Source organism: Parabacteroides sp. AF14-59 (assembly GCF_003479515.1).
In the GTDB taxonomy this organism is placed as follows: Bacteria; Bacteroidota; Bacteroidia; order Bacteroidales; family Tannerellaceae; genus Parabacteroides; species Parabacteroides faecis.
Genome location: NZ_QUHH01000002.1, coordinates 403,700 through 461,370, shown reverse-complemented (window position 1 = coordinate 461,370; position 57,671 = coordinate 403,700). Strand labels below are relative to the sequence as shown.

Annotated in this window: 42 protein-coding genes and 1 tRNA gene (2 of these 43 running past the window's edge); 23 read left to right on the top strand and 20 right to left on the bottom strand. The window is 43.5% G+C overall.

Annotated elements, in window-relative coordinates; all coding sequences use genetic code 11:
* The 4 genes in view from DWW23_RS04025 to DWW23_RS04010 are tightly spaced (at most 30 nt apart) and all read left to right on the top strand, a layout consistent with a single transcriptional unit that may run on beyond the window.
* Window positions 1-1,101, top strand: partial view of an efflux RND transporter permease subunit gene (locus DWW23_RS04025; protein WP_122351991.1) — the end only. It extends 1,929 nt beyond the left edge of the window; 1,101 of the gene's 3,030 nt are visible here — the last part of the coding sequence; its start codon lies off the left edge, out of view; the stop codon is at window positions 1,099-1,101.
* Between the two features lie 5 nt (window positions 1,102-1,106).
* A complete protein-coding gene (locus DWW23_RS04020) occupies window positions 1,107-2,393 on the top strand; it encodes a TolC family protein (protein ID WP_122351990.1) in 1,287 nt (428 codons plus the stop codon).
* A 30-nt stretch (window positions 2,394-2,423) separates the two neighbouring features.
* Window positions 2,424-3,446 (top strand): sensor histidine kinase, encoded by a 1,023-nt coding sequence (locus tag DWW23_RS04015; RefSeq protein ID WP_122351989.1) that lies wholly within the window; start codon window positions 2,424-2,426, stop codon window positions 3,444-3,446.
* Complete coding sequence (locus DWW23_RS04010) at window positions 3,439-4,212, top strand: LytTR family DNA-binding domain-containing protein (protein ID WP_122351988.1); 774 nt, start codon at window positions 3,439-3,441, stop codon at window positions 4,210-4,212. Before DWW23_RS04015 ends, DWW23_RS04010 begins: the two co-directional genes overlap by 8 nt.
* Before the next feature lie 24 nt (window positions 4,213-4,236).
* Here the strand turns inward: DWW23_RS04010 and DWW23_RS04005 are convergent, their stop codons facing one another.
* Window positions 4,237-5,046, bottom strand: coding sequence for an MBL fold metallo-hydrolase (locus DWW23_RS04005; protein WP_122351987.1), 810 nt, complete (start codon window positions 5,044-5,046; stop codon window positions 4,237-4,239).
* A 101-nt stretch (window positions 5,047-5,147) separates the two neighbouring features.
* Between DWW23_RS04005 and DWW23_RS04000 the strand changes: the two genes are divergently transcribed.
* Together DWW23_RS04000 and DWW23_RS03995 are read left to right on the top strand one after the other, a co-directional pair.
* Window positions 5,148-6,794 carry a sigma-70 family RNA polymerase sigma factor gene (locus DWW23_RS04000; protein WP_122351986.1) on the top strand — a complete coding sequence of 549 codons (1,647 nt, stop codon included), beginning with the start codon at window positions 5,148-5,150 and terminating at the stop codon, window positions 6,792-6,794.
* Window positions 6,795-6,882: 88 nt separating this feature from the next.
* A complete protein-coding gene (locus DWW23_RS03995; protein WP_122351985.1) occupies window positions 6,883-7,665 on the top strand; it encodes a bifunctional 2-polyprenyl-6-hydroxyphenol methylase/3-demethylubiquinol 3-O-methyltransferase UbiG in 783 nt (260 codons plus the stop codon).
* Here DWW23_RS03995 and DWW23_RS03990 read toward each other — a convergent pair.
* The gene (locus tag DWW23_RS03990) at window positions 7,645-8,649 is read right to left on the bottom strand and encodes a PAS domain-containing sensor histidine kinase (protein ID WP_122351984.1); all 1,005 of its coding nucleotides are present in this window, start codon (window positions 8,647-8,649) and stop codon (window positions 7,645-7,647) included. The genes DWW23_RS03995 and DWW23_RS03990 overlap by 21 nt on opposite strands.
* A 149-nt stretch (window positions 8,650-8,798) precedes the next feature.
* Between DWW23_RS03990 and DWW23_RS03985 the strand changes: the two genes are divergently transcribed.
* The gene (locus tag DWW23_RS03985) at window positions 8,799-11,045 is read left to right on the top strand and encodes an ABC transporter permease (RefSeq protein ID WP_122351983.1); all 2,247 of its coding nucleotides are present in this window, start codon (window positions 8,799-8,801) and stop codon (window positions 11,043-11,045) included.
* A gap of 69 nt (window positions 11,046-11,114) precedes the next feature.
* Here DWW23_RS03985 and DWW23_RS03980 read toward each other — a convergent pair.
* A tRNA-Leu gene (locus DWW23_RS03980) sits at window positions 11,115-11,198 on the bottom strand.
* Between the two features lie 175 nt (window positions 11,199-11,373).
* Between DWW23_RS03980 and DWW23_RS03975 the strand changes: the two genes are divergently transcribed.
* Window positions 11,374-12,456 (top strand): mannose-1-phosphate guanylyltransferase, encoded by a 1,083-nt coding sequence (locus DWW23_RS03975; protein ID WP_122351982.1) that lies wholly within the window; start codon window positions 11,374-11,376, stop codon window positions 12,454-12,456.
* Here DWW23_RS03975 and DWW23_RS03970 read toward each other — a convergent pair.
* From DWW23_RS03970 to aroQ, 5 genes are all read right to left on the bottom strand, one after another.
* Complete coding sequence (locus DWW23_RS03970) at window positions 12,449-13,672, bottom strand: ABC transporter permease (RefSeq protein ID WP_122351981.1); 1,224 nt, start codon at window positions 13,670-13,672, stop codon at window positions 12,449-12,451. The genes DWW23_RS03975 and DWW23_RS03970 overlap by 8 nt on opposite strands.
* Window positions 13,673-13,684: 12 nt before the next feature.
* Window positions 13,685-14,020 (bottom strand): 30S ribosome-binding factor RbfA, encoded by a 336-nt coding sequence (gene rbfA / locus DWW23_RS03965; protein WP_122351980.1) that lies wholly within the window; start codon window positions 14,018-14,020, stop codon window positions 13,685-13,687.
* Window positions 14,021-14,032: 12 nt separating this feature from the next.
* Window positions 14,033-14,659, bottom strand: coding sequence for an O-methyltransferase (locus DWW23_RS03960; protein ID WP_122351979.1), 627 nt, complete (start codon window positions 14,657-14,659; stop codon window positions 14,033-14,035).
* 126 nt (window positions 14,660-14,785) lie between these two features.
* Entirely contained in the window at window positions 14,786-16,237 is a 1,452-nt protein-coding gene (pyk, locus tag DWW23_RS03955) for a pyruvate kinase (RefSeq protein ID WP_122351978.1), read from the bottom strand.
* Window positions 16,238-16,384: 147 nt separating this feature from the next.
* Window positions 16,385-16,819: a type II 3-dehydroquinate dehydratase gene (gene aroQ, locus DWW23_RS03950; RefSeq protein ID WP_122352017.1), complete on the bottom strand. Its 435-nt coding sequence runs from the start codon at window positions 16,817-16,819 to the stop codon at window positions 16,385-16,387.
* A gap of 99 nt (window positions 16,820-16,918) precedes the next feature.
* On the opposite strand from aroQ, the gene xerD reads away from it, so the two are divergent.
* Window positions 16,919-17,824 (top strand): site-specific tyrosine recombinase XerD, encoded by a 906-nt coding sequence (xerD, locus tag DWW23_RS03945; protein WP_122351977.1) that lies wholly within the window; start codon window positions 16,919-16,921, stop codon window positions 17,822-17,824.
* Between the two features lie 12 nt (window positions 17,825-17,836).
* Here the strand turns inward: xerD and DWW23_RS03940 are convergent, their stop codons facing one another.
* Together DWW23_RS03940 and hflX are read right to left on the bottom strand one after the other, a co-directional pair.
* Window positions 17,837-19,837 carry a DUF4954 family protein gene (locus tag DWW23_RS03940; protein WP_122351976.1) on the bottom strand — a complete coding sequence of 667 codons (2,001 nt, stop codon included), beginning with the start codon at window positions 19,835-19,837 and terminating at the stop codon, window positions 17,837-17,839.
* Window positions 19,838-19,873: 36 nt separating this feature from the next.
* On the bottom strand, window positions 19,874-21,085 hold the full coding sequence (hflX, locus tag DWW23_RS03935; protein ID WP_122351975.1) for a GTPase HflX: 1,212 nt from the start codon (window positions 21,083-21,085) through the stop codon (window positions 19,874-19,876).
* A 70-nt stretch (window positions 21,086-21,155) separates the two neighbouring features.
* Between hflX and DWW23_RS03930 the strand changes: the two genes are divergently transcribed.
* The 10 genes from DWW23_RS03930 (at window position 21,156) to DWW23_RS03885 (ending at window position 33,936) form a co-directional block, all read left to right on the top strand.
* Window positions 21,156-22,928: a T9SS type A sorting domain-containing protein gene (locus DWW23_RS03930; RefSeq protein WP_122351974.1), complete on the top strand. Its 1,773-nt coding sequence runs from the start codon at window positions 21,156-21,158 to the stop codon at window positions 22,926-22,928.
* A gap of 55 nt (window positions 22,929-22,983) precedes the next feature.
* The gene (locus DWW23_RS03925; RefSeq protein WP_122351973.1) at window positions 22,984-23,196 is read left to right on the top strand and encodes a hypothetical protein; all 213 of its coding nucleotides are present in this window, start codon (window positions 22,984-22,986) and stop codon (window positions 23,194-23,196) included.
* A 270-nt stretch (window positions 23,197-23,466) separates the two neighbouring features.
* Entirely contained in the window at window positions 23,467-23,829 is a 363-nt protein-coding gene (locus tag DWW23_RS03920) for a BlaI/MecI/CopY family transcriptional regulator (RefSeq protein ID WP_122351972.1), read from the top strand.
* 21 nt (window positions 23,830-23,850) lie between these two features.
* Window positions 23,851-25,857 (top strand): M56 family metallopeptidase, encoded by a 2,007-nt coding sequence (locus DWW23_RS03915; protein ID WP_122351971.1) that lies wholly within the window; start codon window positions 23,851-23,853, stop codon window positions 25,855-25,857.
* A gap of 21 nt (window positions 25,858-25,878) precedes the next feature.
* A complete protein-coding gene (locus DWW23_RS03910) occupies window positions 25,879-27,444 on the top strand; it encodes a tetratricopeptide repeat protein (protein ID WP_122351970.1) in 1,566 nt (521 codons plus the stop codon).
* 26 nt (window positions 27,445-27,470) lie between these two features.
* Window positions 27,471-28,670 carry a 6-bladed beta-propeller gene (locus DWW23_RS03905; protein ID WP_122351969.1) on the top strand — a complete coding sequence of 400 codons (1,200 nt, stop codon included), beginning with the start codon at window positions 27,471-27,473 and terminating at the stop codon, window positions 28,668-28,670.
* A 44-nt stretch (window positions 28,671-28,714) separates the two neighbouring features.
* The gene (locus tag DWW23_RS03900; RefSeq protein ID WP_122351968.1) at window positions 28,715-30,229 is read left to right on the top strand and encodes a tetratricopeptide repeat protein; all 1,515 of its coding nucleotides are present in this window, start codon (window positions 28,715-28,717) and stop codon (window positions 30,227-30,229) included.
* 54 nt (window positions 30,230-30,283) lie between these two features.
* Window positions 30,284-31,459, top strand: coding sequence for a 6-bladed beta-propeller (locus tag DWW23_RS03895; RefSeq protein WP_122351967.1), 1,176 nt, complete (start codon window positions 30,284-30,286; stop codon window positions 31,457-31,459).
* Window positions 31,460-31,493: 34 nt separating this feature from the next.
* On the top strand, window positions 31,494-32,711 hold the full coding sequence (locus tag DWW23_RS03890; protein WP_370449238.1) for a TlpA family protein disulfide reductase: 1,218 nt from the start codon (window positions 31,494-31,496) through the stop codon (window positions 32,709-32,711).
* Between the two features lie 25 nt (window positions 32,712-32,736).
* Window positions 32,737-33,936 (top strand): 6-bladed beta-propeller, encoded by a 1,200-nt coding sequence (locus DWW23_RS03885; RefSeq protein ID WP_122352015.1) that lies wholly within the window; start codon window positions 32,737-32,739, stop codon window positions 33,934-33,936.
* Window positions 33,937-34,503: 567 nt separating this feature from the next.
* Here the strand turns inward: DWW23_RS03885 and DWW23_RS03880 are convergent.
* Window positions 34,504-38,526, bottom strand: a complete 4,023-nt coding sequence (locus DWW23_RS03880; protein ID WP_122351966.1) for a glycoside hydrolase family 2 TIM barrel-domain containing protein — start codon at window positions 38,524-38,526, stop codon at window positions 34,504-34,506.
* A gap of 159 nt (window positions 38,527-38,685) precedes the next feature.
* Here DWW23_RS03880 and DWW23_RS03875 point away from each other — a divergent pair, with 159 nt between their 5' ends.
* Genes DWW23_RS03875 through DWW23_RS03865 form a run of 3 tightly spaced genes read left to right on the top strand, consistent with a single transcriptional unit; the run spans window position 38,686 to window position 43,069 of the window.
* The gene (locus tag DWW23_RS03875) at window positions 38,686-40,896 is read left to right on the top strand and encodes a patatin-like phospholipase family protein (protein ID WP_122351965.1); all 2,211 of its coding nucleotides are present in this window, start codon (window positions 38,686-38,688) and stop codon (window positions 40,894-40,896) included.
* 51 nt (window positions 40,897-40,947) lie between these two features.
* A complete protein-coding gene (locus tag DWW23_RS03870) occupies window positions 40,948-42,357 on the top strand; it encodes a sialate O-acetylesterase (protein ID WP_122351964.1) in 1,410 nt (469 codons plus the stop codon).
* A 40-nt stretch (window positions 42,358-42,397) separates the two neighbouring features.
* Window positions 42,398-43,069 carry a DUF2461 domain-containing protein gene (locus tag DWW23_RS03865; protein ID WP_122351963.1) on the top strand — a complete coding sequence of 224 codons (672 nt, stop codon included), beginning with the start codon at window positions 42,398-42,400 and terminating at the stop codon, window positions 43,067-43,069.
* Between the two features lie 104 nt (window positions 43,070-43,173).
* Here the strand turns inward: DWW23_RS03865 and DWW23_RS03860 are convergent, their stop codons facing one another.
* The 9 genes from DWW23_RS03860 to DWW23_RS03820 all read right to left on the bottom strand — a co-directional run bounded on the left by DWW23_RS03860 (window position 43,174) and on the right by DWW23_RS03820 (window position 57,039).
* Window positions 43,174-44,769 (bottom strand): alpha-L-fucosidase, encoded by a 1,596-nt coding sequence (locus DWW23_RS03860; protein ID WP_122351962.1) that lies wholly within the window; start codon window positions 44,767-44,769, stop codon window positions 43,174-43,176.
* A gap of 103 nt (window positions 44,770-44,872) precedes the next feature.
* The gene (locus DWW23_RS03855; protein WP_233564259.1) at window positions 44,873-47,374 is read right to left on the bottom strand and encodes a PQQ-binding-like beta-propeller repeat protein; all 2,502 of its coding nucleotides are present in this window, start codon (window positions 47,372-47,374) and stop codon (window positions 44,873-44,875) included.
* Window positions 47,375-47,419: 45 nt separating this feature from the next.
* Window positions 47,420-47,872, bottom strand: a complete 453-nt coding sequence (locus tag DWW23_RS26925) for an alkaline phosphatase (protein ID WP_122351961.1) — start codon at window positions 47,870-47,872, stop codon at window positions 47,420-47,422.
* An 8-nt stretch (window positions 47,873-47,880) separates the two neighbouring features.
* Window positions 47,881-48,480, bottom strand: coding sequence for an alkaline phosphatase (locus DWW23_RS26920; protein ID WP_122351960.1), 600 nt, complete (start codon window positions 48,478-48,480; stop codon window positions 47,881-47,883).
* A gap of 108 nt (window positions 48,481-48,588) precedes the next feature.
* The gene (locus DWW23_RS03840) at window positions 48,589-50,367 is read right to left on the bottom strand and encodes a RagB/SusD family nutrient uptake outer membrane protein (protein ID WP_122351959.1); all 1,779 of its coding nucleotides are present in this window, start codon (window positions 50,365-50,367) and stop codon (window positions 48,589-48,591) included.
* Window positions 50,368-50,394: 27 nt separating this feature from the next.
* Complete coding sequence (locus DWW23_RS03835) at window positions 50,395-53,823, bottom strand: TonB-dependent receptor (protein ID WP_122351958.1); 3,429 nt, start codon at window positions 53,821-53,823, stop codon at window positions 50,395-50,397.
* A gap of 186 nt (window positions 53,824-54,009) precedes the next feature.
* On the bottom strand, window positions 54,010-54,993 hold the full coding sequence (locus tag DWW23_RS03830; RefSeq protein WP_122351957.1) for a FecR family protein: 984 nt from the start codon (window positions 54,991-54,993) through the stop codon (window positions 54,010-54,012).
* 89 nt (window positions 54,994-55,082) lie between these two features.
* Complete coding sequence (locus tag DWW23_RS03825; protein ID WP_122351956.1) at window positions 55,083-55,664, bottom strand: RNA polymerase sigma factor; 582 nt, start codon at window positions 55,662-55,664, stop codon at window positions 55,083-55,085.
* A 166-nt stretch (window positions 55,665-55,830) separates the two neighbouring features.
* Window positions 55,831-57,039 (bottom strand): hexokinase, encoded by a 1,209-nt coding sequence (locus DWW23_RS03820; protein WP_122351955.1) that lies wholly within the window; start codon window positions 57,037-57,039, stop codon window positions 55,831-55,833.
* 367 nt (window positions 57,040-57,406) lie between these two features.
* Between DWW23_RS03820 and DWW23_RS03815 the strand changes: the two genes are divergently transcribed.
* Window positions 57,407-57,671 carry the 5' portion of a DUF3836 domain-containing protein gene (locus DWW23_RS03815; RefSeq protein ID WP_122351954.1) on the top strand. It continues 143 nt past the right edge of the window, so only the first 265 of its 408 coding nucleotides appear in the window; its start codon is at window positions 57,407-57,409; its stop codon lies beyond the right edge, outside the window.

The following is a 57,671-nucleotide window of genomic DNA, read 5'->3' as shown; positions in this document are numbered from 1 at the left end:
CCCGAACCATTGATCAAGGTTAATAAATTTGAATTGAGTCCGCTAACGGAAGCGGTTATCGAAGCTCGTTTTCTCGGACCTGATCCGGCCGTGCTGGATTCGCTGGTCGGGGAGGCGATTGCGGTTATGCGGCATAATCCGAAAGTAGCGGATGCCCGTAATGAATGGGGAAACATGGCATTGATGCTCCGTCCGGTGTATGATCCTGTAAAGGCCGGTGCGTTGGGGATAACAAAAGCGTCGATGATGGAGTCTGTCCGCTCGATCAATGATGGTATGCCGATCGGTATATACCGGGATAATGAGAAGAAAGTACCTGTTTTGCTGAAGTCGGAAGGTGTGGATATTACGGATAGTCGTTCTTTGGGAGATTTTTCGATCTGGAACGGTGAACGTTCGGCTCCTCTTTCACAGGTGACGGAACAGATTGAGACCACCTGGGAATTTCCACAGATACGAACTTATAACCGGCAGTTGTCTATGGCGGCTATGTGTGGGGTGAAATCCGGTTATACTATGGCAGAGGTACATAATGAGATACGAAAAGAGATTGAAAAGCTCGAATTACCGGAAGGATATACCTTCTTTTGGGATTCTCAATACAAGGATCAGCGGGAAGGTATGCAGGCTATCGCTAAATATTTTCCGTTGGCATTCCTGATGTTAATCGTGATTCTAGTTGCATTGTTCAATAATTTCCGGCAACCGGTTATCATCCTTTGCGTACTTCCGTTATCATTAATCGGTGTGGCAATCGGTATGTTATTGACCGGGTTCGATTTCGGTTTCTTTCCGATTGCCGGTTGGCTGGGACTTTTAGGTATGATCATCAAGAATGTTATTGTATTGTTAGATGAGGTAAATGCACAGAGGCGTAATGGTACAGCGGCTTATACGGCGGTCGTGGAGGCTACGGTTTCCCGTACGCGTCCGGTTCTGATGGCAGCGACTACGACTATTCTGGGAATGGTTCCCTTGTTATTTGATGTTGCTTTCGGAGGGATGGCTGCTACTATTATTTTCGGTCTGACTTTTGCGACTCTTCTGACCTTGTTCGTTACGCCAACCTTATATGTTATGTTTTACCGGGTAAAAAAATAGTAGTTATGCATAAGTTTCTTATAATAATATCTTTTTCGTTGTGTGTCTTTTCCGTTTCGTCTCAGCAAAGTAGCTTGCTGGAGAAGTACAGGTCGATGGCTGTATCCTACAACCATGACCTGAAGGCGGCGGATAAAAATATTTCCGCTAGTATCGAACTGGAAAGATCTGCCCGTGCGGATTTGAAACCGAAGCTTTCCGGGAGTGCTGATTTTCAATATACGGGAAATCCGTTACAATTGACACTCAATCTTCCGTCGATGGATAAGCCGATGACATTTGAAGGGCGCGATCTGAAATATGGTGCTTCCCTGACACTTTTGCAACCGGTATATACTGGTGGACGTATCCTGGAAACGATCCGGTTGGCAAAGCATCAGCAGTCGCTGGCAACTCATCAGGAAGAATTGTTTCGTTCGGCAGTGTGTTACCAGACCGATATACAGTATTGGAATACGGTTGCCCGTGCAGAGATTGTCGAAGTAGCAACCGAATACCGTAATTCTATAGCCTCGTTGGCTCAGACTATCCGTGAACGGGTGGAAGTGGGATTGGTCGATCCGCAGGATCAGTTGATGGCTGAGGTCAAACTGAATGAGGCGGACTATCAATTACTGCAGGCAAAGAGTAATTTCGAGACGGGACGTATGGCTTTGAATTCGTTGATCGGTATGGAGCTACATACGGCAACGGAAATAGATACCGTAATTCCTCCGGTAGTGATCCCTGGTGAGATCCGGCAGTCGGATGCAACAGACCGTCCTGAACTAAAGATCGCATATGACCAGATCAGGATTGCAGAAACATCCTTGAAGTTGTCAGATTCTAAATATAAACCGCAGTTGTATATCGGGGTAGATGGGAGTTATTCTTCTCCCGGTTATGATTTCCGGGGAGATTTGGATCCGAATTATGTGGTATATGCCAAATTATCCGTACCTCTTTTTGAATGGGGGAAACGTAAGGATGAGAAACGTGCCTTTTCTTACCGGATCGGTATGGCGAAAGATAATCTGAATCAGGTATCGGATCATGTGACTCTGGAAGTACAGACAGCGCGTGTCTCTTTGTCACAAGCACTGGAACGGGTCGGACTGACCGGAAGTTCACTCGAAAAAGCACGTGAAAATGAACAGAAAGCACTGGAACGATATACGGAAGGGAAGGTATCGGTTGTAGAGGTGATTGAAGCTCAGACGTACCGGCAAACATCCCAACTGAATTATGTGCAGGCGAAAGTTTCTGCGCAGGGATATTATTCGGAATTGATAAAAGCGTTGAATAAATATTGATAGTGTGCGAAATATTGTAGTTTTGCTGTCATGAAATGGGAAACCTTGTTATATGGTCTGTTATTCTCGGGGTTAGGAGCATTCTCTTATCTCTTTTTGGTCAATTATACTGAATTGTCCGATCAAGTAGCCGATGTCATGTATTCGCAGGGAGCTTTTGTTTATTTTATTGCGGTATTTAATGTATTGGGATATTCGATGCTGCGGTTAAGTTCCTGGATTAACGCACAATATACCTTAAATATCCGGCGGCGGTGGAAATTATTGTTGATGTATATAGGCGGAATGTCTCTTTTTCTGTTGCTGAATTATGGACTATTGGTCGTTGCGAAACTTTTGGCTGGGATTCAGGAACCATTCATCTTTCCCAATGGAGGCTGGCGTATTCTGATCGTGGTCTGGCTGGTTGAGCTGGTTATCCTCGGTTTATTGTTGGCAAACCGTTCAATGCTGCATACGATGAAGTTACAGCAGGAAGCAGCAGAGTTGCAAAAAGAAAATAATACGGCACGCTATGCGGCATTGCAGAATCAGTTGAACCCTCATTTTCTGTTCAATAGCTTGAATACATTAATTGCCGAAATCGAATACAGTCCGGATAATGCGATCTATTTCACCAAACATCTGTCCAGCGTGTATCGTTATGTGTTACAATGTCAGGATAAGACATTGGTCACATTGTCCGAGGAGCTGGAGTTTATGCGTTCTTATCTTTTTTTACATGAAGTGCGGTTGGGGAATTGCATCAGTTGCGAGTATGTTATTTCCGACGAATATAACGATGCGATGTTACCTCCGCTTACATTGCAACTGTTGGTTGAGAATGTGATTAAGCACAACTCTATAACCATGAACAAACCGATGAAGATTCGTATCGAAATAGAGAATGGCAAGCTGGTTATAACGAATCCGGTACATCCCCGGAAAAACGAAGCTCCTTCCGGTGTGGGACTTCAAAACCTCTCGAACCGCTGTAAACTGATGTTAGGTGAAGAAATAGAAGTAAAAAAGCAGGATAATTTGTTTATTGTAAAAGTTCCTTTGTATGAATAAATTGCAGGTTGCGATAATAGAAGACGAAGTGCCGGCAGCCCGTCTGTTGCATTCGATGGTGTCACGGTTACGTCCTGAATGGGAGATTACCGTTCTGCCGGGAAGTGTGGATGAGGCTGTCGCCTGGTTTGGAGAACATGCTCATCCGGCAATTATTTTCCTGGATATACAACTGGCAGACGGGAATGCTTTCGATTTCCTGTCGCTCGTTCATCCGACTTCTGTCATTGTTTTTACTACGGCCTATGATCGGTATGCCATTCGCGCGTTTGCCGTCAACAGTATCGATTATATTCTGAAACCGGTCGATGAAACCCGCTTGCTGGATGCGATCGTAAAATACGAAACTATGCAGAGAACCGTGAACGGACTGCCGGATGATTATATGGACACGCTGCTAGATACCCTGCAACATAAAGAAAAACGTTTTCGTACCCGTTTTCTGATTTCGGGTGTCGACCGTTTCTGGTCTTTACAGGTGAACGATATCGCTTATTTTTATTCGGAGAATAAGGTAACGTTTGCCGTTACCCGCAGCGGGCAGGAACATATCATCGACCTCTCGCTTAATAAACTGACGGATCAACTGGACCCGGACCGTTTCTTCCGGGCAAACCGGCAAATAATCGTCTGTATCGATGCGATCGATCATGCCGAACCTTATTTCAACGGAAAACTGGTTGTGGCGGTCCGTCCCCCTTATAAGAGCAAGGTTACGATCAGCGAAGAGAAATTATCGGCTTTTAAGTTGTGGCTGAATTTTTGATATTTGACACATGGGGGGACCTTTTTATAATATAATTGTCTCTAAATCTTCCGGAACAAACACATTTCCTGAGAAATTCAGTTTGGCTTCGGCTGTATATTTCAGTTTGCGTGTAGCAAGTGTTTTATCTTCTGTATGGTAGAGCAGCAGGTTCCTGACATTCAGTTGCTGGGCGAGTTTTCCTGCATCCAAAGCTGTACTGTGGTGTTTCTCATAAGGCCTGAATGTCTCTTTGTCTTCGTATAAACAAAAGGCTTCGCTAAGCATCCAGTCTGTATTTTCTACAAACGAGCGGTTTATTTCATTATACGGTTCATCTCCCAGACAGACAAGGCTTTTACCGTCAGGCAAGATGGTGCGGAAACCGTATTGCTTCTCTTTGGTGGAACCAATATCAAAACATTGAAAATCCATACTGATCGCAGAGAATGTATCGCCATGACGTACTTCACATAATTCGATATCCTTATGAAGACGTGCCTGGATTTTTTTCGGTAATGTTAACTGGCAGATCGTTTTCAAAACCTCTATGACTTTATCATGCCCGTATACTTTTAATGTTCCTTCATATTTCCCTTTGTTCATCTCCTGGGCGACTATACGGATCATCCAGATTATACCCAGAATATGATCGGTATGAGCGTGAGTGACGAATATATCATGTATGTTGGAATAAGGAATATCGGCTTTCTCTAACTGGGAAAGAATGCCGTTACCTCCTCCTGCATCTACCAGCAGAATGTCATTGTTTTGTTTCAGGGCAAAGCAGGTATTATAACATCGGGTAACGGTTGCATTGCCTGTTCCCAGTACGATCAATTCTGTATTTTGCATAAATTTATCTTTCAGTTAGTGGGTGCAAAGATAAAAAAAAGAAAAAATCCGTGCAGTCTTTTCTATGTTGACGTATCATAACTATATTAGTGCTGTAATACATGGATAAACGGGAACTGGTTGATTTGTGCAAAGAGGGTGATGAGCAGGCGCTGGACTTACTCTATAAAACTTATTCGGGGAAAATGATGGGTATATGTCTCCATTATGTGTCCGACAGACAAATCGCACAGGACCTACTTCATGACGGCTTCATTGTTATCTTCACGTCTATCGATTCGTTGCGTGATCCGGAGAGGCTGGAGAGTTGGATGGGAGTTGTTATGAAAAATATTTCTCTCCGTTATCTTAACCAGAATAATGCAGCAAACATTATTCCCTTGTCAGAGATGTCCGAAGAAGATGAACCGGCGGAAAGTTCTTTTGACGCCGATTTCGTATCGTATGACCAGATAATGGAGTTGGTGGAGAGCTTGCCTGAAGGTTATTCGAAAGTGTTTAAACTGGCGGTATTGGAAGGGTTGCCCCATAAAGAGATCGGTGATTTGCTGAATATCGCTCCCCACTCATCGTCTTCACAATTATATCGCGCGAAATCTTTGTTGAAAAAGATGCTCGGTGAGTATCGTTTACTTCTGGTTTTGCTGTTGCTACTCCTTGTACCGCTGTTCTACAAATATGTGTATCGGTGGCCACGACAGCAAAAACTGCCACCTAAGGACCTGGTACAACAGGCGGAAACAAACAAAAAGGAAGGAGATAAACAGATCGATTCTCCGGAACCGGTCGTTCTCTCTGGTAAGGTTGAGCGTCCGCAACTTTCGGAGATGCTTATTGCCCCGACGTCGGGGCATGCGGAAAAGATGTCATCCCTGCTGTTTCCGGAAGAGATTACTGTGGATGTACAACCTGCTGTAAAGCCTTTATTTATCAACGAATTGCCTCGTAAGATTGTTTTCAGTCCGTATCCGTCAAAAGAGCTTGTCTCTATGCGGCAGAGTAGGAAGTCGAATAAATGGAAGTTTATGCTGGCCGGATCGTTGGGACCACAACTGGCTCAGAATCTCTACAAACTGATTGCTACTCCTCATTCCGGCAGTGAAGGAAATCCGGATCTTCCTCAGCAAGTAAGCACATGGGAAGATTATTACACCTATCTGCATACCCGTTATCAGGAAGGAGCTTTAGGCGATTCACTAACGCTGATGCAGATCGCTGAGGGGAATCGGGGTAAAATTGTAGAACATCAGCACCATGATGCTCCTATAACCATTGGACTTTCTGTAAACAAAAAGCTGAACGAGCGCTGGAGCTTTGAAACAGGATTACAATATACTTTCCTGAAATCTGATTTTATCACTGGCGAAGACTACCGTATCCAGGAAACGCAAAAGCTCCATTACATCGGTCTTCCCCTTCGTGTTTCTTATCGTTGGGGGCATTTCAGGAAGTTCTCGTTCTACTCGACAGCCGGTGTCCAGGTCGACATTCCGTTGAAAGGAACGCTCCGTACTTCACATGTAACGGATAGTGTCCCCATCGACATAAGCCGCCAGTCATTGGCTGTGCCTCTGCAATGGTCGGTCAATGCCAGTGCAGGTGTACAATATCATTTTACACCTCATATCAGTTTCTATGTAGAACCGACTCTCAATTACTATATTCCCGACGGAAGCGGGCTACGTACTATCCGAAGGGAGCATCCGGTGACATTCACCGTTCCTGTCGGCTTGCGTTTCAGCTGGTAGAAAGAACGATATCTTAGTAAAAAACGTTTTAGGCATGCAGTCTTTCCCCTGAATCATTATCATATTAATAGATAATAAAACAGATAAGATGCAGGAACGACATATCAACCGTGAGCGTTATTTTGAAGAACAGGCACGGACTTCTAAAAAATATTATATTCCGTATATAGAAGAAATAATAGGAGATCTTCCGGATAAAGTGCTGGAAGTAGGTTGTGGAGAAGGAGGTAATTTGCTTCCTTTTGCCGAACAGGGTTGTGAAATTGTCGGAGTGGATATTGCTACTTTGCGAATCGAGCAGGCCCGGACTTTCTTCTCCCGAAAGAATCAAAAGGGACTATTTATAGCCTCTGATATTTTTCAGTTAAGAGACTTGAGAAAACATTTTCCTCTTATTCTGATACACGACGTGATTGAACATATCGGGGATAAATCTCAATTCCTGTCCGATATGAAAAGTTATTTGGTCTCTGATGGGATACTCTTTGTCGCTTTTCCCGCCTGGCAGATGCCGTTCGGCGGACATCAGCAGATTGCAGAGGGGAGAATTATTTCACATTTGCCTTTTATACATTTACTTCCATCGATTTTTTATCGATGGCTGATGATACTATGTGGTGAAAAAGAAGATACAATAAAAGAACTATTGAGTATCAAGGAGACAAAATGTACCATTGAAATGTTTCGTGACGTTGTGCGACAGGCCGGGTACCGGATTATCGATCAACAATTGTATTTTATAAATCCACATTACGAGACTAAGTTCGGGTTATCACCGAGGAAGTTAGGTAAACTTATTTCTTCTGTCCCGTATCTAAGGAATTTTTTTAGTACGAGTTGCTTTTATATATTAAGAAAAGCTGGTTTGTAGATGATCCGGGAACGTCATGCTAAATACGGTTTTCTCTCCCGGTTCCGAGTTCACAGTAAGTTCTCCGCCGTGAAGCTGCATGATGCGTCGGGATAACGGAAGTCCTATGCCGCTTCCCTCTTTCTTGGTAGAATAGAACGGAGTGAATATATCATCCAGTCGGTCCTGCGGAATACCATCTCCGTTATCGGTTACTTGTATGAATGAACAGGCTGCTCCTTTTTCTGCTTCAACCTTGATCTCCGGCTGCGGATTATTTGCCGTTGCCTGCAGGGCATTGCGGATCAGGTTGATCAATGCCAATGTTATCAAATTGGGATCGAGTGGAATCTCTACATTCTCCGATGAAATATAGCGGACATTCTCACTGCCCGGTTCCGAGTTCAATAATCGGTTGAGTTTATCGAACAGAGTACAGATCTTTACTTTGCTCTTGACCGGATCGGGTAAATGTGTTAACCGGTGATACGCATTCAGAAATGTGTTCAGTTGCTGTACCTGCTGGTTGATGGTTTGCAGGCCGTCGATCATTCCTTCTTTCCCATATTCATCGCTGTATTTGATCAGATCGGCAGACAAAGAGGCTATCGGTGTAATGGAATTTCTTATCTCATGTGTCAATACCCGGATGATACTCTCGTAATAAAAACGGCGTTCTTCCAGTTCGGTATGATTGTTTTCGAATTGAGCTATGATTCGGTTCATTTCCTGAAATAACTTGTTCAGGAATTTGTCATCATTCTTTTCCGTGAAGTGAGCATTGAAATCGTTATTATTGATTGCGCTGAAGAAGCTTTCCAGTTGTCGATCGGTTTTCTCCATTTTCCTCACCAGCATAATCGCCAGGGCTATAATTATGCAGATACAGACAAAAGCAAAAAAAAGAGAAGTCAGGCTGACCAAAAGCCATGCTCCTATAACCGAGAATAACACAATTCCTGTTATCCCGCCAACAATAGTCCGGTGTAGTCTGCGATTCAGCATATTTCTCGTTACAAATGTATAATTAAAATCTGTACAAAAAATGTAAAGCCTCCAGGTTTTAGCCGGACGTGTCATTTATAAATGAACCATTGGGGAAAATGTCTAAAAATTAGACGATTTAGACCTGCTTCAAGTAAAGTAGCGTTTTTTTGTTGGCAGCTTTTGTTATTCATGAGTATAATATAGAGTCGGAGAATCCGAACAAGGACAAAATGGTTGTGGTAAAACAGACCATTTCGGGAGCAGGAATGACGGCTTTTAATACGGTATCGCAGGATATTACTTCTCAATTACTCGAACATGTTCCGGAACTGGATAGGGTATGTCGTATTCATCCTTACTTCATGGTAAGCTACTGTAAGGTAGGAGAGAACTTTTTCAAAGACATTAAGGTGATAGAGTCGGATAGTTCTTTTCTTTCGTTTTTTCCTCAGGAAATAATAAGGGGGAGTTTTAAAGATGCCGAGCTTGGTCCGGATCGGGTAATCCTGTCAGAATCTTTTTCCAAAGGTTTGTTCGGAGGGAGTGATCCGATAGGAGAAACAGTTCAGATGTTATTCGGACCTGGTGATTTTGGAGATGAAAAAGGTTTATTGACTTTTACCGTTTCTGCAGTTGTAAAGGATAACAGCCAGGCTGCTTTAGGCTTTGATGCTTTGTTTTTTGATAACCCCTCGTCAGGATTGAACTTCTTTCTGCTTAAGAATAATGTATCTGTACCTGACTTGCAGGCTAAAACAGCGAATCTGATCCTTCAAAGAAACGATGGGAGGGATTTTAAGAATGAATTTCTCACTATCAGGCAAGCTTGTTTTGATACGGTTTCGATCCCATCGTCTCTGAAGAAGCCAAATACGACTTTACTGTTCATTGCTCTTTTTTCAGCTATTCTGATCTTGGTGATTGCCTGCTTCAATTATATAAACCTAAGTTTTCCCCGTGTTTTTAAGCAATTATACTCCATGCACGTGCAAAAGTTGATGGGAGCAGGAAGCGGACAATTAAGTATGCAATTGTTTGCCGATACATTTATGACCGTAGGTTTCGGTTTTCTGATTGCACAATTGATACAGTTTGACCTGTTGGGGTTAATGAATCGCATCATGTCGATTCAGGTTCCGGTCAACTTCTTGTATAGCAACCAGATGTTGCCGGTTACGTTCGGATTTATTCTTCTGCTGGCATGTATCCCGGCTTTGTATATGAGTAGGCGCTTGCCGGAAATGTCGATTTCTATGTATAACAACTTTTACCGGGGAAAAGCCAGACGACGGATCATCACTTCATTGGCCGTTGCACAGTTTGCGATCTCGTTCATCCTGATAATCGGAAACTTTTCCGTACGGCAGCAGATATCGCTTTTATATGGTAAAGCTGAAAATTATAAAGATATTTATACTTTTTCGGTGGGTGATAATAAGACTTCCATGCTGCAGTTGAAAGAAAATATCTCTCTTATTCCGGGCATACAGGCTGCGACATTGAGCAACGAGACGTATGAATGGCCTATCAGTGACTTTGCTGCAGATGGAAGTTATGAATCTTATACTTCTGAAGATGGAGGAGAGGAAATAATGGAAGTGATGGGGTATAAGCTATTGCAAGGTTTACCCTGGAAAGAGGCTGTAAAGCGATATCCGCATCCGGTCTATCTGAACCAAGCGTGGGCTCAAAGTCTGTTCCCCGATGGAGAGATTCCTGTAGGTGGTCTTGTAAAAGAGTATGAACCCAGGTTGAAGGATCGTCCTCCTTTCGGTGACGATTATGTGATTGCCGGGGTAGTTGAGGATTATTTTAAACTTAATATATCTAATAGTCTTGAAACGCCTATTGATAAGGGGATCATCAGCTATGCCAGGGATGGCGTTCGCTTAAGTGTCCGTATCGATCCGGGGAATATTTCTGCAATAAAGCAAATCTATGGAGAATGGAATAAGTTATATCCCGGGAAGTATTTGGAACATGAGAGCTTGTATAATAAAGTATTAGGCAATAACAAAAAACTTTTTGAGTTGTCCGACTTATTAATGATGTATTCCGTTATCAGTATCCTGCTTACCTGTTTCGGACTTTTTGGAATGGCATTGTATGCTATCGAACAACGGACAAAAGAGATCGGCATACGAAAAGTGAATGGTTCGACTACATGGCAGATCATGAAGTTACTCAACAGTCAGTTTATTATATGGATCGGAATCGCATTTGCCATTGCTGCCCCTGTTGCCTGGTGGTTGATCGGCGAATGGATGAAAAGCATTGTTTACCGGGCTGATTTTAGCATCTGGATATATATTCTCTCATTGTTTATTGTGTTAGTTATCACATTGTTGACTATAAGCTGGCATAGTTTCAGGGCCGCATCCGGAAATCCGGTAAAGGCTTTGAGGGATGAGTAAGAAAGTAATTCTGTACAACAAAGAGGGGTAAAAAGAAAAACGGAGAAAGTTAAAAACTCTCTCCGTTAGTACCCAGAGCCGGGATCGAACCGGCATGGAAGTGAATCCACTGGTGTTTGAGACCAGCGCGTCTACCAATTCCGCCATCTGGGCATTTGTTTTTTTCTAATGCGTTGCAAAGGTACGCATATTTTTTATTTGTGCAAGCATTCAGCGCTTTTTTTTCAAATAATATATACGGAAAGGCTAATAATACTTTATAGGAGAATAAATCCCGGATTATTTCGTTAACTTTGTAAGAGTATAATTAAAAAACAACCTGTATATCATGAAAGATAATTATTGCGTTATCATGGGTGGAGGGATTGGCAGTCGCTTCTGGCCTTTTAGCAGAGAAAGTTATCCAAAACAATTTCTTGATTTTTTCGGAACCGGACGTTCCCTGTTGCAAATGACTTTCGATCGTTTTTCCAAGATCATCCCGATTGAAAATATTTTTATTGTAACGAATGAAACTTACGCAGACCTGATCAAGGAACAATTACCCGAATTGAAGGAAGATCAGATCCTGTTGGAACCGGCTCGTAGAAATACGGCTCCCTGTATTGCATACGCAGCCTACCATATAAAAGCATGTAATCCGAATGCCAATATCGTTGTTGCTCCTTCCGATCATCTGATACTGAAAGAAGATGTTTTTCTGAAAGATGTTCAGAAAGGGTTGGACTTTGTAAAGAATAATAACGCACTGGTTACGTTGGGTATCAAACCGAGCCGTCCGGAAACAGGTTATGGCTATATTCAAAGCAGTGATTCCATGTTAGGTGAGTTTACCAAGGTTAAGACCTTTACGGAAAAGCCAAACCTGGAATTGGCAAAAGTCTTTTATGAAAGTGGAGAGTTTTTCTGGAACTCTGGCCTGTTCCTGTGGAATGTAAATGCGATACTGGATGCATTTGCCAAATATCTTCCTGATATTGCCGTTCGTTTTGATTTGGGAAAAGACAAATTCAATACTGAAAACGAACGTGACTTTATACGTGAGAATTTCCCTTATTGCCTGAAGATATCTATCGATTACGGAATCATGGAAAAGGCTGATAACGTTTATATGTTGTGTACGGATTTCGGTTGGGCTGATCTGGGGACCTGGGGGTCGTTGTTCGATCTGGCACCGAAAGATGAAAACAATAATGCTGTATTGAAGAACAGTAATGCATTGCTCTATGAAAGTTCAGGAAATGTGATTGCCGTGGGTAATTCAAAAAGACTGGCTGTCATCCAGGGAGTAGAGGACTGTATCGTTGCTGAATCAGGAAATGTATTGCTTATCTGTAAGAAAAATGACGAACAGCGTATCAAGCAGTTTGTGGCGGATGCGCAGATAAAATACGGGAAAGAGTTTAATTAAACCATTTCTTCCCAAGATAATGTACGGGATACCAGGCGGCCATAAATCCAATGGCCGCTACCGTAATAAACGCCGTAAGTAAATCTGTAAATATTACACGTACGGGATAAGCATCTATAATAAACGCACCTGCAGTCTGTCCCAGTTTGATAATACCGTATGTCTGTTGTAAAAGACATAATACCAAACCGATCACAATTCCTATCAATGCCCCGAAACCGGAAATCATCCAGCCTTCGAATAAGAATATACGGCGGATAAGACTATCGCTGGCACCCATGTTCCGAAGGGTACGCACATCGTCTTTTTTCTCGATCATCAGCATGGACAAGGAGCCTACGACATTAAATAAAGCAATTGCAAGTATAAATGAAAGAATCAGGAATGTCATCCATTTTTCCACCTGCATCATTTTAAATGAGGCTTCCTGTTGTTCATAACGATCCTGTACGGTGAACTGATCGCCTAAAATAGCTTTTATCTGTTTTCTGACCGAAGATATATCCGCACCGTCTGCAAGTTTCAGTTCGATGGAGCTAACCTCCTTGTCATACTTGAGCAATTGGCGTACCAATGAAAGAGGAAGTATCATATATCCCTCGTCATATACCTGTTGGTTAATCAGGAATACGCCGCCTATATAGGCATATTCCTGGTTGAAAGAAGAGGCCGGATTGGATAAATTGACCTTCTCGTCTCGTTTGGGGACATATATTTCCAGAGGCGAAGCAAATCCCGGTTTGGCACCCAGCTTGGAGGATAGTCCGACACCCAATGTTGCATAATCTGCGACTTCATCTTTCAGGATAAAACTACCGTCTATCAGTATGCTGTCGATCTGTGTCAGATGACTGAAATTGTCATCTACTCCCTTGATAATGGCTATATCCTGTCGGTCGTGATAACGGACCAGTGCATTATCCTGCAGAACTTCTCCGAAATAGGCAATATCCGGTAATTGTTTTACCTTCTGAAATTCAGCCGTAGTCGGATCGAATACTTTACCGGTACGAGGGCTTATCTTCAACTCCGGATCGAAACTGCTGAACATTCCTGCCACCAGGTCGTTGAATCCGTTAAAGACCGACAGCGCGCAAACGACAGCGATCGTGGCAATGACCACGCCGCAAACACATACCATCGAAATAATATTGATGGCATTGTGGGATTTCTTCGAAAAGAGGTACCGCCGGGCTATATAAAACGGAACATTCAAAGCTTGATTCTCTTATTTCTGCAACAGTTTGTCAATATTTTCAATATAATCCAGCGAGTCGTCGATGAAGAAACTCAGTTCCGGAATGATGCGGACCTGTTTCCCTATACGTTTTCCTAATTCGAAACGAATGGATTTGGTGTTTGTGCGGATCGCTTCAAGCAGTTCCTGTCCTTTTTCGGAAGGAAATATGCTCAGGTAGGCTTTGGCAACACCCAAATCGGGGCTGACACGCACGGCACTTACAGAAATCAACGTACCCGGCATAGCCTGGGTCTGTTTCTGGAAAATGTCGCCTAATTCTTTCTGGATCAGACGACCTATCTTATTCAGTCTTGTACTTTCCATATTGTTATCAATTTATTTTTTCCATATCATAGTAAGACCATCACGAAGCGGAAGGATCACTTTCTCCACCCGGGGGTCTTCCTTTATTTTATCATTAAAACTAAGTATCCCGATGGTTTGTTTATCTGACGGATGAGGTTTTTCCAAAACTTTGCCATCCCACAGGGTGTTATCCGCCAGAATCAGGCCTCCCGGGCGCACTTTGGGAAATACCAGATCGTAATAATCGGAATATAAACGTTTGTCGGCATCAATGAAAACCAGGTCGAATGTCTCATCCAGTTCCGGTATGATCTCCATCGCATTGCCGATATGTAATTTTATTTTATCCTTATGAGGAGAGCGGGAGAGGTATTTCATAATAAAATCTTCCATCTCGTCGTTGATCTCCAGCGTGTGGATTAAAGCGTCATCTTCGGTCCCTTCAGCCATGCAAAGTGTGGCATAGCCCGTATATGTACCGATCTCCAGTACACGGCGGGGGCGAAGCATACGGCAAAACATTTTCAGTATACGTCCCTGCAGATGTCCGGACAACATACGCGGACGCAGCAAGTTTACATTGGCATCCCGGTTCAGTGAGGATAACAATGCACCTTCTTCGTCGCTATGAGAGAGAATGTATTCGTCTAATGTCATTTAATAAAGAATGTTTATGCCTCAAATATACAAAAAAAGATGTAGCAAAAGAGTTCTTTGTCATGACGGATTCGTTCCGGGAAGACAAAAGGAACTTTTGCAACACCTTTTTCGGTTTTATTTTATTTATTCTTTAAAGGTCGGAAGGGAGTATTTACTTCCTGCATCCAGGACTTTTCCTACGTTATTGATTTCGAGGAAAGTTGTGCCTCCGCCTTCACCGAAGCTGCCGCTCAGGTAAGCAACCATGTCGTTGCGTGTGATACGTCCGCTCTTAATCAGTTCGTTCAACGCACTGTAGAAATATCCGCGGCGGCTGTCATCCCACGGCTGATAAACAGCCCATACGCCGTATGACAAAGAAAGCATACGGGTCACACGTGAGTTGTAACAGATAGCAAATACTGTAGATGTACCACGGAATGCAGCCAGGTAACGGGCTGTACGTCCGGTATGGCTGTCGGTAATGATTGCTTTTACATGCAATTTATTGGACGATTTCACTGCTTGTTTTGCCAGGAATGAAGTAACATCCAGGTCGTTTCCTTCGATGGGAACACGGATATCGTTTGCAGCCAGTTTAGTCTTTTCTGCTTCACGGGCAACCTTTGTCATGGTTTGTACTGCTTCCAACGGATATTTGCCGTAAGCCGTTTCGCCGCTAAGCATCAATGCGTCTGTGCGATAATAGATTGCATTGGCGATGTCGGTCACTTCCGCACGGGTAGGACGCGGGTTCTTGATCATGGAGTGAAGCATCTGGGTTGCAACGATCACCGGCTTTTTCACTTCCACGCATTTGCGGATCAGTACGCGCTGGATTCCCGGAATCTTTTCAGCAGGAACTTCGATACCCAGGTCACCACGAGCGATCATGATACCATACGCTACTTCCAGGATTTCGTCGATGTTGTCGACCCCTTCCTGGTTCTCGATCTTGGCAATGATCTTGATCGGACTTTTATGTTCGTCGAGGATATGTTGTATATCCAATACGTCTTGTTTATTTCTTACGAAAGAATGTGCGATGAAATCGAGATCATTCTCAATAGCCCAAAGGATATTCTTGCGGTCTTTGTCTGTCAATGAAGGGAGGTTGATGCGTACACCGGGAACATTTACGCTCTTGCGGCTTCCTAATATAGCATCATTTTCTACTTCGCAGACCATGTAGTCGTCGTGTTTCTCGATCACCTTCAATTCCAGATCTCCGTCGTCGATCAGGACATCACTGCCGATAGTCAGGTCACCGACAAAGTTTTTGTATGAAACATATATACAATCATGGGTAGTCTCTTTATCCGGGTCACCCATTATTTTAACTGTCTCTCCGGTTGTGAAAGGTATTGGCGCGCTGGCCATTGTAGTACGGACTTCCGGTCCTTTGGTGTCCATCAATATACCGATGCGGTCAGATACTTCGCGTACGTTTGTGACAACACGGTTCAAACCTTCTTCCATCATGTGAGCCGTATTCAGGCGCACAACATTCATTCCTGCGTTGTATAATGAGCGGACAAATTCCACATCACAACGTTGATCAGAAATAGTAGCAACAATCTTCGTATGCTTTAACATATACCTTAAAATATTATAACCTATTATTTACCACTTTTGTAGTTGACAGTTGACAAGTGACAGTTGACAGTTTTTAACCGTCTGAACCAGTCGTTGCCGGACGTCAATTTTTAATAACCTTTTCTTTATGCTTTTTTGAGTCAACTGTCACTTGTTAACCGTCGACTGTATAAACGCTTCGAGCGCTAACCGGTATGAATCCAGGCCGAATCCGAGGATAACTCCTTTACAGGCAGCCGATATCATCGATACATGACGGAACGATTCGCGTGCATGTACGTTCGAGATATGTACTTCTATTACCGGGGTGGTCACTGATTTTATGGCATCGTGTAATGCGATGGATGTATGTGTATATGCTCCCGCATTCATTATGATACCATCGTATTCAAAACCCACTTCATGGATTTTGTTTATCATCTCGCCTTCTATATTACTCTGAAAGTATGCTATTTCGCATTGAGGATACCGGGCGCGTAACTCGTCCAGGTAACCTTCGAAAGAAGCATTACCGTATACTGTTGGCTCACGTTTGCCCAACAGGTTAAGATTAGGACCGTTAATAATCTGAATCTTCTTCATTTGCTGTAACTTTATTACCTTTGCACCACCTTGTACGGGCTGAAAATATCCGGCAAAGGTAGTGATTTTATTTGACACATACATAATGACCTGTGTACAATGCAACAAGGAAAAGATATAATCAGCAAATATAAGACCTGGCTCCGGCTGGAAAAGTCTCTATCTGCCAATTCGATAGATGCTTACCTGACTGATCTCGATAAACTAACCCGTTTTATAGAAAGCGAAGGGAAAGAGTACGCAGATATCACCTATCAGGATTTACAGCAGTTCGTTGCCCAACTGCGTGATATCGGTATACACCCGCGTTCGCAAGCCCGTATTATATCCGGTATAAAGTCATTTTACCGTTTCATGCTGCTGGACGACTATATAACAGTTGATCCGACGGAATTGTTGGAGTCGCCGAAGATCGGATTGAAACTTCCCGAGGTGCTGACAGTCAGTGAAATAAATGATATACTGGATTCTATCGATCTTTCTCTGCCGGAAGGACAGCGTAACCGGGCCATGCTGGAGGTTTTATACAGTTGCGGCTTACGTGTTTCGGAGTTGATCACCTTACGTTATTCGGATGTTTATTTCGATGAAGGATTTATCAAGGTGGAAGGGAAAGGAAGCAAGCAGAGGCTGGTTCCGATCTCCGACACGGCCATCCGTGAGATAAAGAACTATCTGTTGGACCGTAACGGGGTGGTAGTGAAGAAAGGGTTTGAAGATATTCTGTTTTTGAGTCGGCGGGGAACTGCCTTGTCACGTATCATGGTCTTTCATATTATCAAGCAGCAGACGGAGATGGCGGGGGTTCATAAAAATGTCAGCCCTCATACATTCAGACATTCTTTTGCAACCCATTTGTTGGAAGGGGGAGCTAATCTTCGCGCCATCCAGGACATGTTGGGACATGAAAAGATAACGACTACAGAAATATATACCCATATCGACCGGCAGTTCCTGCGTAAAGAAATACTGGAACATCATCCCCGGAGTCGTCCCCGGGAATGACTTCTTTTGTATTTATCCTTCCGGGTTACAGATACGGTTCATCCTTCCGATCAGTTCGTCTCCGAGTGCCCGCTTGGTGCTGATATGTTCTTTTACGGCTGTGACGAATGGGTTTTGTTCGAATGCTCCGCGCACGACTTCGAAGTCTTCTTCTTTTTCTTTGCGGGTGCCGTCTACACCGAAGCCGGTCATTGAGGTGAGGGAGAATTCCTTTTTAGCATCCTTATAAAGGAGTTCGTCCAGGCCGATAACGGATGATTTCCATATTTCAACCAGTTCGATGATTTTATCAGCTGTGATTTCGTTCAGCTGGATGCCGTAATATTCTTCTATCTTCCGGTACGCCCATGTCCACTCCATGTCATAGTATGACTGGTGCGTCAGATGGAAAAAGGCTTCTGCCATCTCCAGCGTATTTATTTGGCCGTTCTCGATATGCTCAATCAAACCGTCCAGTTGATCTTTGGGCAGGATCAACCCGGAGAGATCGACCCATTCTCCGGCTCCTTCGGCGGTGGTTGGAACCAGTTGTCTGCGAACCTCTTCAATGCTGCTGAATTGAGTACCTTCCAGTCTCTTGATAAGCGAATTACCCAGGAACTTGTTGATAGCCATCCTGTAGAATTTCAGTGCATTTTGCAGGGAAGAACCTTTGATGCGGGTATTCTGGTAATAATATATTTCCGAAGTCTCGCCGACAAGGGTTTGCAGGTTAGTCAGGATATCGACAGCCTTTAGCATTTTCTGGATGGTATACGGACTTAACAGATTGTAGTTGATCATATCCAGTCTGTTCGGGTCGGTCCGCTTGTCGCGCTTCGGCCATTTCTGGGCGTCGCGGATCGTACCGACACTCCGCAGGTTCACACCCGGCACCAGATAAGTCTCGTCATCTTTCTCGATCAGATAGGAGAAAGGCATGTCGGAAGTATCGCTATGATGGTGATGCCGTCCCATGACCAAAGAGAATGCGCCGATACGTGCCGGCCAGAGAATGTATGAATCGCTGGTCGTTTTGGAACCTCTTTCCACGATACCCTGGTGGATAGGCCCCAGTTTGTACATGTGGTTGCTCTGGTTTGAACCGCTTCCGGCATTCAGAAATGAATACATGCCCGCGATCAGCAAACTGCTTTTATGCATGGATACGGTGAACGGACCGGCAAAGATGGCGCAGGCTTCCCCGTTCTCAAAAGAACAGTTACTGAACAACAGGGAATCGTGAGCCGAAAAGTTATGTGTTACGTGGCATGCCTGCCCGATAAAACAACGGATGATTTTTGCCGCATCGGCAATTACCGCACCTGACGAGATAATGAAATCCTGGGCGATAACGCTGTCGCCGATATATACAGGGGCCTTTTCATTACTGTTCACCGTCCCGTTCTCCAGGCGTGTACAGTTCTCTATAGTCACATGTTTACCGATATTGACATTCCGGATCGTTCCGGTATTGATTATTTTGGAGTTCTCTCCGATTATCCCGTAATCGGAAGTAATCTTTCGGGTGTAACCGGCAATCAATTCCTGTAACCGTTCGATCAGTTTCGGGCGGTGGCGATAAAGTGCGATCACATAAGCCATCGGAGCCGAAAGCCAGTCGTAGATAGGCACCTCGCGTCCTCCGGTTTCATTCAGTACCGAAACCAGTACGTTATTACCGAATGAACTTTGCCCGTCTACGACGATCACATTGACATTCTCTATAAAACAATTGTCCTGGATGCGGTAGTTGGCAATATAATTGTGGGTATTCTCGATCAATACATTATCACCCAGCATACAGTTGTGCAATGTCGTATTTTTGAGTCCGCTATGCTTCCTTACTCCACCCGGTAAAGTAAATTCTTTTTCAAAAGCTCCCAGGATGACTGTACCTGAGAAGCGTACATTATATATATACTTTGTCTCGAAAACAACCGGGACTATCACATTTTCCCAGTTTTCTGCATGGCAACCCTGAGATTGCAGAAGCGCAATCTCTTCAGGCCGCAGGTTTCTGATTTTTTCCATTGGTCAACTTGTTTATATTCTTCCTGCCTTATTCCTCTATTCCTCGTCGTATTGCTGGAAGAGGAAATCATTGTATGGGAAACGGGTGATATGTATCTGCTTTACCCGTTCGTATAATAATGCTTTCAGTGCATCTATATTCGTCCGTTCCTTGGCTGAGATAAAGATGCAGTTGTCCTGTAACTTATTCATCCAGGTACGTTTCAGCTCGTCCAGGTCGATATTTTCGCGTGTTCGCGGAGTCAGGTCGTCTTCATCTTTCGGAACAAAGGTGAAGGCATCGATTTTGTTGAATACCATGATCATAGGCTTCTCCGTTTTATCGATCTCGGCCAGCGTCTTGTTCACCACTTCGATCTGTTCTTCAAAAGTCGGGTGGGAGATATCTACCACATGGACCAGCAGATCGGCTTCGCGTACCTCGTCGAGTGTCGACTTGAACGATTCGACCAGTTCGGTGGGCAGTTTGCGGATAAAACCGACCGTGTCTGACAACAGGAACGGCAGGTTATCGACGATCACCTTTCTGACCGTGGTATCGAGTGTAGCAAACAGTTTGTTTTCGGCAAACACATCGCTTTTGCTCAGTTGGTTCATCAGCGTAGATTTACCGACGTTGGTATAGCCGACCAATGCGACACGGACCATCTTGCCACGGTTCTTTCGCTGTACGCTTTTCTGTTTGTCGATATCCACCAGGTCACGTTTCAGCTTGGCTATCTTATCCAGGATGATACGTTTATCGGTTTCCAGCTGGGTTTCACCCGGTCCTCGCATACCTACGCCACCACGCTGCCGCTCCAGGTGAGTCCACAAACGGGTCAGGCGCGGAAGCATATATTTATATTGTGCCAGTTCGACCTGCGTCTTTGCGTTGGCTGTCTGGGCGCGGCTGGCGAATATGTCGAGTATCAGGCTGGTACGGTCGAGTATTTTCACCTGAAGTTCTTTCTCAATATTACGAAGCTGTTTAGGTGAGAGTTCGTCGTCGAAAATAACCAGTCCGATTTCATTCTCGATCACGTATTCTTTTATCTCCTGTAATTTCCCGGTTCCGACAAAGGTGACGGGATTCGGATAGTCCAGTTTCTGATAAAACTTTTTGACAGCATCAGCTCCGGCCGTATCGGCCAGGAATGCCAATTCGTCCAGATATTCTTTTACTTTCTGTTCGTTTTGCTCGGGGGTAATCAAACCAACGAGTACCGCTTTTTCTGTCAGTGCTTCTGATATAATAAATTCTTTCATGCAGCAAAGATAATCATTTCAATTATTTCTTTATATTTGCAAACACAATAACGATCAAAATAGTTTAGCTATGAAAAAGAAACATTTACGTGTGTTCCGACACATGGTTGTCGGTCTTTTCTGTTTAATGGTGCCATTCGCTTTCCAGGCACAGGTAACAAATCCCGAAACATGGAGTACTTTTGTACAAAGTGATGCTAATCCGTCAGTGATAGATACGTTCCGCTGGCAGTTGTTCACGCAGGCAGAACGTAATAACTGGAAGTATATTCTGAAAAACGGTGCGACCGTTTCCGAAGGTCAGCAGGGGTTGAAGATGCCGTTGTCTTCCTCTGTTGCTTTTGAGGAATATTCACTGTCTTGTTATGAAGAAGTGCACATGGTTGTAGGAGTTACGGTTCATTCATTGGTTCCAGGTGATACTTTGTACGCTGTATTCAGTAATAATTTAGGTATAAATAAAAGAGGAGCTTTATGTCCTTTCCCTTCTAAAAGTACTCATTATTCTATAGGTCTCAAGAATGGTCCCTACTCTCTTGAATTGTTGGCATCTGACCCTGTCGGTACTTCTAAAAACGGCTATTTTCAAATCGACAGCGTTTACAGTTACGGAACGATTCCTCAATACTCTCTTTTTTCAGGTCTGGGAAACTGGAATGATACGCTCCGTTGGTCTCATCTTCCGCCAATGCGTCATCGGAACGCTTTAGTCGGTGGTGCGGTAGAGGTTAATTCCACAGTGCAATGTGAACGGATATTATTAGGTAAAGGTAGTTTGCGTATTGCGGAGAAAGGGCATCTTGTAACAGATGAGCTTATCCTTTACCGGACTGATTTTCCGCTGACAAACACTGACAAAGCACTGACATCTGCTGACAATCTACTGGCGGTTGTCGGTAAACTCTCTATTACCAGGCAGTTATCGGTTTGTTACACTTTCCCGGAAAAAGGTAAATGGTATTTCCTCTCTTTTCCTTTCGATGTGAGTATAAAAGGTATCGATAAGCGTTTTCAACTGAAAGATGGAAGTTTTTCCGGAAAAGGCAATTATTTATATGTGCAGGTTTATGATGGTGATAAACGTGCCCGTAATAAAAAAGCAACCGGTAACTGGACGGTACTTTCTCTGGCTGTCTCTGCCGATGAACTTGTCTTTGAAAAAGGAAAAGGTTATCTGGTTTCTTTAGATGCCGCTGCGTCTGATAATACGTTGACCTTTTCTGTCAGTTCTGATAATATTCCTGCTGACTTTGGCAAAACGTCAACTATTCCTGTTCGTGTTTCTTCCGTTGTTGATATCGATGAGGCGCACTACGGCTGGTATCTTTGCGGAAATCCTTTGCCGTCTCCATTGTCATTGTCGCAAATCGCTTCCGATCCCGCACTGGACGGGAATATTTATCTTTATGACGGAACGGATTATAAATCCTATCCGATTGGCAGTGATTATGTTCTTTCCCCTTTCGCCGCTTTCTTTGTAAAAGCCTCGTCTGACACGGAGATAGACCTTACTTCCGGCGTATTATCGGAAAATGCTGTCCGTCTGAAAACCGGGTATACGCTATCTTCGTCCGGCGTGGAACCAGGCGGGGCTATTGTCCATTCTTCCCGCTTGCAGGAAGAAACGAAGGACTGTATGATAAGAGGAAAAGAGTTATACTTGTCCGGTCTTTCTGTCGGTGGCCTGGTCCAGGTCGTTGACTTTATGGGGCGTATCGTTTACCATCATTCTGTTTCACCGGGCTCTTCTGTCCTTTCTTTGCCTTTGCCTGCAGGTTTTTATATAATTAATATTGTTACGGATAGTTATCGTGCCCAACACAAATGCGTTCTGACCCAATGAAAAAATAAACTATCTTGTATCTTTGCCTGTTCAAAAGTGAAAAAGAGAATCCGTTATGAAAAGAATTAATATTACAACCGGTGTCCTGCTAGTTTATCTGATTGTTATGAGCGTATGGGGATGGCCCGGGAAGCAACCTGATCCGGACTGGGTACAGTATCTTTCGGTGATGGGAGTTTCCCTGTTCGTAATCTTCCTGCTACGCTATTTGCAGATCAAACGCATGAAGATGCGGGATAAGTGGAAAGAAGAGAACGGAAAAAAATAATATCCTCGACTATCTGTTTGTCCGGGTGTCTGCCGGTTTTGTTTTTCTGCCCGTATAATCTGTTGTCGACAGTGTCGAAAGCTTTGCCGACAGTGTCAACAATATTGCCGACAGCGTCGATTATTTTGCCGACGCTGTCGGTAACAACTTTCCTGCCGGATAAAATAAATATATGGTTATACTGATCTTTAACACTTATTATCCCTTTTTTATTTGCAGATATACGATATTTTCGTAGATTTGCGATACAATCGTAAATTGATAAGAATCATGGAAAAATTGACAATGCAGGAAGAAGAAGTAATGCGCTTGATTTGGCAGATTGGTCCTTGTTTCGTTAAAGATATATTGGCGAAATATGCAGACCCGAAACCGCCCTATACAACGCTCGCTTCTATTGTAAAGAATCTGGAACGTAAGAAGTATGTAAAGAACAAACGCTACGGCAATACGTATGAGTACACGCCGATGATACCGGAAAGTGAATACAAGCGTACTTTTATGAGCGGTGTTGTTCGTAACTACTTCGAGGACTCGTACAAGGAAATGGTCTCTTTCTTTGCTAAAGATCAGAAGATTTCGGCAGATGATCTGAAAGATATCATCGACCTGATAGAAAAAGGAAAAGAATAAACCTTTAAACACCTTATTACCATGACACCGGAATTTGCCTACTTTTTGAAGGTGAATGTAGCCTTTGTACTCTTTTACGCCTTCTACCGTCTGCTCTTTTACAAAGATACGTTCTTTAAATTGCGTCGGGTTTCACTCCTTGCTTTCTTTGGACTGGCATTGCTTTACCCGCTGCTGAATATCCAGGATTGGGTGAAGGAACAGGAGCCGATGACGGAAGTGATCATGATGTATTCGGCAATGATGCCGGAAGTGACGATTACTCCCGAAACAGTTGTCAAAACAGACTGGAAAGATATGCTTCTTTCGGCAAGTTCTTATATTTATTGGGGTGTCGTGGCTCTTTTATTCGTCCGCTTCTTTGTGCAGTTGACCAGCATCCTGCTGCTGGCTTACCGCAGTAAGCGGACCATTATTCACGGTGTCGAGGTTTACCGACTGGATAAACCCGCCGGCCCCTTTTCGTTCTTCCAAATGATATTCATACATCCGGAAAGCCATTCGGATAAAGAGATAGATGAGATACTTACACACGAATGCACCCATGTGTTCCAATGGCATTCGGTAGATGTGATGATTTGCGAGCTGATTACCGTTATATGCTGGGTGAATCCTTTTGCGTGGCTTTTGAAGCGCGAGGTACGCCATAATCTGGAATATCTGGCAGACAATACCGTTATCCAATCCGGATACGACTGCAAGAGCTATCAGTATCACCTGTTAGGACTTGCCCATCATTATCAGGCTGCAGCAACATTATATAATAGTTTTAACGTATTACATCTAAAAAACAGAATTAGTATGATGAACAAAAAAAGATCTCACGGGATCGGAAGAACAAAATACCTGATATTCATTCCCCTGGCAGCCTTTCTGATGCTGCTGAGCAACATCGAGGCAGTTGCCCGTATTACTAAGGAAATAGCTGCCGATGCTGTTGCCGAAGTAAAAGAAGCTACCGAGGTGAGAGTCACCCAAGGGGATAACGTGAAAGTGACAGGTCAGGTGATTGACGATTTTAACGCGCCGGTAATCGGTGCGTCAGTGATAATCAAAGGAACCAATGTCGGTACTATTACAGATACCAAAGGTAACTTTGCTCTTGAAACAACGAAGGATGCCGTCCTTAGTTTTTCTTTCCCCGCAATGAAGTCGAAAGAGGTATCGGTAAAGGATGTGTTGGGTAACCTGAAGGTACAGTTGTATTCGGATGGAAGCACACAAAGGAATCAACCGGTTCCTGCGGCTGTTCCGGCTACTCCTCAGAAGCCGAGAGATCCTTCGGATCTGGTTTTTACGGTAGTAGAAGTCATGCCGGAATTTCCGGGTGGACAAGGTGCTTTGTTGCAATTCCTGGCAAGGAGTGTTAAATATCCGGTAATCGCTCAGGAAAATGGTATCCAGGGGCGTGTGACGGCTTCTTTTATAGTAGAAAAAGATGGCTCTATCTCTGATATAGAAGTGATTCGTGGCGTAGATCCGTCGCTTGACAAGGAGGCTGTCAGAGTTCTGTCTCAAATGCCTAACTGGAAACCGGGAACCCAGCGTGGTAAAGAGGTTGCCGTTAAATATACGGTTCCGGTGACTTTCCGTCTGCAGGGAAATGATAATAACAAACCTGCTCCCAGCGGAGATCAGAAGGAGGATGATAACGGAATAATTGTTGTCGGTTATGGTGAGCAAAAAGCAACAGAATCGGTCGATGCTTCCAACCAGGTATTTGTAATGGTAGAGAAAATGCCGCAGTTCCCCGGTGGAGAGGATGCTCTCAGTCGCTTTATTGCAAAAACAGTACAGTACCCGATAGCTGCCCAGCAAAACGGCATCCAGGGACGTGTTACTTGTTCGTTCATTATCAATCCGGATGGAAGTATCAGCGATGCGGAAGTGACCCAGGGAGTCGATCCCTCTCTCGATAAAGAAGCTTTACGTGTGATCAATCAAATGCCTAAGTGGACTCCGGGCATGCAGCGCGGAAAGGCTGTAAAAGTAAAATATACGACGCCTGTAACATTCAGATTGCAGTAATTATTTAATACATAAGAGTAGATGATGCACAAATATACTGTTTTGCTTCTTCTCAGTGTCCTGCCCTTTATAGGGCAGGCACAGAGTCTATTGCTTCAGGAACTGGTGAATAAGAAGAAATTTCCCGAAGTGATTGCCCGGGCCGATAGTCTTACTCCGGCAGATTCTGCCGATTATGTTACTATGTCGGCTATCGGCCAGGCTTACGAAGGAATGTTGGAGTATGATAAAGCCTACCTGTATTATCAGCATTGTCTGCAAATGGATACGACAAATGCGGATGCTTTCACATCCGTTGCCCGGGTGGCAATGAATCTGGGAAAAGCATCTGTAGCCAAAGATTGTTTCCTGAAAGTGCTGGAAACAGACAGTACGGACTTTTATGCCAATTATCAACTGGCCCGCTTATATTCGCAGGTCGGCGATTACGAGAATGCCGTGTTACAGTTCAACGTTTTGCGCGATCAGGATACGACAAAGATAAATCCTGTTATCTACCGGAATATAGCTGATTGCTATATGAAGATGAATGCCATACCGGCGGCTACGATCTGCTACTATCAGGCTTATAATGTGAACCGTGAAAATGCCGGACTGGCCAGTGCGCTGGTAAATTGCCTGTACCGGTTGGGCGGACCGAATGTGCTGGACGGATTGGCAGTCTGCGATACGGCATTGTATTATAACCCCGGAAATCAATCGTTACGCCGCAGTAAGGCAATGGGATTCTATATGAATAAGCAGTATGCCACAGCCGATACTTTATATGGCGATCTGCTGGCAGAAAGCGATACTTCTTTTTTGACATTGAAATATGGGGGTGCTTCGCGTTATCTGGCAGGGCGTGCCATGGATGCGATCGACCTGTTGGAATGGGCTTACCAGAAAGATACGACGGATGTGGAAACGACTCTGTTACTAGGTGCCGCTTTGGGTAAGACATACGACCGTAAACGTGCTTTCCAATTGTTCGATAAGGCGGAACAGTTGATGCAACCGAACGAGGCTCTGGTCAATCTGTTGCTGAATTCCCGCGCTGAGACCTTGTGGAAAGACGGCAAGCCGCGAGAGGCCGAGAAACTGTTGTATAAAGAATGGCTTGCCAATAAGGACCGTTTGGACCTGTTGTTCCGTATCGAGCAGAAATTTTCAAACTGGGGACCGAGTTATGAAGATGCGGAAGAGGAAAGGGATCGTGCTTTATTTATCAAGGTCACCTTCCTGAAAGAATGTTTCCTGACCGGAAAGACGTTGAAAGGATTCCATGTATACCGTCCTTTATTACAATATATGTATGAAGATGCTTTCTTCCAAAAGAAAGAAGAATTGAGATTGATTGCTCCGGATGGAAAAAGAAGCAAACTGTCGGTGGATGAACTGAAGTCTATCATCGACCGCTTGCCCGAAACTCCGGAAGCTGAAAAGAAACTTCAGGAACAGATGGAGAAAAACTTCAAACAGAGAAAGAAAGCGGTGAATCCCAAGCTGGAGCCTATCGATGAGAACTCCGAAGCTTTTAAAGCAGGAATGCGGGCGGCTCAGAAATCTGCTGAAGAACAAGGATCGAAAGAAAAGAAGTCGGAATAATTGAATGATTTTAAAACAATTCGATTATGAATAAATGGAATGTTTGTTCTTTATTTTTCACTTGCTTGTTGTTGGCAGCCTGTAGCGGAAAGAAAACCGGCGAACAAACAGTTCAGTCGACGGAGGAGCCTGTTGTTTCCGAATATCCGGTGACTGTTCCTTTTGAATCTGGAGTCGCGAATGAACGTGAGGTTACTTTGAGTCAGATCGCTGATAGGGTAGAATACATTCCGCTTGAAACAAAGTCTGAATGTCTGTTGTCTAACATCTGGGGTGCTATTCAATATGTAGATGGAAATTATGTAGTTCCATGTAGTAAAAGTGTCTGGCTTTTTGATGGTAATGGAAAATATATCCGTAGGATAGGTCGTTCGGGTCAAGGCCCTGGAGAATATAATTATGTCCGTTTCCTGGATACAGATTATGATCTGGGATTGATCTATCTGGTAACCAGTGCCAAAATACTGGTTTACTCTACAGCCGGTGAGTTCCAAAGGAGTATACCTTTTCTTCTGGACCCGATTCAAGCCGCGGTTCTGAATGATAGTACTATAGCTTCTTTTGTGTATAATTCTTCCGGTCAGGAAAAAGAATGTGTTATCCTGTCTAATCAAAAAGGTGAAAAGTTGAAAGGTTTTCCCCGTTACGACCTGTTCACGACGGATGGAAAAATGAGCTTTTCGATGCGTGGAGCTAACGACCGTTATTTGTCTCACTACGATACAGATTTGTACTATAAGGATTTTTATAATGATACCTTATATACTGTTACCGAAAAAGAATTACACCCCCGCTATATTATTCAGTTGGGTAAATATGCTATCCCTGTTGAAACCAGGTGGGAAACATCGAATGGCGATCGTAAAAAGTTTGAACGTAATGCCGCTCCTTATCTTCGTGTAAATGTGTTTGAGACTGATTCTTATCTTCTTATGCCTTATACGCATTGGGCGGGAGAAAAGGAAAACTTGGAAGAAATGGTCATGTATGATAAGAAAAACAAAACCTGTTTTAAGGTGGCAGACGGTACTGTTCGGAATGATATGGAAGGAGGACTTCCGTTTATACCTTATACCTCGGTGGGAGATAACTTGCTGGTAAGTGTATGGTCGGTTTCCGAGATCTGGGAGAAGGCGGAGAAAGATCCCTCTATTCTGGAGCATCCTCAATTGAAAGGATTGAAGGAAGATGATAACCCCGTTCTGATGGTTGTTCATTTAAGATAGTTTCGATTCATAAAATGTTTACTAATCTCAAAATACGAAAACTTATGGTCTGTAAATATACCCTTTTACTTCTTTTCAGTGTTTTACATTTTGTCAGTCAGGCTCAGGAACTTTCCTTGCAAGAGTTGGTGAACAGAAAACAATTTCCGGAAGTACTTACCCGTGTAGATAGCCTGACGGCGGCAGATTCTGCGAGTTATGCGACCATGTCGGCTATCGGACAGGCGTATGAGGGCATGTTCCGGTATAAGGAAGCATACCGGTGTTTTCAACATTGTCTGTCGATGGATACAACAAATGTGGATGCGTTGAATGCACTTGCCCGTGCTGCTATTAATTATGGTAAGATTGCAGAAGCGGAACGTTGTTACGGAAAGGTGCTGGAAGCAGACAGCCTCAACTTTTATGCAAACAATCAGTTGGCACGCCTTCACTATCAACTTGGGGATTATGATAAAGCGATGGACTACTATCGTACGCTTACTTCGTATGAGAGTGATAATCCCACGATCCTGGCGGGTCTGGCCGACTGTCATATGAAAAAAGGCGGTATGAACATGTTGATCGCTTTGGAATTATATGCCCGTGCCATGGAAATCAATCCGGAGAATATCCGTGTCGCTTCTTCGCTGATCAATGCCTTGCTTTGGCAAGGAGATGGAAAAGGGGCATTGCAAGTCTGTGATACCGCTTTGTTTTATAACCCGGATAACCGGCAGATACGGCAGAGCCAGGGAATGGCCTTATATATGACAAAAAACTATCTGAAGGCAGATACCATTTACAGCAATCTGCTGGCAGAGGGAGATTCTTCTTTTATCAATCTGAAATATGCCGGTGCTTCCCGTTATATGTCCGGTCATGCACTGGATGCGGTGGAACCTTTGGAACTCGCTTACGAGATCGATTCGACGGATGTGGAAACGATTCTGCTGTACGGAGGTACATTGGGTAAGACTTATGACCGGCAACGAGCCTATGAATTGTTTGATAGGGCGGAAGAATGTATGAAGCCGAAGAAATTCTTTGTCAATTTACTGGCGACTTTCAGGGGGAGTGCTCTGGAGCGGGATGGCCGTTTCAATGAAGCTGAAAAGGTGTATTATGAAGCCTGGAAAAAGGATCCGACACAGTTGAACCTGCTGTATGAGATCAATAAACATTATTGGCTAAGGGATTCGGAGATGTTTGACGACGAGAAGCGATTGCAGAAAGCTCTTTTCAGCAAATATATCTATATGACTGAGTTGATGAAGAAAAATGAACCGAAAGAAAACCTGTTCGGCTTCCGTTATTTCCTGGAAGACTTATACAAGGAGGCTTTCTTCCGGGATATGAAGGAGTTGACCATGCTGGCTCCTGACGGAAGGAAGAGCAAACTGTCTATGGCTGACCTGCAGGGGTTGATCAATCAGCTTCCGGAGCCTTCAGACCTGGAGAAGAAACGTCGTGAACAAATGAAAGCAGCTATGAAAGAATACGAGAAAAAACATCAGAAGGAAATAGCTGCCAGAGATTCGGCGAAAGAAATTAAAATAGAAGGGAAAGCCGTCAAATAGGAATGGATGGCAAAACCGGGATCATACGGTATTAATCATTAAATCAGTACGGATATGGGAAAAAGTATCAGAATCACAGGAGTATGGTTGCTCGTATTGGCATTCTATATGCCGCTTATGGCACAAAAGAATATCGCTTTTGCGGATGGTGTAAATAAGCAGAAAGAGCTAAACTTGAGTGATGTAGCCTCCGGTGTGAGATACATCCCGTTGGAAACGACTACGGAGTCATTGCTGGATAAAGATATTCTGGATGTGACCTTTACTGCTGATTATCTGTTTGTCTGCGATTATGTTAATCTGTTCCAGTTTACGCCGGAAGGTAAATTTGTCCGTAAGATAGGAAAGGCGGGGGAAGGTCCGGGGGAATATACCCAGTCCATCATGGCTGTCACTTACGATGAAGATGCGAAGCAGATCTTTATGTCCGATTTCAGAAAAGGAAAGGTACTGGTTTATTCTTTTGACGGTAAATATTTGTATGATATTGAGACACAACGCGGCTCGATGACTACTTATAGGGATAAAACCGGTAATCTGTTCGGAGTAACCAATGAATACCTCTACTCGAAGGATAAAAGGGGAAAAGAACTGTTCGTATATAATACCAAAGGAAAGGAATTGTATAGCTTCCACTTCAGACCGGAAGAGGGAATCCGTTATCCGGGAATTATCTTCACGTATGGCATTCTCTACGACCATCAGGGAAGTACTTATTATAAGAATCCTTTGGAGACGACCATCTTTCGTTTGGAAGGGAAGAAAAGAATCCCGGTTTATAAACTGGATCTTTCCCAATATGAGAAATTGTCGGGCGAGAGTGATGCCGTCATCGTTGTTGACAAGAAAGCGAATACGGGAACCAACCTCCCCAATAAAGCTGCTGAGAAGAAGTTCAATTTCTTCAATATCGTGGAAACGGATCATGGAATGGGAATCGAGTATGCTCAGGAAAATGAACGTCGTTTTGCCTGGTATGACAAAGAAAATGGAACCCTTTGCCGTGTCCGTTCCCCGAAAGCCCAATGGGATGGCTTTACCGAGGATATGGAAGGCGGTTGTGCTATCTTTCCCCGTTTTATCAGGAATAATAAGATGATTGCCGTGTTGTCAGCCTCCATTCTTCTGGAGAAAGTAAAACCGGCTGATGCCAAAGGCTCTCTGGAAAAACTCCTGCCTGATCTGGTAGAGGATGATAATCAGGTGTTGGTAGTCGCTCAATTGAAATAAGAAGAACAATATGAATATGGGTAAACAGATTCGGATGACGAGTATATTGCTGCTCGCTCTTATCTTTTGTATTCCCTGCATGGGGCAAAAGAAAAAGCTGGACACGGGTACGGCGGAATACCTGAAAAAGGTGTGGGAAAAACTGGATAAAATAAATTCAGCTACTTATTATGAAGACGTAAAAGCGTGGGAACCTGGTGATACGATCCCGATATATTCTAAGCGTCAGTTTCGTAAAGAATATGTGAATTTGCGGGATTCAACTGTCGGAAGCAGCTATGTTATACTGGATGGTACGGATCTTTCCTGTTTTAAGGGAGGATATAATGGAGAGGTGCGAGCTGTACCCTATCCTGCTGACAAGGAGATTGTGATTGATGATTTTACACGTAAAAAATTACCTTTCAGACCCGTATCACCTCCGTTTTTTAATTATACCAAAAGTATTGTCAACTATATCCTGGAGACGACCGATAGTATCTCGACCGATTTGAAAGAGTTCGACGATTACCGTTATTTGAAACTGGTTATCCATGAGGACAGGCAGGTCGAGTTCTTCGGAAAGGCTTATTATATTCCCAAGCCTCCGTTCGATTTTGGAGATCCTACTTCTGTCTATGAGCTATGGATCGGTAAATCAGATGACTTACCTTATAAATATCGGCGGGAAATGTCACATAGCATTTCTTCTTCAGACTGTGTGGATGCGGAACTAAACAAGATCTCGATTTCCGATTTCGACCTGTTCAGCTATTTCCCGGAAGGTTATGAGATCAGGCGATATGGGGAAGTGAGGGATACGACGCGAAAGTCGGATCTCGTTGGTAAGAAAGCTCCGGATTGGGCATTGAAAGACGCTAATGAGAAGACAGTCTCGTTGTCTGATTATGACAAAAGCAAAGTGTTGGTCATTCAGTTGACGGGAATCGGTTGTGGACCGTGCATGGCATCCATCCCTTTTCTGAATAAGTTGAAAAAGGATTATAATACGGAAGATGTCGAAGTGGTTGCCATAGAAACATGGGTGCGGAAAGGACATGCCCTTCAGAATTATGTCGGCAGGCATAAAATAGGGTATACTTTTTTAGCTGCCAACGATGATGTCGTCGGGGCTTTTCAAACCGGAAGGGCAGTCCCTTTCTTTTTCATCCTCGATGGTCAGCGGATAATCAGAAAAGTCATACAGGGGTATAGTGCAGATACAACGGACGAGGAGATTATTGGCATTATCAATGAATTACTATCGAAATAAGCGGGATAATCAATCAGATACGGTTATGAATAAGATCTATATATCTTTTATATTTTCTGCCAGTCTGCTCCTGGCGGCTTGTGGAGGAAAGAAATCTGGTGAAGAAGCCCTTTCGGAAACAGTCTTTGATCCGGGATATCCGGTAACGATTTCTTTTGTGAAAGGTATTGAGACGGAGCAGGAAGTCTTGTTGAGTGAAATTGCCGAAAAGGTAAAGATTGTTCCGTTGGAAACGAAACCCGAATGTTTGGTGGCCAAAGTATCTCAAGGAATGATACAGATGGTGGATCATAATCTGTTCATTCCGTGCAGCGAAGGGCTATTGCAATTTACAGATGACGGTAAGTTTGTCCGCTCGGTAGTCAAACGGGGGCAAGGACCAGGTGAATATAGCATAATCCGATTTATAGCGGCTAACGACAGACTGAAACAGATTTATATAATGGATAATGGAAGGATTCTTACCTATACAGTAGACGGCAACTATGCAGGGGAGTCTAAAATGCCTTTCTGCTGGCAGTTTACCTTGTTGGGAGATAGTACGTATGTCGGCTACTTCTATAATAATACAGGTCAGAAGAAAGACCGGCTTGTTCTGGTTAACCGGCAGGGAGAGACATTGAAAACTTACCCTCAATACGATCAGTTTACGATTGCCAATGGGTTGAATTATTATTTGTGGGGACGCTATGACCGTTATGTTTATTCTTTTAAGGAAGAAGCCTGTTGTAAAGAATATTATAATGATACGGTCTTTACGGTTACTTCGGAGCAACTTCAGCCTCGCTACATTCTCGATTTGGGAAAGTATAAGATACCGAAAGAAAGACGTTTTGAGATTTTGGAGGGAAACTGGCAAGCCTATTCTGAGCCTGCACAAGCCTATCTGCGGCCGGATTTCCACGAAACTTCCCAATGGGTGTTTCTCCCCTATACCTCCTGGGATGTTACTAACAAAGATGAGTCGCCTCGTCTGGCTCTGTATGATAAGAAGAAAAGAACTTGCTATAAGGTGAAAAACAACCGGATCAAGAATGATATGCAAGGCAGTTTACCTTTTTATCCGGAAACGCGCATTGCAGATGATGTATTGCTTTATTATCTGGAAGCATCCGAAGTACTGGAATTGGCGGAAGAAGATCCTTCTATTCTTGAATATGAACAATTGAAAAATCTGAAGGAGGATGATAATCCGGTATTGATGATTGTAACTTTAAAGAAGTAATGTATAGAATGAGTCAGGAGATTTATTCAACCCTCATACAACTCTCATTTCCTATTTCCAAAGTTACATAGACTATAGTCTTTTTTTGAACAGATAAATAGCTTTATTTCAGTAATATAGTAATGTGTGTTGTTTGAGACCCGGGTCTTGATCCCTTCGACACCCGGGTGTGAGCATCGTTTAGATGGGGGTGTAAAAAGAGGGAAGACGGGCATCCTGGCAATAAAAAGTAAGTGTTTCTATGAAAAAGGACTGTAGTTTTCAAGTAAAACTACAAGAGGGAGAAATATATGAAGACATGATAATCATCTCCGGTGTTATTTTTAAGGAATATAGAAGGGGCTTTTGACAGAAAAAGCTCCAAATGATAGTTCTATGATAGTTGAATGATAGTTAAAAACGGCAACTATCATAAGGTAACATGTTGATATATGGCGTATTGGAGACGGAAATGATAGTATGATAGTTGTTTTTGTAAAAACAATGCGTCTCAGATATGATTTTTAGATAGAGATGAGTTTATCTGCATAGCTTCCCGATTAAGAAGCTATGCAGATAAACTTATTTCTATTCACTCAGGATCGTAAGTTCTGCCCCTGTGGCAAAATCTTGTCCGTTTTGTGAGCTTAATGCTGTGAAACGGATATAACGTCCTTTTACCGGTTTGTCAAAGAGGACTTTCTTTTCATCCCGGTTATTGGCGAATATGCCTTTGCTAACAGGTTCCCCCCAGTTCTTGCCGTCCTGGCTTACCTGAATGGAATATTCTTTGATATTGCCATTGTTGCTGTCTTTGCGCGGCATATAGATAAAGCCTTTAAAAGCCTTCTCTTCACCGGCGTCCAGATCTACCCAGTGCGGATATTTGGCAACGGTAACAGAATACATACTGTGCCAGATCGTGTTCGGATCGCCGTCTACCAAATGCTTGGCATCCCCTTCACCCACTTCTTCACTGCTGGCATAAATCACTTCCGTCTGAATACTTTCCAGTTTGTTGAAAGTCTTCACCGACTTGATCTCCGGGTTATTCTTCAGCCAGGCTGTGATCGTTCCGCCTTCCCGCATAGGAATTGCTTCGGTATATTCTTTTGCTTTCTTGTCCTTATTGATTGTGTAGCAGAAAACAGCCTCTTTGTCGATAGACGACAATTCAACCAACCCTGTACGGCTGCGGGTAATGGAGAAAGGAATGTCGCCGGCAGCCGATACCTGTGCCGCAGCCGACAAATCCGGTGAAGCCGGACGGATGATGAAACCGATATTGTTCTGTCCGGCAAACACACGGTCATGGATCAGCGGGCCGCCCTGACCGCAACTGTTGCCTCCCAGACCTGTAACGGCCAGGTCGAGATGCAGATACGTATCACCGGCTTTTGGTAATTGATACGGATGTCCTGCCAATGTCAGGTCGAGTGCTGTGTATTGTAATGCCGAAGTAGAGAGACGGTCGGTTGCTACAAAGATGGCTCCCTGACCTGCCTTGTCGGTCAGTGCACACCAGCGTACATCTTCGTGATTACCCATATCCTGGGGTTTCGGGAAGTTTACGAACTGATCGGCTACAGTCGAACGGTATGTTTCGATGAACTGTCCGGCTTTGCGGTCGGCGTAGTTTTCAACGGGACCTCGTCCGTAATAGGTATAGTTTTCGTAACGTTGAGGAACTCTCATCACATACCCCAGACGCGGCAGAACCAGACTCGGGTTGTTGGAAGTAATGCTTGCCTGCAATTCGATGGAGCCGTCGCGGTAGATCGTCCATACCTGGTCGGTAGTGAATTTGAAGTCGTCTTCACCGAATACTTTGTCGGTCAGTTCTTCTACTTTGTTTTTACCGCTCGATGTCCCGCCTAATATCTTGGCTGCATTAGGAGCTTGCGATTCAACGGTATAGAACAATGCGACAGCACCGTCTTTCCTCTTGATCATTTTGAAGGAAGTCGCTTTATGTTTCAGATTGTGCAGTCCGGCTTCAAACCAGCTTCCGTAGAACCAATTGTCGTTGTTGGTGAAGGCACGGAAAGCATCCAGTTTCGGACCGTTACCGTCGGTGATAATGGTTTCGCCTCCATAGTTCAGGCTGTAGATCGTTCCTGTTTCATTGTCGAATTTGGCGACGAAGTTATCTCCTTTGATTGTGAGGCGATGGTCGGCCTGTATCTCGATAACCGGTTCTCCGGCAGAGGCATTCGCCACTTCGCTGATCGCGGGTTTACCTGTTGCTGCTTTTACCGGAAGTTGTTCTTCCGCCATTACGTAGCCTTTTGGAGCCCATGGTGTATTGTCGTTCAACAGAAATTGGATTTTGACGAAATATTCGTTGTCGGCCTTCAATTTACTGTATGTATAGGGAACGGAAACCTGTACGCGGGTACGTGGTGCCACTTTGCCCGGATTCAGTGAACCGTTTTCCACTTCTTTGCCGTTTTCATAAAGCGACCATTTGACATCGTAGCCGGATAAGTCGTTGAAATAGTATTTGTTGAATATCTCAAAAAGACCTTTTTCCGTATTGACTTCCGATACACCGATATGCTGGTATACTTTCTTTACTTCATAATATTGCGGTTTCGGCTCCAGGTCACCGAATACGATACCGTTCATTACGAACTGCCCGTCGTTCGGCGTATCACCGAAGTCACCTCCGTAAGCCAGATAACGTTTGCCATCCGGAGTGTAGTTATAGAGAGACTGGTCTACCCAGTCCCAGATAGCGCCGCCGCAGAAGAAATTGGTCGATTCCATGGCATCCCAATAGTCGATCAGGTTACCGCAGGCATTTCCCATCGAGTGGGCGTATTCAGAGATGTGGAACGGATATTTGATATCATAATCGCCTTTCACGGCACCGCGTACCCATGAGATGGAAGGGTACTGATTGGAGCCCATGTCTACGATATCATTATTTCGTTCATACTGGACGGGACGGGACAGGTCTACTTTCTTCAGTGCGTTGTAAGCTTCTACAAAATTCGGTCCCGGACCGGCTTCATTTCCTAATGACCAGATCACAATAGACGGGTTGTTGATATTGGCATGTACCATTTCCAATACACGGGCTACATGTGCATCCCTCCATTCTTTCGGATGAGACAGAGAAGCGGCACCATAATAATATTCGTGCGATTCGATGTTTGCTTCATCTTCCAGGTAGAGCCCGTATTTATTACACAGATAATACCAGTACGGATCATCCGGATAGTGGGAGTTGCGGACATGGTTGATATTGGCACGTTTCATCAGCATGACTTCATCTTCCATCATTTTACGGGTGATGGCGTGGCCTACTGCCGGATTACTTTCGTGACGGTTGACACCTTTCAGTTTAACCGTTTTGCCGTTTACATAGTAGTAACGTCCTGCCAACCCGAATTCATCTTCCGAAGCAGGCGTGTCTTTGATCTCTACTTTGCGGAAGCCGACAATCGTGGAGAAGGTTTCTATCGTACGGCCTTTTTTGTCTTTCAGTTCTCCGACCAATGTATAGCGGTATGGCTGTTCTGCAGACCATTTATTCGGGTTTTGTATATTCAAAACAGCTTCGGTCCTGATTTCCTGTCCGGCTGCCAGTACAGGGACGGGAACGGATGCCGTTACATTTTCTACTTTTGTATTCTCATCGGAATATAGTTTGTTGGCATATAGCGAGTAGGTCAGTGAATAATCTTTGGCCGCCTTTTTCCCCAGATTGCGGATATCGGCGCAGATGGTCAGCGAACCGTCTGTGTAAGTCGCATTCAGGTCGGGAGTAGCGACCAGGTCGCGGACATGCAGTTGAGGAACGGCAGTCAACGAAACATTGCGGTAAATACCCGGCAGGCGGAACATATCCTGTGCTTCCAGGAACGAACCGTCCGAACTGCGATAGACCTCGGCTGCCACTATATTCGTCCCTTTTACCAGGTGGGGAGTGATATTGAAGCTGGCCGTATTGCGTGAGTTTTTGGAGAAACCTACATAGTGGCCGTTTATCCAGAGATAGAAGAAAGAATCCACTCCGTCGAAGTTGATAAAGACTTCTTTTCCTTCCCAGTCTTTGGGAATAGTGAACTCGCGGCGATAGGAACCTACTTCGTTACGGTGTTTGAAAGTCGTCCAGTTTTCGGGCGGCGTACGCATCACACCGCCGCGCCAGTCGTCGACTGCCACTTTATGCTGGAAGATAACGGGTTGGTTCACATAGATAGGTGTCCCGTATTTCTGTGTTCCGTCTTTCTGAAGACCGACGATATTCCAGCTCGACGGTACGGGGATATTATCCCAACCCGATACGTCGAAGTTCGTCTGGTAGAAATCTTTCGGACGTTCTTCGGGAGTCGGTACCCAGTTGAATTTCCAGTCTCCGTTCAACGATTGCCAGTAAGTACTGTTTTCCGGTAGTACTTTCCGGGCGCTTTCCTGATCCTGGAAAGAGAAGAAATAGGCATGGGGTTGTTCTTTGTTCAGCGCAATGTTTTCGGGCGATTCCCATTCATTCCCTTTTGGCGCTTGTTCTGTGGCATACTGGTAGCCTTTCAATGGCTCTACTATCGCATGACTTTGTAGGGTAAAGCAGCATAGTAACAGGCATAATGTACTTTTTTGCATATTGAGTGTTTTTCTATAGTGAGAATACTGGTTCAAAAGTAGTACATTTATCGGAGAGGATAATGGCTTATTTACTATTTTTATGTACTTATCGGCTTTGAAGTGATTTGTTTGCATCTTTGATATAAACCGATTACATTTGTCATAAATAGAGTGGAGATGAAAAAGTTACTATGCTTTTTGCTGATGGTGCTGGCTGTTTTGCCATCTTTAGCGGCCCAACGGAAGAAAGTCGGGGTTGTGCTTGGTGGCGGAGGAGCAAAAGGAGTAGCTCATATAGGCGTGTTGAAAGTGTTGGAGGAAGCTGGTATTCCGATCGATTACGTGGCGGGTACCAGTATGGGAGCTATTGTCGGAGGATTATATTCTATCGGATATACTCCGGCTGAAATAGATACAATGGTGTTGGAGCAGGATTGGACAATGCTGCTCAGCGACCGTATCAAACGGAATAGCCTGACTTTTCCGGAAAAAGAAAATTCCGAACGGTATATTCTATCCCTGCCTTTCGGAAAAGAAAAGAAAGACCGTGTCATCCAGGGAATGATCAAAGGGCAAAACCTGATGAATCTGTTTTCCAATCTGACAATCGGTTATCATGATTCCGTCGATTTCCAGAAGTTCAATATTCCTTTTGCCTGTGTCGCGGTGGATGCTGTCGACGGGAAGGATTATGTGTTCCGTAAAGGTAGCCTGCCGTTGGCAATGCGTGCCAGTATGGCGATACCGGCTGTGTTCGCTCCTGTCCGCCTGGATAGTATGGTCTTGATAGACGGCGGACTCAATGACAACTTTCCGGTTGATGTCGCCCGGCAGATGGGAGCCGATATCATTATCGGTGTGGATCTGGGAACCAGCGATTTGAAGAAGCTGGAAGCCCTGAATACGCCCGGTGATGTGGTAGGGCAAATCATCGCCCTGCATGGATATGAAAAATATGCGAAGAACAAGGAGCAGACAGACCTGCTACTCCGTCCGAATATGACATCTTATAATGCTGCCAGTTTCACTACGGTTGCGTTGGATACCCTGATAAGGCGTGGAGAACAGGAGGCTTATGCCCATTGGGACGAGATCATTGCATTGAAAGAGAAGATCGGGATAGCAGAAGATTTCCGTCCGGAAGAACACGGGCATTTCCGGAAGTCCTATCCGGCGTTGCCTACCGATAGCTTTTATATCCGTACTATTTCTTTTACCGGCACGGATCCGAGAGATGAGAAGTGGCTGATGAAGATCAGTGGCTTGCGTGAGAACAGCCGGATCACGTTGAAGGAACTTCACCATGCGATGTCTGTGCTGATCGGTTCCAATGCTTACTCCAATGTGAATTATATGTTGACGGGAGAGCAACAGCAGGATCTGGTACTGACGGCGCAAAAGAAATCGGTTAGTTCCGTGAATCTCGGCCTGCGTTTCGATTCGGAAGAGATCATCGGTGTGTTGGTGAATGCGACTTTCGATTACCGGGCACGTAATCATTCCAAGTTGGGATTTACCGGGCGTGTCGGGGGAAAGACCTCGTATGCCCGTCTGGATTATGCCATCGAAAGGAATCCGTTACGTAATCTAAACCTGGCTTACCAGTTCACTTATCAGGACCTGGATATTTACAGGAAAGGGCATAAAACGTTTAATACCAGTTACACCCATCATTTTGCCGAATTCGGCTATTCGGATATGAACTGGTTGAATTTCAAATTCAAACTAGGGTTACGTTATGAATATTACGATTATAATTCTTTCCTGTATACGGGGGATAACAACCAATTTGAAGTAAAGCCGGAGGGATTTATCAGTTATTTTGCGATGGCTCATCTGGAGACACTCGACCGGCGGTATTTTCCGACGAAAGGTGTTTCCCTGAAAGCCGATTATTCTGTATATACGGATAACTTTGTCAATTATAACGGACATGCTCCTTTCTCGGCTATCGGGTTGAATTTTACTTCCGTCATTCCTGTTACTGCTCATTTCAGCGTTCTCCCTTCTCTGTACGGACGTGTGCTGATCGGGGGAAATCTGGCGTATCCTTTTCTGAATGCGGTCGGCGGTGAGGCAGAGGGGCGTTATGTTCCTCAGCAGTTGCCTTTTGCCGGGATCAACCGGATGGAGATATTCGATAATTCGGTTGTTGTAACCCGCTTGCATTTCCGGCAGCGGATTGCGGGGAATAACTATATTTCCCTGATCGGTAACTATGCGCTTCATCACAATGATTTCTTCCATCTGCTGAAAGGGAAAAGTGTATGGGGTGGAAGCCTGGGATATGCTTATAATAGTATAGCTGGTCCGCTAAGCGCGAATTTCAGCATGTCGAATCAGAATACAAGCCTTCAGTTTTATCTGAATCTGGGGTTCACTTTCTGATTTTTGTTGTACATTTGTTAATCCGTTAATCAATCAAATACAGAGAAATACATGAAACTTACACGAATGATGGGAATGGCTGTCGGCCTTTCCTTATTGATGGCCGGTATGCAGGCTCAAATCAGTCTGCCGTCTGTTTTTGCCGACCATATGGTATTACAACAAAAGAGTGAAGTACCCGTATGGGGATGGGGAGATGCCAGTGCGACAGTGAAAGTGGTCGGTAGCTGGGCTCCGAAGGATACAGCGACGGCAACAGTCCGTTCGGACGGCAGTTGGGATACGACATTGAAGACGGCAGCAGCCGGAGGACCTTATACCCTGTCTGTTTTGGGAAATGGCAGTTGTGAATTGAAAGATGTAATGTTAGGGGAAGTCTGGCTTTGCAGCGGACAATCCAATATGGAGTGGACTCCGATGGCTAACATAGATAATCGCGACGAAGAGATAGCTGCTGCCAATTATCCGAATATCCGTTTCTTCCATATCCCCAAGCGTGGAGCCGTCACTCCGCAGAATAATTGCGAAGCGTCGTGGGCCACCTGTACACCCGATGTGATGAAGAATACCAGTGCTGTGGCATACTTTTTCGGGCGCGATCTGCAAAAAGACCTGAATGTCCCCATCGGTTTGATCGTTTCGGCATGGGGAGGAACTCCGGCCGAAGTATGGACGCCGGAAGAACTGGTAATGGATAATCCCCGCTTACGTGATGCGATGCCGGATAAGACCTACCCGTGGTGGCCGGTCGAACCGGGTGTGTTATATAATCAGATGATCAATCCGGTTACTCCTTATGCCCTGGCCGGTGCTATCTGGTATCAGGGTGAGTCCAACCGCGACCATCCAGATTCTTATGGAATCCTGATGAAAACAATGATCGAGAGCTGGCGGAAAAGTTTTAAGAAAGACTTTCCTTTCTATCTGGTACAGATCGCTCCTTTTACCTATAATGCCGGAGATAACGGTGCTGCTTTGGTTCGTGAACATCAGGAATGGGTAGCACGTACGGTTCCGGGTTGCGGAATGGTGGCTATCTCCGACTGTGTAGCTGATCTGAAGAATATTCATCCGACAGACAAACAGAGTGTCGGACTTCGTCTGGCTAATCTGGCCTTAGGGAAAACATACGGGCGGCTTGAGTCCGGTTTTGAATCTCCGGTGTTCGAAGGGATGACAGTCAATAAAAATAAAGCCGTTATTTCTTTCCTTCATGCCGATAACGGGTTAATGTGTAAGGAGAAACAAATCGTTGGCTTCCGGATAGCTGGTGAAGACGGCGTCTTCGAGCCGGCAAAAGCGCAGATCAAAGAGAGTACGGTTGTCGTTTCTTCTCCTAAAGTGAAAAATCCGGTTATGGTGCAATATTGTTTTGATGATGCTACTGTCGGCAACCTGTTCAATAAAGAGGGATTGCCGGTTGCACCTTTCCGGACGGACAGAAACTGGGATAATGAATAATATAATTCCTTATCTTTGCTGATAAAATAAACAGCTATTTATGAATGCAGAAATTATACAATTCCTGAAGGAATTAAGTGTGAACAACAACCGTGAGTGGTTTCAGGCTAATAAAGACCGCTACGATGTGTTGCATAAAGCCTTTCTCGACGAGGTCCAGCAGGTAATCAACCGAATCGCTTTGTTCGACCCGCAGGTAGCAGGACTGGAAGCAAAGGATTGCCAGTTCCGTATTTACCGGGATTTGCGCTTCTCGCCGGACAAAACTCCTTATAAAGTCCATTTTGCAGCTTATATGGCGCAAGGCGGACGTGCCAGTGAGCGGGGAGGATATTATATTCATCTCGAACCGGGTAACTGCATGTTGTCGGGTGGTGTCTGGTGCCCTCCTCCCAAACTGTTGAAAATGCTTCGCCAGGATATATATGATCATATCGACGAATTTGTAAGTATTATCGAAAAGCCTTCATTTAAGGAAGCATATCCGGTGATGGAAGGTGAAGTATTGAAGCGTATGCCGGCAGGTTATCCTGCTGATTTTAAATATGATGAAATTCTGCGGCATAAGGATTTTTGCTTTGCTGCTAATAAGCCGGATGAATTCTTTATGCAGGATGACTGGATGGAGCAGACGATCAAGATTTTCCAGGAACTTCTCCCTTTCAACAATTTCCTGAATTATACGGTGGATGAGTTTTTAGGAAGAGCATAATATCATTATCCTATATCGGAGGGTATCAAAAGATGTAGTCTGGAGCGGGATGCGGAGACTTTATCTTTTGATACCTTTTGATTATCTGGTAGGTTAGTGTCTGTTTATTGTATAGCCCCCTGCACCTCGAAAACGACAGCATAAGGGGTAGGGCGTTTATCGGGTATATCGAACGTTAACCTCTCATTATCCTGTCTGAAGTGGATCTTTTCATGGCTGCCTAGCATTTTGACTGAACGTATCTTGCCGGGATGTTCCTGCGATGTAAGTCCCAACGAAGGCAGATCGATACTACCCGTGGCCGGGTTGAGCACGAAAATATACAAGTTCTTCCCGTGTGTAGTGAAGCGTACTTCATCATGTCCGTAAGGAGCGCTATTTGCTGTGCGTGCATTGAAATTTTCCTTTTGAGCCTCTTTCATAACGTTGTCCTTATCGGCATTCACTATATTCCTTTCTATTTCCCGCTTGCACGAATTGAGATTATCACCGTAAATTACCCATGGTTTGCTGGCATAGATCGCCTTGTTGTTGATATTGATCCATTTGCCTACATCGTCCAGTATCTCTTTATGCTCGGGAGCAATCGTTCCGTCACCTTTCAATTCGACATTTAGGAGCATGTTGCCGTTTTTGCTGATAATGTCGCTTGTCAGTTCTATAATGGAACGGGCATTATGCATCAGCGGATTATCTTCTTTGTAAAACCAGTGGGTGAAGGTAAATATTCCATCCCAGGGATAAGGCAGAATTTCTTCCGCTACACCTGCTTCTATATCCTTGACCAACATCGGTTCTTTATCGACTTTTGCAATTCCGACGGCATCGATTTTACCATTACGTTTCAGGCTGTTATTGAATAGCGTACGGAATACTTCTTTCCCGTAATTGCCATATGGAAATCCGTAACCGTCTACCCATAACAGGTCGACATTATATTTTGTGACAAGTTCCTGCTGGCGGAGCATATGGTTCTTTTTTACTTCTGCTTCGTATTCCGGAGTTCTTTTTTCCGGAGGAAGGCCATACAGTTGGGCTGGGTCGTAACCATCCCACCATTTTCCTTTTCCATCATCTTTAGTCATCCGGCCTTCGTAGGGAATACCTTTATAAACACCCGATGTGTCAGCTCCGAATGCCGGTAGCCACCAGCCCAGGAAACGGTCGTCGTGTGAACTGACTCCGAACGGTAGTTTATATTTGCGGGTCGACTTTTCGAAGAGACCTACAATGTCTTTGTGAGGCCCCATGTTTACTGAATTCCAGGGATGGTAGGTAGATGCAAAGTTATCGAAATGATCGTGATGGTTGGCATGAACAACAATATATCTGGCACCGATCGATTTGAAATATCTGACAAGTTCATCGGTATCCAGTCGTTCAGCTTTCCATTGATGGATAACTTCCGTGTATCCTTTCTGGGATTGTGGTCCGAAAGTTTTACGGTGATATTCGTATGCGTTTTTACCGAATTGCTGTGAACCCACATCTTGCATGAACATATGCCGTGCATACCATCCTCCACCCAGTAAAGGAACGGATTGCGGTCCGATTGTTGCCCAAATACCGAACCGGGCATCAGTGTACCATTGGGGGAATTGATATTGCTTTTGTAATTCTTCCCAGGATAAATCGTTGTTTTGTGCAGAGGCCTGCAATAAGCTAAAGATACAGGCCAGTAGATAAATCGTTCGTTTCATACTTACATATAGATTGTTCTTTATTATAGTAAGAACATAATTGTTGATGTTTTTATTCTCATTTCTTCTAGTGACATTTTATTTTCATGGAGATGTAAAGGGCTTATTTTGAAACAAATCCATATACATTACCTGAAAAGTCTGATACAAACAAAGCATTTCCGCTCACTGCCACCGTCGCCAATACGGGAGCACCCATTGCATGCTTCCACAACAACTGACCGTCTTTACGGTTCAGGGCATATAATGCACCATCAGATGCTCCCACGTAAACAATATCTCCGTTCAAAACCGGACTTGCTTCTACCGGTGAGGCCGGATCTCCTAAGGTAGGAACAGTATAGATCATGGCCCGTCCTGTCCGGAAACGCCATTTCACTTCCAGAGTATTGCGGTCAACTGCCACTACTCCGTTTTCTGCCGTACCGAAAATAATTTCATCATTCGTTACCAACGGAGTGGAAAGGTTCTTCAACTCGAAATCGTATGTTTTTTGTATTAACCGCTTGCCAGTCTTTGCATCGACAATAAATAACGAACGGTTCGAGATGGAATATATCAGCCCTCCATGCATGGCAGCCGAACTACCGAATCCATAACCTCCTCTGCTCCACAGCTTCTGTCCCGTACGGGCATCGTTGGCATAGGCCGCTTCCCAGAAAGCCTGGCCGACCAGTATACCGTTATTCACAGAAAATGTGGAGGAAGTACCATGTCCGGTATCCCAGTCTTTGTTCTGCCAAATCAACTCACCTGTTTTTGCCTGGAATGCACATAACGAACGCCCCGTTCCGGCATAGACTACGCCATCGGACGTTACCAGTCCATTGTCCAGCGGTACCTGCTTATCCATCTCCAGGTCTTTCTCCCATACCAGTTTACCGGTTGCTGCATCTATGGCATACAGCCATCCGTTTATATCTTGTGCGAAAATACAACCATCTTCTGCAGCAATGCTGCTGCGAACTGAATGTCTCAAAGGATACTGCCAGCGGATCTGTCCCGTTTGTGCATCCATACAAGTTACGGAAGCCTTACCAAGACCGTTGTCATCAAGTGAAGCTGCATATATGGCTCCTTTATAGATGAGTGGTGATGAGAAATAGATGTTGGCACCTATATTTTGCACCCAGGCTAATTGTAAAGGCAATTGTAAAGTATCTTTTAATTCTGGGACATGTGCGGCGTTTTGGAGCAGGTTTGTCCAATCCTTATTCACTTTTACCTGTGTATTTGTAGCATTTCGATAACAGAAGGAAGCGCTTTCTTGGGACACCTCCCCATTGGCAAAGGTTGCAGTCACTTTCACGGTCACAATTTGATTATCCAGTGAAGATGGAAGTGCTATATTATCACTCCAGTTAAAGTCGGAGTTTTGTTTTAACGGACGGTCTGATAAGTATTTTTTTCCCCGGCTAAAACAGCTATAAGAAACTTTCCGTACCGGAGATACTGATGAATAAGTATTGACAGACAAGGGAACCGTTCCGTCAGAGAGAGTTGCAGCCATTCCATTGTCAATAGAAGAAATGGTAACGGACTTGTCAATATACGGATAACGAATTTCAGAAGAGAGTTGTCCTTGCGGTCCTGTAGTCAACACACGGAATGAAGATGGAGAATGGTCGTAAGAACCACGTACATGTCCCGGAGAACAAATCATCAGTACGTCTGAGCCGTCATAATGGTACATCCGGTCATGATGCCAATGTCCATAGATCCATGCTTTCAAATTATATTCAGCTAAATCAATAAATCCGGTTTCATTACTACCGAACCTGAAATGTCCGTCTCCGCTCATCACACTATGATTAAATGAAATTATCGGTTTGCCGGCCGGTACATACTTCAAATCGTTCTTCAACCACTGGCCGATACGTTCCTGCGTAAAATCAGGCTTACCGTCTCCCCCCGGCATTGGAGTGACAATGTAATGAATATTACCTACTTCAAACGAATAATATGCCGGTCCGAAATGATTCTCAAAAGATTCCTCGCCATACTTTCCACTGCCCAGGTCGTGATTTCCTATGCAATAAAAGACTTGTGACGCAGGCATATTTTCATTGTTCAAAAAGTACTTGTAAGAGGCAAATCCTTCACGTGCGACATCACCGGTATGAATAAGAAAGGCGATATCCTCATTTTCTACATAATCGCGCAAATCCTTAGAACTGGCAGCATATCCGTCGAGGGCTGTAAGGTAAGAATCATACATATGGGTATCAGAAATATGGATAAAGCGGTGGGTTCCATCGGATTTTATACTTTTCGGATTGGCAGGCTGAAGCTCAAAATCGTAGCTGTTCATATCATCTGCGATACGTTGATAATAAGTATCCGTGCGATATCCAGCCGGCAATGTAATATAAACAAAACGAGCATGGGCATGGCCGGACAACTCGAATTTCCCGTCTTTATCGGTCTGCACCACATTCAGTCCATCGGAGACAGATACGCCAGGAAGCACTTTCTCTCCCCGGTCATAGCGATGGTTTCCATTATTATCGACAAAAACATGTCCGGTATATTGCGCAGCTACACTGTATATATTGCAAGTCATAGCAATAGCAAAAACACAGATGTTTCTTAATTTTTCTTTCATGAGAATTTTATGTATTATAACTGATGTCTGTCTGTTAAGAGAAACTTAAAGTTTCAGAAGTTTTTTCATAATGTGAAATGAAGCAATATTGTCTTTAAAACCCGAGAATAATTCAGCTCCCGGTCCGTAAGAGAAAAATGGAACCGGAGAGGCGGAATGTCCTCCGGTATTATATTTTACGGTGATTTCTTTTTTCTCATAATCACCGTTTGCAATTGTGACTCCTCCTGTTTCATGATCCGCTGTGATTAATACCAGGGTATCTCCATCCCGTTCTGCAAAGTCGAGAGCTATACCTACTGCATGATCGAAATCAAGCATTTCATTTACCATCCATTCTTTATCATTGTTATGCCCTGCCCAGTCTATCTGTGAACCTTCCACCATGAGGATAAATCCTTTTTTATTCTTACTTAGCAAATCGAGAGCCATTTGAGTCGCATCCGGAAGAAAATTGGCAGGACGTTCTTTTACCGGTTTTAAGCCGTCCTCGGCCATCAGTACTCCTAATTTGCCATTTTAACCGGTTGTATATCCTCCAGTGTATAGGCAATTTTATAACCTTTATCGGTGAGTTCCTTCGAAATGTTACGTCCGTCTTTTCTTTTCTCGAAGAATTTTAGCCCTCCTCCTATGAACAGGGAGATGTCACTACTCAGGAAGTCTTCCGCGATCTCATCCTGCATCGACCGGACGGGCTGATGAGCCACGAATGAGGCGGGTGTCGCATCGGTTATGGAGCTGGTGGAAATTACTCCGGTTGACATACCTTTTAAGGTTGCCAGTCTAATAATGGAGTTCATAGGGATACTGTCAGCCGACATACCTACCATTCCATTATTTGTTTTTTCGCCGCAAGCGATAGCTGTTCCTCCTGCTGCGGAATCTGTAGTATATTTATTGGCTGAGTTTGTTTGCCTCAATCCGCTGAATGGACAGCGGTTAGTCATGTTCAGATATCCTCCGTTTTGAGTATAAGCGGCCTGTACCTGATTGATACCCATTCCATCTCCGATCAGGATGATAATATTTTTAGGTGAACGTGCAATTACCGCTGATGAAAAGAGCAGGAATAGAATAAGAAATAAAGAAATTTTGTTTTTCATGTTTATCTGATTTTTATTACGCTTCAATGTACATTACAAAAAGAAGGAGGAAATACCCAGAGTGTATTGTATGTATGCCTTTGGGCATTCCTCCTTCAAGAGTGGATTTTAGTCCCAGCCCGGGTTTTGCTCCAGATTAGGATTGAGCGATAACTGTTCGGTCGGTAACGGTTTCAAATATAGTTTATCGTCCCAACGATATCCTACGCCGTCTGTCATGGTTTGATACAATTTTACATAGCGTTTGCCATTATAAACGGCTGTGGCTACATTCCCTCCGTCTATATCGAACATATGAGGGGAAGCAGAAGAACCATATACTGCATCATATTGCTTTCTGACTTCCTCCGATACTGTTATTCCATAGATGGAAAGAGGCGTTTCACACAATTTTCCGGCACGCCAGCGACATATATCACTCCATCTGAATCCTTCAGCATATAGTTCAACAAGTCTTTCTCTGCGAATTTCATATAATAGATCTGACAGGCTGTAACCATAATCCATCTTATACTGAGCAGGCGTTGGAGTTATATTGTTCATATCGAGCGGAGCTACTCCGGCTCTGTTTCTGAGTTTGTTTATAGTGATATCTATGTCTTCCTGTGTAATTTTACCTAATTCGGCTTGCGCTTCGGCATAGATTAACAAAACTTCCGCATATCGATACAGGAACCATTGTACATGGGCATTGTAAGCCAGTGTGTATTGTTCCGGATCTGGACTATGAAATTTCATTATGTTGAATCCTGTCGGTAAATTAGATGCTATAACAGGCGGGTTATTAGGAAGTGTAACGGTTCCGTCTGCATATTTATAAGGCAGGTATTCGCATTGTATCGTTTGATATAGCCGACGGTCCCTATTCGCTATTTCTTGTGTCAGCGTGTTGTCACCCTGATAACTGTCGGAAACTCCGATCGGTTTTCCGTCTGTACATAAGTACTGGTTTATCATCATTTTACTCATGCCGGATTTCTGACTTTCTTCCATATCACGTGACAAGGAGTTGACAACCAGTCCGGGAGCGTAAACACGTGCCAGTACACATTCTTTACTTGCTGATATGTCTTCTGTTTGTGAAAACAGAGCTGCATAATCCAACGGATGAGCTTCGTCTACTTGCGGTGCATAAAATTTCATGGAGACAATGTCATAGCCACCATTTTCTATGATATATTTTGCAGCATCCGAGGCTTTTTGCAGAAGAGTAGTAGCCCGGCTATTCAAAGCCTTCTGATCACTTGTGTACTTTTCTAATGTACCTTCATGCAGGCATACTCTGGCCAGTTCCTGGTATGCAACATACTTATGTAGGCGTCCTGTTGCAACTTTAGAAGGTTCAGGAATGGTTTGACAAGCAAACTCGAGGTCGGCGATGATACTGTCTACAACCAGTGCACGTGGGTCGCGCTTTTTATAGATTAAAGATGTATCGCTCAATTGCATCTCTTTGTTGTACCATGGAACATCTCCAAAGCGTTTAACTTTACTGAAATAATCCAGTGCTCTGAAGAAACGTATCTCACCTACATATTGGTTGATAGTCGCCTCGTCTCCGGTTACTTTTTGATAGTTTGCCAGAAAATGGTTGAGACCTCGTATATTTTCCCATTTCCACCCATCATCTTTCTGAGGAACTACTGAATTGCCTGCCAGATAATCACTGATGGAGACTGTCGCTCTTATGTCTGTATCTTCATCCAGATGAGAACCTACTCCTCCTAAGGTTTCATAGAAACCATTGGCATACAGTTCCAGGTTTTTCGTTGAACTCCAAAAGTTTTCATCAGTAAAACTATCTGAGGGGAATTTATCTGTCACATCACAGGAGGGGAGGCTTGTTAACAGCACTGCGAAACCTGTTATTATATGTTTTGTATTCATATTCTTATTTTAATTAGGATACTGTGGTTAGAATTTAATATCGAGCCCTACGGAAAATGTCCGTTGTACCGGATATTTGTTATAGTCTAGTGTCTCCGGATCATATATCGGAGGGAGAGAGGTGATACAGAACAGATTCTGACCGCTGAAATATATTCTGGCTCTACTGATATAGGCTTTTTGTGTAAGCGCTTTGGGGATAGTATATCCCAGGGTCAGGTTTTTCAACCGTAAATATCCCGCGTTTACTTTATATCCGGTTTGAGTTTGCTGATTATAGCTGTTTCCCATACTTGGACGTGGTAAATAGGCACCGGGGTTTTCTGCAGTCCAGCTGTTTTCAACCGCCCAGTCTGTCGGTATTTGATAATTTTTGACCGACCCCCAGAAACCGTTACCGCCCGGGAAGAAGTCTTTGCGCCCTATTCCCTGGAAGAATAAATCCAGGTCGAAACCTTTATAGTCACCACCTAAAGTGATGCCATAATTAAAACGCGGTTCAGTGTTTCCGATAACAGACAAGTCTCCGTGATCTGATAGGGTTTTCTTGCCGTATGTAATTTGATTATCTCCATCCAGGTCTTTGAATTTTACATCGCCCGGCATCCATTGCCCACCATATATCTTAGACTGATCTATCCAGCCTGCCACATCTTCGGGTGATTCGAATAAACCAACAGTGGTATATCCCCATTTATCCCCGATCTTTTTTCCTTTGTACCAGGAATCTATATTGCCGGTCGGATTATAATATTTCGTGATTTCTGCCTGGTAATCGGAGAGTACGAATCCAACCCGATAACTAAATCCGGAAGAGGTGCGGTCCTGCCAGTTTAAAGACAACTCCCAGCCCAGTGTTTTCATATCAGCGCTATTTACTTTGGGAGCGGATGTCCCTAAAGTAGCAGGGTAAGGTTGAGAGGGGGCTAACATGTCCAGTGTCATTCGGTTGTACCAGTCGAATGAACCGTTTAATCTGCTGTTCAAGAGAGAAAAATCGAACCCTATATCAAATTGATTGATAGTCTCCCATGTGTAGCTGTTACTAACTAGCCCCGGTACGGAAACTTTTGAAATTTTGGCTCCATTCATTAAATAGCCAAAGTTTGTATTAACCCCCATTCCCGGATAATACGAGAAGTTTCCGACACCGGATTGATTACCCAGTGAACCGTACGATAGACGGATTTTCAGGTCGTCGAGAATACTATGCGTTGATTCCATAAATTTCTCGCCGGATATTCTCCAGGCTGCAGAGACAGAAGGGAAGAAGGCATAACGGTGTCCGGAGGGAAACTTGGATGTCCCGTCGTATCGACCATTGAATGACAAATAATATTTATTATCGTAATTATAGTTGATTCGCGTGAACGCACCCTCTATTCCCCAACCTGTAGAGGCGTCATTTCGCGTGTAGGTCTCTCCGGAAGCCAAGCCGATATAAGGAACATCATTACTGATCAGTTTTTGTCTTTCTACTCCGAAGCCGCGGTTGGACTTTGTTTCGTTATTGTATCCGACCATAATGCTGAAATTATTTTTGGCTATGCTTTTGTCATATTGGGCATAGATATTGAATGCACCATAGTAATCGTTTTTCTGCGTGTTTTTTACACTGTTAGGAGTTGTCCATGGATACAATGCTTCCGTTCCCGGCAACCTTCGGTATTCATAGAATTCACGAACGAAGATGTCTTCGTCTTTGCTATAGTAATTGAAGGTATAATCTGCATTGATCGTCAATCCTTCGAAAGGTGTGATCTTAACGGCGCCGGTTAACCAGGCATCATTGATTTTTGTACGTCCGTGACCTCCTTGTTCTTGTATTGCTGCCGGATTTGTATCAGCCCCTTGTCCAGAGAAGTTTCCATCCGGATGTTTGATCGGCATGAATGGAGAGAGGTAATTCATGAATAGGTTACTCCATCCGCCCCAGATGCCGGGAGTCGGTAGATCCTGATCAGAATAGTTATACATTACTTTACCTGTAAGTTCCAGCCATTTAGTGATTTGTGAGCTAACTTTTACATTCGTATTCCACCGTTGATATGTGTCATTATAATATTTCATTAACCCACCGTTATTGTTGTAACTTTGTGATACATAATATTTTGTATTGTTCGTACCTCCCTGCATGGAAATATTGTAACGCTGATCGAAAGCGAGTGAATGAATGGTCTCTCCATACCAGTCGGTATTTCCACAGTAGGACCAGGCGGTAGGATCATTTAAATGCTTGGGGTCATTAGCTGCCGGGTCATAAAAGACTGCCGGGTTATTTTGAGGATCATTGTAGTAAGCTTTCACATAAGACATGTAAGTGTCGTTGTAAACCGGCTGTTGTCCTGCGTTCGCTGCTACCTGATTGATGTAGTTCGCCCAGTTCAGTGAGTTGGGTGTTCTTGCTACGGTAGTTGGCTGATGCACTCCCCAGTTTGCAGAGACGGAAATTGTTGCTTTATCGTTTTGATTTCCGTTTTTAGTGGTGATAAGGATTACGCCATATCCTCCGCGTGCTCCGTAAATAGCAGCCGAAGCAGCATCTTTCAATACGGATACGCTTTCCACATCCTGGGGACTGATCAGGTTGGGATCCATTTGTACACCATCGATGAGAATAAGAGGTCCTCTTCCATCTTCAATAGAAGTGCTTCCGCGGACATTGTAGCTGGATCCTTCTCCTGGCAGACCGGAACCGGTCTTTACATTCAGGTTAGGGATAATACCTTGTAAACCTTGGCCCAGATTGGAGATAGGACGGCTGTTCAAAACATCTCCGCTTACCTGTGAGATCGCTCCGGTCAGGTTGGCTTTTTTCTGGGTACCATATCCGACTACTACTATTTCGTTCAGATTCTGCGTATCTTCTGTCATCTTGATTTGATAAACAGATTGATTGTTAATGGTGATCTCTTTGCTGGTGTATCCGATATAAGATACCAGTAAAGTCATTCCCGGAGCAGCTTCTATACTAAAATTACCATCGATGTCGGTAATTGTTCCGGTAGTCGTCCCTTTGATGGAAATATTGGCTCCGATGATCGGATCACCGTTTTGATCTTTGATTTGTCCAGTTCTGATTTTACTCTCTCCTGCCTTTTTCTGTGCAGGGGTGATCATAACTCTGTTTGAAGATATCGAGTATTGCAAATTTTTGGCGGGGAGAATCTTTTCCAATACTGTATCGATACTTCCGTCAGTTATTTTAATATTGACATTCGCGCGATTGTCAATATCGGCTTCACGATAAGAGAAGCGGTAAGGGGTTTGTTTCTCTATTTGTGAGAATACTGTTTTTAATGTTGCATTTTGTACTGATAAGGAGATTTGCTTGTTTTGCGCAAATGTCGGAACAGAAATAGCGAAAATAAATAATAACGCTATTATAAGTCGGTAATAATTAAAAGTATTACCTTTGTTCTTGAGGTTGTTTTCAAAATTTGATTTGTGAATCATAGATTTAATAAAATTTGTTGATACTTTACTTTTGGGTATTTGTGACTAAATCACAAGTATTGACAATTAATAGGTCGGGGAAGGTGAGAGTTCTCCGGCCTTTGTTTTGTCACTACATTTCTGATAAATTTTAGTGTTTTTCAGGTTTTCTTCATAAGCATTCTTTTTTGTTAGACATATTCTTTCTTATTTAATAAAGATAGTATCTCCTTTTATTTTATAGGTGAATTGGAAATGTGCATGTAATACTTTCATGACTTCTGTCAGATCCTCTTTCTCGAATACACCGGTATAAAATTCGGAGAAGAGTTGTTCGTTTTCAATGTTGATAATTACTCCATATTTTCGTTCTATTTTGGCCAATACTACTGTTAATGGCTCGGTACGGAATGCCAGTTCAGTGGCACGCCAGGCTGTTTCGAATGTTGTATTGGTTTGTTCCACATTCAGTTTGCCTGTATTTTTATTGTAAATCGCTTTGTTGTTTGGTTCAAGAATAGTGGTCTGCCTGGGGGAAGTATTGGTATATAGGAATACTTTGCCTTCCACCAGTGTAACTTCAACTATGTCTTTTGATTCGTAAGCGAAGAAATTGAAAGATGTACCCAGTACCTCGACATCCATATATTGAGTGTTGACAATGAATTTTTTATCAGGATTTTTGATTACCTGGAAGAAGCCTTCGCCATTGAATTTTACTTCTCTGTTTTGTATTCCGAAGTCTTGCCGGTAACTTAAAGTAGATTCGGAATTAAGTTGTACGGTCGTTCCATCCGGCAAAGTGATATTTGCCCGTTGCCCTTTATCGACCTGAGTTATAATTTCTCGTTCTCCTAATGTCTGCATTTGTTTATCATCTATCATTAAGAATACAGATAATCCGGTTGTAACTATAAGTAATATGGATACGGCGATTCTTGTCCATATATTAATGATATATTTTTTACGTGTTGCATGTATGCTCTTATGGATTTTATTCGAGATATCTCGAATCTCCGGAAAATTCATTTCCGGAGATAGCTGGTATTTATCCCATTGTTTTCTAAAAGCTTCTTTAAGTTCATTATTCTTGCAAAGATTAGATAACTCTTGTAAGTCTTCAGCCTCTTCTCTGGATATTGTCCCTTTCAGATACTTGTTTAGTAATATATCTATTTTGTTCTTGTTCATTGTACAATATTTATAAGTAATACGTGTGAGTATAGGTTTTGTAATATAACCTGTTTTATGTTTTATAACATAGACGTGTGAGCTGTCTGTTAATTGGAAAAGAAAAGTAGAAAGAAGATCAGAGAATCATTCAATGCTTTTTTTAATGTTTTCAAAGAAACCGACAACTGATTTCTTACCACCTGTTCGCTGATTCCTAATTGCTCGGCTACCTGGGTAGATGTCATCCCATGTTCTTTTATTAGTTCGAAGATTTCTTTTTGGCGTGGTGGCAGTTGTTGCTTGGCCTTTTCCAGGCGGGAGATAAATTCGTCGAGGTCTATCTTATGCTGTGTGGAGTCGTCAATAAGGTTCGAATTATTGGTAAATTCGATATAGTCAATTAACTCCGGTCTGTTTATTTGTTTCCTGTATTCGCTGATCACTAAATTATGGGCTATCGTAAAAATGAATGATTTAAATGATAACTCCGGGTTGATCATTGTACGGTTTTCCCAAATACGGATAAATGTTTCTTGTGTGATGTCTGCGGTTTGGGCATGAGATTTGAGTGCCTCAAAAATGAATCCATATAGGTGAGGCAGATAGCTATTATAAAGCCGTGTGAAGGCTTTATAGGAATTATGCTTTAACTCTTCTACTAATATTCTTTCTTCTGTGCTGCTAATCATCCCTTTCCCCTTGTAGTTTTCTCAGGTATTCTTTTAAATATTTATGACTGGTACGCAACAAAAGTAGCATTTCTAATGAGAATAGCGAATAAATTTGAATTAATAGTTTTTTAGGAGCAATAAACCGGGCTTGCCAAAAACTAAATGAGCAAACCCGGGTCTTCTTTTAAGATAATGCTGCAATAGCGGTACCTATTAGGTTGGCATTGTTCATTTTATTAACGTGAACTTTTACATCACCTATACCGAGTTCGTTCAGTAGAATATCCAATTCTTCCATTACGAGCACATTATAATTCTTATCATTTCTGTTGAGGCTCCAGAACATACTGCCTTCAGCCACCAGGCAAACCTTTTTGATATCCTTGTTATATGAAACCAGTAAAGAGATCAGACCGGCTAGAGAGGAAGCTACCAGTTGCGCAGAACGGTTATAGATCCAATGGGCGACCTGTACATATTTCTCTTTGTGGATATCCGGGTAATTCATGATGGTAGTCAGTTTCTGGGCATCGAATTTTTCTTCGAACTCATCGAGCGGGAAAGTCGATTTCAGTATTTCTCCCAGATACATGCCGGAAACAGCCTTTTCGAATCGTTGCATACCACGGCTGTCGGAGCAGGCATCGACCATTTCGTCGACCGTCGTCAGGAAAGGCGGATGGAAATTACCTGATTCCAGATTGACAGGGATCAATCCGTCTGCCTGTGTGGAAGCAGGAAGTTTGGTGATCTTATCTGCAGGAATGAAAGTTGCCATGTTGGTTCCGGTTCCGACTATCAGTCCGATATAAGCATCATAGTTACTATCCGTAAGTCCGGCAAACAAACTGGCAACCGTATCGTTCAATACTTTTATACTTGTGAATTTAGGTTCGTTCCGTTCATTGAGGTATTCGAGCAATGGTTTCCCTACCGGCTGTCCAAGCATTTCTTTGATGTGAACCCCTTTCGTCCAATGCAATAATTTGGCATCGCCGTCCGGAAGTGATTCAGCCGCATATGAAAAACAGTAACCTATTGGCATTTCTACGTCCCGTTTGATCTCTCCGATCGGATCAGCTAACTCTTTAAATAATTCCTCTCGGGTGAAACCTGGAGTTTTCATGACCGATAAATCCTTTTTCCATCCGTTCTCAGGATGAATCGTCGCTTTATCGTTTGCGAAGTTAACGGTAGCGACACGGTAGTTGGTTCCTCCCAAGTCAAGAACCAATGCCTTACCGTTTATATTATTACTTTTTGGGGTAATGAATGTCGGGAGGCATTGTATTTCAGCATTGTCTTTTGCTAACCCCTCTTCTACTTTCTGTCGTAATGAAAGAGCGATCTCTTTCAATTGCTCTTTTTCCAGTTTAAAAATATTCCTCTCCATGATATATTGATTTAATAAGGTACTAATATCCTTCCTTTATTTGTAAATAACAAATGGAAGTAGATATTTAGTTCTAAAGAATGTGTAGGATGTTCAAAAAAACTCTTAATGTCAATTTGTAAGTTGTTGATGATATTCTATTCGGTTTTTAAGAAATATCGAATAGAAAATAGCTTTATTCAGATGTTTGGAGTACTCTTTCTTATAAATTGTAAGTTGTACTCGGTCTTTGTATAAGTTGAACGTAGTTTAAAATAGTTAAATAACTCATTTTGTCTATCAAAATGTCAGAAAATATTTGGTTTGCACCGGAAAACTATGTTCATTTGCACGCAATTTGAAAGTAATCTTATAAGTAATATATTTTATGAAAGCTTCAATTTTAAGAAAAGAAATTTTGTCACTTGTTGTTTTGTTCGTTTGTAGTCTGGCAATGAGTGCTGCGTCTCCCAGAAACTATCTTTATGATACGAAAGAGGAGAACGGAAAGATTGTTTCAAAAGTAGTATTCTTGCAAGAAGAAGGGCTTTTGAATAAACAGGTGAAATACGAATTCACCTATAATGATAACGGCAGAGTCGCTGAAAAGAAAGCGTATCGCTGGAATAAGACAAAAGAAACATGGGATCCTT

What these genes read in the sequence shown, in the direction of transcription:
- DWW23_RS04020 (WP_122351990.1), top strand. Translation starts at nt 1,107, where the DNA reads ATGCATAAGTTTCTTATAATAATATCTTTTTCGTTGTGTGTCTTTTCC.
- DWW23_RS04015 (WP_122351989.1), top strand. Translation starts at nt 2,424, where the DNA reads ATGAAATGGGAAACCTTGTTATATGGTCTGTTATTCTCGGGGTTAGGA.
- DWW23_RS04010 (WP_122351988.1), top strand. Translation starts at nt 3,439, where the DNA reads ATGAATAAATTGCAGGTTGCGATAATAGAAGACGAAGTGCCGGCAGCC.
- DWW23_RS04005 (WP_122351987.1), bottom strand. Translation starts at nt 5,046, where the DNA reads ATGCAAAATACAGAATTGATCGTACTGGGAACAGGCAATGCAACCGTT.
- DWW23_RS04000 (WP_122351986.1), top strand. Translation starts at nt 5,148, where the DNA reads ATGGATAAACGGGAACTGGTTGATTTGTGCAAAGAGGGTGATGAGCAG.
- DWW23_RS03995 (WP_122351985.1), top strand. Translation starts at nt 6,883, where the DNA reads ATGCAGGAACGACATATCAACCGTGAGCGTTATTTTGAAGAACAGGCA.
- DWW23_RS03990 (WP_122351984.1), bottom strand. Translation starts at nt 8,649, where the DNA reads ATGCTGAATCGCAGACTACACCGGACTATTGTTGGCGGGATAACAGGA.
- DWW23_RS03975 (WP_122351982.1), top strand. Translation starts at nt 11,374, where the DNA reads ATGAAAGATAATTATTGCGTTATCATGGGTGGAGGGATTGGCAGTCGC.
- rbfA (WP_122351980.1), bottom strand. Translation starts at nt 14,020, where the DNA reads ATGGAAAGTACAAGACTGAATAAGATAGGTCGTCTGATCCAGAAAGAA.
- DWW23_RS03960 (WP_122351979.1), bottom strand. Translation starts at nt 14,659, where the DNA reads ATGACATTAGACGAATACATTCTCTCTCATAGCGACGAAGAAGGTGCA.
- pyk (WP_122351978.1), bottom strand. Translation starts at nt 16,237, where the DNA reads ATGTTAAAGCATACGAAGATTGTTGCTACTATTTCTGATCAACGTTGT.
- aroQ (WP_122352017.1), bottom strand. Translation starts at nt 16,819, where the DNA reads ATGAAGAAGATTCAGATTATTAACGGTCCTAATCTTAACCTGTTGGGC.
- xerD (WP_122351977.1), top strand. Translation starts at nt 16,919, where the DNA reads ATGCAACAAGGAAAAGATATAATCAGCAAATATAAGACCTGGCTCCGG.
- DWW23_RS03940 (WP_122351976.1), bottom strand. Translation starts at nt 19,837, where the DNA reads ATGGAAAAAATCAGAAACCTGCGGCCTGAAGAGATTGCGCTTCTGCAA.
- hflX (WP_122351975.1), bottom strand. Translation starts at nt 21,085, where the DNA reads ATGAAAGAATTTATTATATCAGAAGCACTGACAGAAAAAGCGGTACTC.
- DWW23_RS03930 (WP_122351974.1), top strand. Translation starts at nt 21,156, where the DNA reads ATGAAAAAGAAACATTTACGTGTGTTCCGACACATGGTTGTCGGTCTT.
- DWW23_RS03925 (WP_122351973.1), top strand. Translation starts at nt 22,984, where the DNA reads ATGAAAAGAATTAATATTACAACCGGTGTCCTGCTAGTTTATCTGATT.
- DWW23_RS03920 (WP_122351972.1), top strand. Translation starts at nt 23,467, where the DNA reads ATGGAAAAATTGACAATGCAGGAAGAAGAAGTAATGCGCTTGATTTGG.
- DWW23_RS03915 (WP_122351971.1), top strand. Translation starts at nt 23,851, where the DNA reads ATGACACCGGAATTTGCCTACTTTTTGAAGGTGAATGTAGCCTTTGTA.
- DWW23_RS03910 (WP_122351970.1), top strand. Translation starts at nt 25,879, where the DNA reads ATGATGCACAAATATACTGTTTTGCTTCTTCTCAGTGTCCTGCCCTTT.
- DWW23_RS03905 (WP_122351969.1), top strand. Translation starts at nt 27,471, where the DNA reads ATGAATAAATGGAATGTTTGTTCTTTATTTTTCACTTGCTTGTTGTTG.
- DWW23_RS03900 (WP_122351968.1), top strand. Translation starts at nt 28,715, where the DNA reads ATGGTCTGTAAATATACCCTTTTACTTCTTTTCAGTGTTTTACATTTT.
- DWW23_RS03895 (WP_122351967.1), top strand. Translation starts at nt 30,284, where the DNA reads ATGGGAAAAAGTATCAGAATCACAGGAGTATGGTTGCTCGTATTGGCA.
- DWW23_RS03890 (WP_370449238.1), top strand. Translation starts at nt 31,494, where the DNA reads ATGACGAGTATATTGCTGCTCGCTCTTATCTTTTGTATTCCCTGCATG.
- DWW23_RS03885 (WP_122352015.1), top strand. Translation starts at nt 32,737, where the DNA reads ATGAATAAGATCTATATATCTTTTATATTTTCTGCCAGTCTGCTCCTG.
- DWW23_RS03880 (WP_122351966.1), bottom strand. Translation starts at nt 38,526, where the DNA reads ATGCAAAAAAGTACATTATGCCTGTTACTATGCTGCTTTACCCTACAA.
- DWW23_RS03875 (WP_122351965.1), top strand. Translation starts at nt 38,686, where the DNA reads ATGAAAAAGTTACTATGCTTTTTGCTGATGGTGCTGGCTGTTTTGCCA.
- DWW23_RS03870 (WP_122351964.1), top strand. Translation starts at nt 40,948, where the DNA reads ATGAAACTTACACGAATGATGGGAATGGCTGTCGGCCTTTCCTTATTG.
- DWW23_RS03865 (WP_122351963.1), top strand. Translation starts at nt 42,398, where the DNA reads ATGAATGCAGAAATTATACAATTCCTGAAGGAATTAAGTGTGAACAAC.
- DWW23_RS03860 (WP_122351962.1), bottom strand. Translation starts at nt 44,769, where the DNA reads ATGAAACGAACGATTTATCTACTGGCCTGTATCTTTAGCTTATTGCAG.
- DWW23_RS03855 (WP_233564259.1), bottom strand. Translation starts at nt 47,374, where the DNA reads ATGAAAGAAAAATTAAGAAACATCTGTGTTTTTGCTATTGCTATGACT.
- DWW23_RS26925 (WP_122351961.1), bottom strand. Translation starts at nt 47,872, where the DNA reads ATGGCCGAGGACGGCTTAAAACCGGTAAAAGAACGTCCTGCCAATTTT.
- DWW23_RS26920 (WP_122351960.1), bottom strand. Translation starts at nt 48,480, where the DNA reads ATGAAAAACAAAATTTCTTTATTTCTTATTCTATTCCTGCTCTTTTCA.
- DWW23_RS03840 (WP_122351959.1), bottom strand. Translation starts at nt 50,367, where the DNA reads ATGAATACAAAACATATAATAACAGGTTTCGCAGTGCTGTTAACAAGC.
- DWW23_RS03835 (WP_122351958.1), bottom strand. Translation starts at nt 53,823, where the DNA reads ATGATTCACAAATCAAATTTTGAAAACAACCTCAAGAACAAAGGTAAT.
- DWW23_RS03830 (WP_122351957.1), bottom strand. Translation starts at nt 54,993, where the DNA reads ATGAACAAGAACAAAATAGATATATTACTAAACAAGTATCTGAAAGGG.
- DWW23_RS03825 (WP_122351956.1), bottom strand. Translation starts at nt 55,664, where the DNA reads ATGATTAGCAGCACAGAAGAAAGAATATTAGTAGAAGAGTTAAAGCAT.
- DWW23_RS03820 (WP_122351955.1), bottom strand. Translation starts at nt 57,039, where the DNA reads ATGGAGAGGAATATTTTTAAACTGGAAAAAGAGCAATTGAAAGAGATC.